Here is a 46,164-nt window from a genome sequence, read left to right on the forward strand (position 1 = left end):
CGCCTGCCCGGTAGGGGCGCTGACGCTTATCGACCTGGACGCCGATCCGCTGCCGAACAACGCGGTGCAGTATCCGCCGGGCTTCCCGCATATGCCGCAGCTTAATCCGGGTACGCGCTTTATTCTTGCCCGTCAGCCAAAACAGCCGGGGGATAAATAATGGAAAAGTATGAACTGCCGCTGGTGATTTTTACTGTGCTGAGCCAGATGTCTGTGGGGATGACGTTACTCCTCACCTGGCGGACGCTGCGCGGCGAGATCGAAGGTAACCGCCTGTACTGGCTGATCACCGGTGCGATCCTTGGGGTAGCGTCCGTTGCGGCGATCCTGCACCTGGCGCACCCGGAACACGCCTATAACGCGCTGATCAACCTGAAACACGCCTGGCTGAGCCGTGAAATTCTCGGCGCGACGATCTACGGGGGGACCATCGGCCTGGCTTTCCTCACCAAAGGCAATAAAGGCGCTGCGCTGCTGGCGTCCCTGTTTGGGGTGTTGCTGGTGGTTGTGCAGGGCATGACCTATGCCGCGCCCGCCATGCAGGCGATTGCCAATGGCATTACCATGATGCTGTTTTTCGCTACCGTCTGGGTGATGGGCTGCGCCGCCACGCCGCTGCTCGGGCTGCAATCCTCCCATCGCGCTCTGCAACAGGGTGTTATCGCCCTGATGGCACTGATGATCGCCGCGCCTGTTATCTGGCTGAGCGGCGGCACGGTGGTGAAGATGACGGCGCAGGCGTGGTTAAGCTCGCCGCTCTATCTGGGTAGCCTGGTCTGCTGCTTGCTGGGATGTGGATTAACGCTGAAGCGCCAGCCGAATCAGAAAGCGATCTTCGCGATTCTGCTGGTGGGGGTCGTGCTCAGCCGCCTGACCTTCTTCGGTGATACGGTCAGCACCATCGTGAACATCGGACACCTGTACTGATAAAACTAACCCCGCATCAGCGGGGTTTTTTACGGGCGTTTAGCGCACCACCATCACCGGGATATGGGTGTGGCGGATCACGCTTGAGGCGTTGGACCCCAGCAGGTGCGTGGTAATCGAAGGATTGCGTGAGCCGATCACTACTACGTCAGCCTTCAGTTCGTCGGCCAGCTCGTTAACCACATCACGCACGCTGCCAAACCTGACGTGGGTTTTGATGCGGGAGGGATCGATGCTGAAGTGCCCGACCATGGTCTGCAGCCGCGTTTCGGCCTCGTGCTGTAAGTGTTCCTCAAAGCGACGCACGTCGGCGGCAAAGCGGTGCAAACTCAGGCTCGCCGAGCCGGGCAATACGTGCAAAAGGTGAATAATCCCGTCCTGCTGCGCCAGGAACTCGGCGTGGCGAACGGCTTTGTCGCTTAGCTCCATCTCAAAAACATCAACCGGCATAATGATTGTCTGATACATACCCGTTTCTCCTTGTTTATTAACGCTGAAATCATTCAACCATAAAATAGTTATGCTTTCTGTAACCTCAACAGCACTTTTTTATATCACCAGGATAAATCTCAAAAGGTGCGGATTTCGGGGGTACGCCCGAGAGGTAGCTACCCTTTTAGTAGCTTACCCACATCCTTTCGGAGGTCGTATGAAGGCATTGACGTATCACGGTCCGCACAATGTTCGCGTTGAGAATGTACCCGATCCTGTCATTGAGCAGCCTGACGATATCATCCTGCGCGTGACGGCCACCGCCATCTGCGGCTCTGATCTGCATCTCTATCGCGGGAAGATCCCCAAAGTGGAACATGGCGATATCTTTGGTCATGAATTTATGGGCGAAGTGGTTGAAAGCGGGCGGGACGTGAAGAACCTTCAGAAGGGCGACCGCGTGGTGATCCCCTTTGTCATTGCCTGTGGCGACTGCTTCTTTTGCCAGATGCACCAGTACGCCGCCTGCGAAAAAACCAACGCCGGGCAGGGCGCTGCGCTGAACAAAAAGCAAATCCCCGCACCCGCCGCGCTGTTTGGCTACAGCCATCTTTATGGCGGCGTGCCGGGCGGGCAGGCGGAGTACGTGCGCGTGCCGAAAGGCAACGTGGGGCCGTTTAAAGTGCCGCAGCTGCTCTCCGACGACAAAGCGCTTTTCCTGTCTGACATTTTGCCTACCGCCTGGCAGGCGGTGAAAAACGCGCAGGTGGGTAAAGGTTCAAGCGTTGCCGTTTTCGGGGCGGGGCCGGTCGGTCTTCTCACCATTGCCTGCGCGCGGCTGGCAGGCGCTGAGCAAATCTTTGTGGTGGACCATCACCCGTACCGCCTGCGGTTTGCGCAAGAACGTTACGGCGCCATCCCGATCAACTTCGACGACGACAACGATGCGGCGGAGAAAATCATCGAACAGACGGCGGGCCAGCGCGGCGTGGATGCGGTGATTGATGCTGTCGGCTTTGAAGCGAAGGGCAGCACCACGGAAACTATCCTGAGCAACCTCAAAATTGAGGGAAGCAGTGGTAAAGCGTTGCGCCAGTGCATTGCCGCAGTGCGTCGTGGCGGCGTGGTGAGCGTACCCGGGGTGTATGCCGGGTTTATTCACGGCTTCCTGTTTGGCGATGCCTTCGATAAGGGCATTACGTTCAAAATGGGCCAGACGCACGTCCATGCCTGGCTGGGCGAGCTACTGCCGCTTATTGAACAGGGGCTGCTTACCCCGGAAGAGATTGTGACGCACTATCTGCCGCTGACCGATGCCGAACGTGCCTACAAAATTTTCGAAAAACGCGAAGAGGAGTGCCGGAAGGTTATCCTGGTGCCTGGCGCAGACACGCCGGAGGCGGCAGAGCAGAAGGTGAAAGGGCTGGTGAACGCCTTTCCCGGCGGGGTCGTTTAACCCGGCTCGCTTACCAGTGACGTTCCAGGTAAAGCACGGCCATGACGATGACCGCCAAAAAAACCAAATAAACCAGTGTGATGGACGCTATTTCACCCATAAGCGTTTCCGCGCGACGCAAACAGATTAAGCGTGGATGAAGGCGTTTTTCGGCGATATAGGACGTTTGGGTGAAATGCGTAAAAAGCGGAAAGAGGATGCCTGGCATCCTCTGTGCAAAGCGAACAGGCGCTTGTTCAGAAGGGATTAACGCAGGTAATCACCGACGGCTTCTGGCTGGTAGAGCAGGGCGAGCACTTCCAGATGGGTAGACGCACCGCCCGGAAGGTCCCAGTGAATGGTATCACCGGTACGCAGACCCAGCAGCGCCGCGCCGACGGGGGCCAGAACCGAAAGCTGCGTGGCGCTGTCGGTCATCTGCGCCGGGTAGACCAGCGTACGGGTCAGTTCTTCACCGGTGGTCAGGTTGCGGAACGTCACCTGGCTGTTCATCGTCACTACGTCATGCGGCATGGACTCAGGCGTACACATCTGCGCGCGATCAAGCTCCTCGTTGAGGGCGTCGGCAACCGGGAGTGAGGCGTATTCTGGTTTTTCCAGAAGGCGGTCGATACGTTCTGCGTCGAGCTCATTAATGATAATTTTAGGTCTGGACATTTCTTACTCCATGTCGTGAATGCTGCGTGTTACGCAGAAACCAATCCAAAAGAAAACCCTCGCCGTCTGGCAGCGAGGGTTTAACTCTCCTGATGATACTGGCTGAAGACGCAAGTTTGAAGTGATGAAGGTCACATTCATACGCCATATGAATTTTTGGCGAAAAACGTGCTGCCTTGCCAATTTGCATTATTCTTTTTAAGCGCCCTTTGTGGGCGACTATCCGCCTTCCGTGTTTCCTGTCAGGAGATTTCATGAGCAATTACGACAAACTTACCCTGAAAGACGGCAGTTATTTGCATTTTAAGGACTGGGGCAGCGGGCAGCCGATTGTTTTCAGCCACGGCTGGCCGTTAACCGCCGATGCCTTTGAAGATCAAATGTTGTATCTGGGGTCGAAAGGATTTCGCGTTATTGCCCACGACCGCCGTGGTCACGGGCGCTCGGCGCAGCCGTGGGACGGGCATACGATGGATCAGTACGCGGACGATTTGGCCGAGCTGACCGCGCACCTTAACCTGAAAGAGGCGGTGCACGTTGGGCATTCGACAGGCGGTGGGGAAGTGGCGCGCTATATCGGCCGCCACGGCACCGATCGCGTCGCTAAAGCGGTGCTGATTGGGGCCGTGACGCCGATTATGATCAAAACCGATTTTAACCCGGACGGCGTGCCAAAAGAGGTCTTTGATGGTATTCGCGAAGGGGTGGTAAACGATCGGGCGGCCTTCTTCTACGAGCTGACCGCTGCGTTTTATGGCTACAACCGCCCGGGCGCAAAAGAGTCTAAAGCGGTACGTGAAAGTTTTGTGGAGCAGGGGCTTCAGGGGTCGATCAAGGCGCTGTACGACTGCGTGAAAGCCTTCTCGGAGACGGACCTGCGCGAAGATCTGAAGAAGATGACCATCCCTACGCTGGTGATCCACGGCGATGACGATCAAATTGTGCCGATCGACACCTGCGGGCGCGTGGCTGCCGAGACCCTGCCGAACGCGGAGCTTAAGGTGTACGCCGGCGGCTCTCACGGCATTTGCACCACTCATAAGCATCAGATTAATGACGATTTGCTGAAATTTATTCAGTCCTAATTTCGTGCGGATTGCGTTACGCTGAGTGTCCTGAATCAGGGCACTGAGCGAAGCGTCATTCGTATCTGCCCCACCAGTGAGAGAGCCTCATGTATTTTTATCAACCTTCTCAGGGGCACGGCCTGCCGCATGACCCGTTGAATGCCATTATTGGTCCGCGTCCGATCGGCTGGATCGCGTCGTGCGACCGCGCCGGTCAGCGAAACCTTGCCCCTTACAGCTTCTTTAACTGCTTTAACTATCGTCCGCCGATCATTGGTTTTTCCAGCAATGGCTGGAAAGACAGCGTTCGCAATATTACCGAAACGGGTGAGTTCGTCTGGAACCTGGCAACGCGCAGTCTGGCCGAAGCGATGAATGAAACGTCCGCGACGCTTTCGCCCGGCGAGGATGAATTTGCGTTTGCCGGGTTGACGCCAGCCGCCAGCCAGCTTGTCAGCGCGCCGCGCGTGGCGGAAAGTCCGGTCAACTTTGAGTGTCGCCTGTCGCAGTGTATACAGCTCACGGGGGCCGACGGTACGCCGATTGACACCTGGCTAGTGCTAGGCGAAGTGGTCGGGGTGCATATTGCCGAAACGCTGCTGGAGGAGGGAATTTACCAGACGGCGAAAGCGCAGCCGATCCTGCGCGCGGGCGGGCCAACGGCCTATTACGCAATCAGCGATACCCATCGCTTCGACCTGGTTCGCCCGGATGCGCGATAACAGCCTGCCTGCCGATCAACAGTTCTTTGCCGACCTGTTTAGCGGGCTGGTCCTCAATCCCCAGCAGCTTGGACGCGTCTGGTTTGCTCACCGCCCGTCATCCACCTCGTCCGGGACAGTGGCCCTCGAATGGCCGCGGCTCGATGTGGTGTTGCGCGGCGAGTACGGCAACCTGCTCATTGCCGAGCAAAAAGCGATTCGCCAGGGGGAGATGCTGTTTCTCCCGTCGCGCACCGTCTGTTCGCCAACGTTTGCCCGGCCAGTTATGATGCTGAGCATCATTTTTGCCCCGTCGTGGCTTGGGCTGGCATTTCAGGATGCCCGGAGCGGACAGGCCGTTGAGCCGCAGCGAAAAGTGGAGCTTCCGCATCCGGAAAGGGGGGAGTGTGCGGCCATGCTGACGGCGCTGACCCATCTCAGTGCCTCCCCGCAGGACCAGGATATTATCCAGCCGCTGGTGCTGAGCCTGCTGAACTGGTGCCGTAAACGGGTCTCTTCACTGCCTGAGCCGGGGATGTCGCGCGGCGATTTTCTCTATCAAAGCATCTGCAGCTGGATCCAGGTCAACTATGCGGGGGCGCTGACCCGTGAAAGCGTTGCCGCTCTGTTTAACATCTCGCCCAACCATCTCTCGCGCCTGTTTTCGCAGCAGGGCACCATGAGTTTTGTGGACTATGTTCGCTGGGTGCGTATGGGAAAAGCGCGGACGATCCTGCAAAAATATCACCTGCCGGTGGGGGAAGTGGCGAAGCGCTGCGGCTATCCCGACAGCGACTATTTTTGCCGTCTGTTCCGGCGTCAGTTTGGCCTGACGCCGGGGGAGTACCGCACGCGATTTCAGTAGCGGTCAGAAGGTGATTTCAGCATTGAGCAGGTCAAGCATACTTTGCGGCGAGTCGGCCGCAAAAAGCGACGCGCGAAACGCCTTGTTGACCAGTTTTCTGGCCAGCTGAGAGAAGACCTTGACGTGGTTGTTTCCTTCCTGAGCACCCAGCGTCAGCATGATCACCAGCTCGACCTCTCCCATATCCGATTCCCAGTCAATCGGCTTCTCCAGACGGGCAATGCTAATGCTGGAGTGGCGTATCCACTGGGATTTGGTATGCGGGATCGCCACCCCAAACCCGACGGCGGTGGTGACAATCTCCTCCCGTTGCCAGAGATCTTCTTCAAGCTCGAGCGGGTGTTCTGTGCGTCCGTGGATCGCCAGATTGCCGCATAAAAATTGCAGCACCTGCTCTTTGGACGCCAGCGGTTCGTTGAAGACGATTGTCTCCTGCGCCAGCAGTGGACGCGGCGGTTCTTCAGGGGTGAACTCCGCCAGAAGCGCTTCGATCTCCTCTGCGCTGCGGCACTCGCAGGCGCGTTCTGCCAGGGTCTGACACGCGCTTAGCTCAAGCTGGCGGAGCAACGTTTTCACGTCAGGGATGCGCGGCCCGCTCATGCTAAATTCATCGATGCCCAACCCCAGAAGCAGAGGCAGATAACGACGTTCGCCGCCGAGTTCGCCGCAGATCCCAACCCATTTTCCGTGGCGATGGGCAGCGGTGACGATCTGGCGCACCATGCGTAAAAATGACGGCGTGATCGGGTTATACAGCGGCGAGACGCGCGGGTTATTTCGGTCGACGGCGTAGAGGTACTGGGTCATGTCGTTTGAGCCAATACTGAAAAAATCCACCTCGTCGCAGAAGTGATCGATGATAAAGCAGACGGACGGGACTTCCACCATGATGCCCAGCGGCAGGTCCGGGGTGTGACGCAGCCCCTGTGACGTCAGCTCCTCGCGGACGTTTTGCAGCTCTTGTTTCACCCACAGAATTTGATCGAGGCTATGGACCATGGGGATCATCAGCAGGGCATTTCCGCTGGCGCCTGCGCGTAAAATCGCCCGCAGCTGGGTACGGAACAGGTGAGCAAATTCAGGGTAGATGCGTACCGCACGATAGCCGAGGAAGGGGTTCTCCTCCTGCGGGATATTGAGATACGGGATCTGTTTATCGCCGCCGATATCCATGGTGCGGAAGATCACCGGTTTACCCTGAGCCGAGAGCAGCACCTGCTGATAGGCTTCAAACTGTTCCTGCTCATCCGGGGCGGTATCGCGATCCATGTAGAGCATTTCGGTACGGAACAGCCCAACGCCCTGCGCGCCACAGGCGAACGCGCCGGGGGCTTCCAGGGCGCTGCCGATATTGGCGGCAATATCCACGGCAACATTATCCCGGGTCAGCGCAGGACGCCCGGCGTCTTTGAGCTGCTGCTGGTGGCGTTTATCGGCAAGCCGCTGCGCCACGCTGTAGTAGTGATTCACCGCCTCATCAGGCTTCACCACCAGTACGCTGCACACGCCGTCAAGAATGACCTCGTCGCCGGTAAACGGTGCCAGGGAGGAAATGGTTACCCCGCTGAGTACCGGAATGGAAGCGGCGCGGGCCAGGATCAGGGTATGCGACGTTCGCCCGGTTTTTTCCAGCACCATGCCTTTCAGATAGCGGGTATCAAGGCTTAAAAACTGGCTCGGGGTTAAATCTTCCGCCATCAGAATCGTGGGCGCATCCAGCGTAAATACGGACGCTTGCTGAAGCTCAGGCCAGGTAATGCTCAGCAGTTGTTCGCTGATATCACGGATGTCGCTGACGCGCTCGCGAAGGTAATCGCTGGCCGAATGGGAGAGCTTGTCGCAAATCTGCTCCATGTTGCCAATGATCGCCTCTGCAAGGCTCAGCCGTTCTTCGCCGATCAGACGGCGAATATTGCCGCCAAACTCATCGTCCTGAATCAGCGACAGGTGGGCGCTGATAATGGTTTTACTTTCACCCCCCAGCCCGCGCAGGCGCTGGTTAAGCTGCTCCGCCAGCGTGGCGAGGCTGTGCTCCAGACGGGTGATATCCTCCGGCGAGGCCGGTATCTGACGATAGCGATGGAGATTATCACTCTGCCAGGCCCGCAGCGTTCCGCTACCGATGCCGCTGGCAAGCGTAATGGCGTGCTGCAGCTGCGGATTAAGCCGCATCAGCGAACGGGGCAGAGGATGTGCGACGTGCGGCGCATCCCCTGACGGAATGCTGTCGCTGTCGATGAACGACGTGTTTACATACTGTTCAAGCACGCGTCTGGCCTGCTCTTCGTCGCTGCCGCTGATTTCGAGCACGCAGCTGTCGTTAAACAGCGTGCCGGTGCTGATCAGCGCCAGCGAGCTTTTGGCATCCGCCTGGGTGTTAAGCCGGTTATTGATAAAACGGATATCGCTGCGCCAGACGCTGCACTGCTCTTTAAGCGCCCACGCCGGACGGGCGTGCAGGCCGTTGGGCAGCGGGCAGGAAAATTCAATAGAAATCATACGCTCTCCTTAACGCGTGAGATCAGCACCTGAAGTCCGTCAGGTGAGCCACGGTCTCACGATTCATACACGCCACCAGGGCGACAAGCAGTTGATGAGTTTGGTTAATGTCTTTTTCGTCGGCGATCGAGGCCGCGCAGTGCCCGTGTCGGGTTGGCGGGCCTAACACCACCGCGGGAACGCCCGTCCCGGACAGGTGAATGGCGCCGCCGTCGGTGCCGCCGTTGCTGAACATATCTTTTTGCAGCGGGATCCCCAGCGGACGCGCTACCGATTCAATAAACGCGGTCAGTTTCGGTGGGGCGATAAGCGTTTTGTCGTACAGCACCAGCATCGGGCCAGCACCGATTTGACGGTGGTTCGCGTTACCGTAGTCAAAGTTTTTCGACCAGCAGGCGGTATCAAGGACCAGCGCAATATCAGGTTGAATGGCCTGGGCTGCGGTGCGCCCTCCGCGAAGCCCAACCTCTTCGCTGGAACTGGCTACCAGCCACAGTTCACAGTCGAGCGGGGCCTGATGCAACTCGCGCAGCAGGGTGATCAGCAGATAGCACCCGAGGCGATCGTCGAAGGCTTTTCCCATCACCCGGTTATGGGGAAGCGTCTGGAAAGGCGTATCGAACGTCACGCGGTCGCCCGCATCTATGCCCGCAGCGTAGACCTCCTCGGCTGAGGTTGCGCCAATATCCACGCGCAGGTTGTCTACGGTTTCACCTTTCAGATCGCCGTCCAGCAGGCCCGGGATTTTTAGCCCGTTGCGGGTGGTGATGCGCACGGGCTGAAGCGTGCGGGCCATCATGCGGACGTTGCCAATCGGCAGGACATCGATGGCTCCTTCACGCGAAATACTGCGTACGATAAAACCGACTTCGTCCATGTGGGCGCAAATCATCACCTTTGGCCCGTTGCTCTGATTCACACGAATGAGCACCGAGCCGAGGCCGTCGAACTGAACGTCTTTGTGATAGCGGTGTGCTTCGTTAATCAGGATGTCGCGCACCTCTTGCTCCGACGCGGCAATGGCATCGGCTTCGCTTAACGCGCGCAGTAATTCCTTGTCCATCAGTGTTCTCCCGTCATCAGTAGCGTTTTGTCCATGGTGTAGAGCACCTCGGCCCCGGTGTGCGTGACCAGCACCACGTCTTCAATCCGCACGCCGCCCACACCGTCAAGGTAGATGCCAGGCTCCACGGTCAGGAGCATGCCGGGTTTGAGCAGCGTGGCGTCTGTGGGGGAAAATCGCGGATTTTCATGGACATCAATACCGATAGCGTGCCCGGTGTTGTGACCGAACTGCGGGCCGTAACCTGCGCGTGCGATTGTCTCCCGGGCAGCTGCATCCACCGAGTGGCAGGGGACGCCGGGACGAATGGCGTTGATGGCCGCGAGCTGCGCCGCCAGCACGGTCTGGTAAACCGCGTAGAGCGGATGCGCGTCGGGTGTCTGGCCTTGTCTGGCGACAAGGAAGGTCCTCGTCATATCCGAACAATATCCCTGGTGTTGGGCGCCAAAATCGAGGGTGACCATTTCGCCCGCGTCGATGATCTTATCGGAGGCTTTGCCGTGCGGCATTGCGCCGCGTGGCCCGCTGGCAATGATAGTATCGAAGGAGGGCTTATCTGCGCCCTGCTGCTTCATAAACCACTCCAGCTCGGCGGCGACCTCGCGCTCGCGCATCCCCGGCTGGATGAAGCGGCGGATATGATGCGCGGCGTCGTCGGCGATGCGGCACGCCGCGCGGATCCGGGCGATTTCGTCCGCGGTTTTAATCTGTCGCAGGGCGTCGAGAGAGATGCCGCACAGCGTCGCATTCAGCGCGTCGCGCCACTGGCAGGCGGTGTGCCAGCTGACGTGTTCGCCTTCAAAGCCCAGCCGCGAAAGCCCTTCGTCGGCAATCAGCTGGTTCACCACCCCGGCAAACGAATGCTCCGCATCAAGCAAGTGCATCCGGTAGCCTTCCGCGCGTGAGGCGATGTCGTGGTAGTAGCGAAAATCCACCAGAATATGCGCGGCGGTTCGCGTAACCAGCACATAGCCCGAACCGGTGGACAAGCCCAGATGGGGCTGTTTGTTCTGCCGTGAGGCAATCAGCACGCCATCCAGCTTTTCGGCCTTTAGCCAGTGGCGAAGCGTTGTGAGTAAATCCATCTCGTTATCCCGTTACAGCGTATCGACGGAGAGTTTTCCGCGTTTATGCATGTGGTTACGGATAGTCACCACCAGCAGGGCCGTAATGACCGCGCCGACCAGAATGCTGAGCATATATGCCCCCAGATTGGTCACCAGCGGCCATGCCCAGATGGCAGATTCCGGGAACCACTGCACGGCACCCAGGGCGGTGGCGGTCATCGCGCCCGCTATGGCACCGATCATGTACGCTGGCAGCGTCGCGAGCGGGTTTTCCAGCAGGAACGGGATTGCCCCTTCGCTGATCCCCATAAAAGCGAGGAACATGGCGGTTTTGCCCTGCGGATAAAGCTGTGGGCTAAACAGGCGTTTGCCGGTCAGGCGGCGGTCAATCAGCGTTGCCAGCCCCAGACCAATCGGTGGGATAACGATCGCCACCGCGCGGGAGGTTATCGGCAAAACGTGATCGGTCGTCAGCCCCAGCCCGACGAACCCGGCCGCTTTGTTGATCGGACCGCCAAGGTCAATCGCCGTGGCCGCAGCCATACCGATGGCATACATCATCGAGCCTGCTTCACCGGCGGCGAGAAGCAGGGTGCGCATCCCGGCGTTGAGCCAGCCGCCAATCGGGGTGATGACGTAATACATCGCCAGCATCACAAACAGGGCGGAGAGAATCGGGATCAGGAAGGTGCTTTTGAACGCCAGCAAATACTGCGGAAGATTGATGCGGGTGTTCAGCCATTTCACCAGGTAGCCTGCGGCAATGGCGATAATCAGCGCGCCGATAAAGGTCGACGGCACCGGTTTGGTGGCAAGCCAGGTGAGTTTTTCAGGATCGAAATTCAGCACCAGCGTAGGCTGGGTGGCGACAAGACCGCCGATAAACCCGGCCGGGAAGGCCAGTTTGCCGCCGATGGAGTTGGCGACGAACGCGGCGAACATCGGGATGGCGAAGCTAAACAGCAGCCCGCCAAAGGACTCAGTCAGATAGCCGAATTTCAGCACCGACAGGTTAAACCCGGTGAATTTGCCCGAGTTAAGCGCGTCAAGAATACCGGTGTCTGGCGGGATCTCCAGCCAGACGTAGGCGATCAGCTGCGAAATAGCGAGGATCACCCCGCCCATGATGAGCGTTGGCACCATGCGGGAAATGCCCGACATAATGTGCTGAGGCAGCTCTTTCCAGAACATATTGCCTGCCGCGACGGGCGCCGGCTTGATGGCGAGCGTATCGCCCTCTACCGGGCGCACCGCACTGCGTTTTTTAATTGCCATGACGAAAACCCCTGAGGTTGAGGATTATTGTTGTTCTGCAGCAATCAACGCTTCGATCTCTTTCAGGGTGCCAGCCGCATTTTTGATGGCGTCCTGAAGCGTAATTTCGTAAACGTCGCGCGTTTCAAAGCGTTCGTTGTCTTCCGGCGTAATGGCGATGGCGTGGATAATGATGTCAGCTTCGGCAATGTCCTGCGCCGTTAAGCGGTTCTGAATGCCGTCCGCGCCCTGCGTTTCAATTTTGACTTCATAGCCCGCTTCCACCGCCGCTTCTTCCAGCGCCTGAGCTGCCATAAAGGTGTGTGCCAGACCCATTGGGCAGGCGCAAAGTGCAATCAATTTTTTAGCCATGTGTAATTCCTCCTGTAGGTAACGCCTTGATTATGGGGGGGAGGATCTGGCGCTGTTTACCGGATAAATAATGCAATGACTGGAAAAATGATGCGTATAGCAGGAAGTGTGACGCGGGTCGTCATATAAGGGAAAGGAATGAATTGCCAGGCAGAAGCTGCCCGGCAGGGGAGTCAGTAGCCGACTTTATCGATAATAAACTGTTTGCCGCAGTTACCGGGATGCGGGCGTGGCGCGAAGGAGGCCGCCGCGAGCGGATTGTTAATGGTGCTGGCGTTCAGCGAGATTTGCATTTCCGTCAGATAAGCCGGGTTGCCATTACAGGTGAGCTTGATCGCCTTCACGCTCTCTTTGCCCCAGCTTTTGGCCACTGCATCATCGAAGGCGCTGCGGTTAACGGTTTTGCCGTAGTTCCCGGCGAGGAATGTCCCCAGGGTACTGCTTTTGACCTCCTGGGTCATACGGACCATGGTGCCGAAATAGGCGTCGGGATCGAAGCCAAAACAGACTCCATGCCGGGCGTACTCATACCGTTCGAGGCAGGACGTGCCGCCCGCGCCGGGCATCACGCTGTTCAGCTTTGCGGCAGCAGACAATGAAAGCCCTGTCTCGGCTGCGGCACATTTGCGGCTGGCTTTTGCTTCCGGCATGTTTGGGATGGGGCGGGTGGCGCAGCCGAAACGTATCCAGCGGCGTTCGTCCACGCCACGCGCGGCGACAGACTTAGGTAAGCCGGGCCATAGCCCGTGAACGGTCAGGAAATCGGTTTTATTCGCGCTCTCTTTTTGCAGGCGGCACTCCTCCGGCTCATTGCGGTTGCGCTCAGCCATGCTCTGACAAAAACCGGTTTGCCAGGAGAGTGCCAGAACGTAGCGATCGAAATCGCCATACTGTGTGGCCTTGAGCGGTTCTGCGTGTGCGCTGAGTGCGCAGAGTGCGAGCGCCATAGCGCCAGCCGGGATAACGATATCCTTCCTGAACATGTGATTTCCTGATCGGTGAGAACGAAATATTTCTGGAAGTTATTAAAGCATAAAAAGCGCCCGCAGGCGCTTTTTTGGCAACAGGCAGGAGACTCAGGCGGCGCCCGGCACCAGTACCTCTGTCGCAATAATCACGATGATAAGCCCGACCAGGACCGGCACCGACGTACGTTTCACCACTTCGAAAGGCGAGATTTTTGCCATCCCGGCCACCGCAACCACGACGCCGGATACCGGGGAAATGGTGCGCCCCAGGTTGGATGCCTGCAGCATCGGAATGGAGAGGTACGCCGGGTTGATACCGGAGGAGTGCGCCAGTTTTGGGATCATCTCGACGAATGCATAGAACGGCGCGTTACCGGAGCCGGTGGTCATTGCCGCCAGCATGGTCAGGACGACCAGCACCAGCATCAGAATAATGCTCGCAGAGCCGAACGACGTTGCAATGGAGATAAGGCTCTGAATAAAGCCGATGGTGCTTAGCCCCTGCGCAAACACGCCTGCGGCCACTAATAGCATCACAACCCCGGCAAAGGCATCTGCCATTCCGCGATACGCCACTTCAAGGCCGGAGAATACTTTCTGAGTATTGAAGCCGCGCACGAACTCCAGCAGGGCGGCTAACAGCATGCAGATCACGAGGATGGTGATAATGTGCAGTTGCGGGCCCCATTTGCCGTCAAAAATCAGCACGCCAATAATCGGCGTGAACGGCAGAATGGAGTAAAACGCCGGGGCGGTTGTGGTGATTTCACTCACATCCAGCATTTCGTGGTTAATGTTCTCTTTTTTATCGAGATAGCGCTGCCAGAAGAAATGTGCGATGCCCATGCCAACGATAGCCACAATTGAAATGGGCAGCGTTGTTTTAAAGGCAAAGTCGATGAGCGACATTTCCGCCGCTTTCGCCGCCAGCACAACGTCGCCAGAGGTTGGGGAGAGAATGATTGCCGCTGGCGAGGCGCAGATAGCCGCGGCTGCACCACGGCTGATCCCCACGTTGACCATAATGGGGAACAGCGTTGCCATCAGCAGCACGCCAAGCCCGGTCGCCGATGACACCGCGAGCGACATCAGGCATGCCAGGAAGTAGGCCGCCACCATCAGCAGGTAAGGGGAGTTAATGTACTGCAGGGGCTTAGAGGCCAGCTTGACCACCATATCGTTGGCACCGATATGGGTCATATAGGCAGCGAAACCACACAGCATCATAATCATCATGCCCAGGTCGCCGCCGCGGCTCATGAGCAGAATCTTAATATATTCCACGATATCGGTAGCGGTATAGCCGGTGCTGGCCTCGCTGGCGGGCAGCACCTGATGGCCCATCAACGCGCTGATAATCAACAGCGTCAGGCCACCGACAAACAGCACGCCCGTCGCTGAATACCCTTTAATGATGTAGCGCGCTACACCGACGATGACCACGACCCCGATAAGGAGCTCGATAAACGTAAGCATGATTTCCCCTGTATCCTTGCTGCCCAAAAGTGAAATAATCAATAAAAAAGAAGCATGAAATGTGCCGAATTAATGGTCTGCCCTTGCTGATTAAAATCAAAAAAGAGACGACTTGAGGCAGTATCGACGATTTTTTTGCCACCGCACTGGCATTTCTGTCTCGTCGTCATTGACTGCATGAATACTTATTATATGCCCTGGCACCCGGAAAATGGGTAGTTTTGTATTATCTTCGGGCGTTTCGCCCACGTATCCCGGTTCTTATCACCAGTGAAAGTTTGGCGCAGCAACGCAACAAATATTATTTATGCATCACAGCATTAACGTGAAACACGTTCGTAATCCCTGAATAAAAATGCGGGAATTATTTTTTTAGTTTATTAATTACGCCGCGCTTATGGAGTGCCGTGAATATGATGTCTCCATAACTTTTTGCCACGGGTATATTGTACGTGCAGGCATCAGCGTTATAGCATTTTTCGCTTTTCACTCTGCGGAGGGCTGAGAGCGAAAGACCAGATCTGGCGCGGCTCTTCGCGAGGTTAGGCTTATAACACTTCCGCGCTGGAATGAAGTGGAGGTTATTTATGATTACGGTAAGATGTTAAATTGTCGTTAAAAATAATTACTATTTTGAGGTTATTCAGAAGAGTTGAGATTTTTCTCAGAATATTCTCAGTATGAAGAAAGATAATTAGGAACAGGGACGATTCTGTTAAGACTTCGTTCAACTATTCTATGGTAAGCTTCGCCTCGTATACTAAGAATGGTAATAGTATTGTGATTTTACGTAATAAGTTTTTTATCATATTAGCCTTTATTTTTGGCCAGTTAAGTTTCGCCTGCGTTGCGAGCGCAAGCGACAACGTAAGCGAGAAAGGGTGGTTCTCTACCTTTAAAGATAATGTAGCGCAGACGTGGAACGAGCCGGAGCATTACGATCTCTATATCCCGGCCATCACGTGGCATGCCCGCTTTGCCTATGACAAAGAGAAAACGGATCGCTACAACGAGCGCCCATGGGGTGCCGGTTTTGGTCAGTCCCGCTGGGATGAGAAAGGGAACTGGCACGGCCTGTATCTGATGGCGTTTAAAGACTCCTATAACAAGTGGGAACCGATTGGCGGCTACGGGTGGGAGAAAACCTGGCGTCCGTTATCGGACGATAATTTCCGCCTGGGGCTGGGGTATACGGCAGGTTTCACCGCGCGTGATAACTGGAAGTACATTCCGGTGCCGGTTCTGCTGCCGCTGGCCTCCATCGGCTATGGTCCTGCGACGTTCCAGATGACCTATATCCCTGGGACCTATAACAACGGTAACGTTTACTTCGCCTGGATGCGTTTTCAGTTTTAACTAAAAATGCGCTTCCTTATGGCGAAAAAATGGGCAGCCCTTGTATCGCAAAGGATAAAAATCCGTCAGTTAAAATTAACGCGACTTTTGTCACTTTTTATCAAAGATCCGCTGGACAAAACGTCCCACAATTGATGTACTGATACCCGACACAGCATTTGTGTCGTTTTTTAATGTAAAGGTAATTTTGATGTCTAAGATTAAAGGTAACGTTAAGTGGTTTAATGAGTCCAAAGGATTCGGTTTCATTACTCCTGAAGATGGCAGCAAAGATGTGTTCGTACACTTCTCTGCAATCCAGTCTAATGGTTTCAAAACTCTGGCTGAAGGTCAGCGCGTAGAGTTCGAAATCACTAACGGTGCCAAAGGTCCATCTGCTGCTAACGTAATGGCTCTGTAATACAGACTCGTCAGCAAGAATTTCAAAACCCGCTCATCGAGCGGGTTTTTTTCGTCTGCAATCAGCCCATCAGATAGATTTTCAGGAAGCTGGCAACGATCGCGACGCTCAGCAAAACCATACCTGCGCTCATCAAACTCTCTTTCATGCTGTCACCCTCGTTCAGTATTGCGCTCAGAGTGACAGATAAAAATTAAGCTAACATTAACGCTGCGATCAGGAATGCGCGCTGGCAGAAGAAACGAGCCAAAATGCGAACCCGGTCATCGCAAATGAGCCGAGCATGTTAACCGCGATGTTGCCCAGCGCCCAGACGATGCGCCCTTCCTGAAACAGGAAAACCGTTTCGGCCGAGAAGGTAGAAAAGGTCGTTAATCCGCCGCAGAAGCCGGTGGTGATTAAGACTTTCCACATCGGGTCGATATCGGTCATGCGATTAAACCAGGCTAACCCCATCCCGATGATAAACGCCCCAATCAGGTTTGCAGCCAGTGTTCCCAAGGGGATAGCCTGATGCACCGGGTTAAACCGCATGCTTAACAGCCACCGTGCAACGCTACCTGTTCCTCCACCAATAAAAACGGCTAAAAGTAGTTGTAACACTGTAGATTCCTGCTATTTGATAGTTAAGAACATCGAGTGTAACGCTGTTTATGAGCAGGGGACAATTATGTATGTGGCCGTAGGACAGTTTGCCGTCACGCCAGACTGGCAGGTGAATGCGCAAAAATGCGTGTCTCTGATGGCACAGGCGCAGCAGAAGGGCGCAGCGATGCTGGTGCTGCCAGAGGCGCTGCTGGCGCGTGATGATAATGACCCGGACCTGTCGGTAAAGTCCGCGCAGTCGCTTGAGGGGCCGTTCCTGAAACGTCTGCTGGCCGAAAGCGAGGGCAATGCGCTCACCACCATCCTGACAATCCACGTCCCGTCCACGTCGGGCAGGGCGGTGAATACCCTGGTGGCTATACGCGCTGGAGAGGTGATTGCCAGCTACGCCAAGCTCCATCTCTACGACGCGTTTAGTATCCAGGAGTCACGGCTGGTTGATCCGGGGGATCGCGTCCCGCCGCTGATTGATATTCAGGGTGTTAGGGTCGGGTTGATGACCTGCTACGATATCCGCTTCCCGGAGCTGGCGTTAAACCTGGCGCTGCAGGGGGCTGATGTGCTGGTGCTCCCCGCAGCATGGGTTAAAGGACCGCTTAAAGAGCACCACTGGGCCACGCTGCTGACCGCCCGCGCGCTCGATACCACCTGCTATGTCGTGGCGGCAGGAGAGTGTGGTAATAAAAATATCGGGCAGAGCCGGGTTATCGATCCGTTGGGGGTGACCATCGCCGCAGCGGCAGAGGCACCCGCTTTGCTGTTGGCGGAAGTAAATTCAGAGCGAATAGCGCTTGCGCGGCAGCAATTACCTGTTCTACGCAACCGACGTTTTGCGCCACCGCAATTATTATGATGTTTTTTTCATCAGTGCTTGATTCACCTTGTTACAGATTGCTATTGTGTGCGCGCGCCAAATGACCGTTAATACCATCAGGTTTTTTCGGCGCTGAATGCAGCCTGTTTTATGTAAAGAAGGTATCTATGGGTGAGATTAGTATTACCAAACTGCTGGTGGTTGCCGCACTGGTCGTCCTGCTGTTTGGTACCAAGAAGTTACGCACACTGGGTGGCGATCTGGGTGCAGCCATCAAAGGCTTTAAGAAAGCGATGAACGATGATGACGCGGCGGCGAAGAAAAGCGCCGAAGATGGCGTTCCTGCAGAGAAGCTTTCTCATAAAGAGTAACGGCAATGCCTGTTGGCTTGCGAAAAAAAACCGGCTCATGAGGCCGGTTTTTTTGTATTACTGTAACGGTTTATTACAGGATTATTTGACTTCTTCGCCTTTCGCCTGCATGTCGGCATGGTAGGAAGAGCGAACAAATGGCCCGCACGCTGCGTGGGTAAAGCCCATCGCCATCGCTTCGGCTTTCATTTCATCGAACTCATCCGGGCTGACATAGCGCTGTACCGGCAAATGGTGACGGCTTGGCTGCAGGTACTGGCCCAGCGTCAGCATGGTCACGCCGTGGCGACGCAGATCGCGCATCACTTCAATGATTTCAGCGTTAGTTTCGCCGAGACCCACCATCAGACCAGACTTGGTCGGGATATGCGGATGGGCTTCTTTAAAGCGCTCCAGCAGTTTCAGGGACCAGTTATAGTCGGCACCCGGGCGCACCTGGCGATAGATACGCGGCACGTTTTCCAGATTATGGTTGAAGACGTCCGGCGGGGTCGCCGTCAGAATGTCCAGCGCGCGGTCCATACGGCCACGGAAGTCAGGGACCAGCGTCTCAATCTTAATGCTTGGGCTTTTCTCGCGGATAGCCGTAATGCAGTCCGCAAAGTGCTGAGCACCGCCATCGCGCAGATCGTCACGGTCAACGGAGGTGATAACAACGTAACGCAACGCCATGTCAGCAATGGTCTGCGCCAGTTTCTGTGGTTCGTTCGCATCTGGCGCAACAGGGCGGCCATGGGCAACGTCACAGAACGGACAGCGGCGGGTACAGATTGCACCCAGGATCATAAAGGTTGCGGTACCGTGATTGAAACATTCAGCAAGGTTAGGGCAAGAGGCTTCTTCACACACAGAGTGAAGACCGTTTTTGCGCATCGCTGCCTTGATCCCCTGAATACGTGAAGAGTCGGCCGGAAGTTTAATTTTCATCCATTCCGGTTTTCTTAACAGCGCTTCGCGCTCTGTAGCCACGTTTTTAACCGGGATAAGGGCCATTTTATCGGCATCGCGGTATTTAACACCGCGTTCCATCACAATGGGTTTACTCATAGCGTGCGTGTTCCAGTTGCGAATAACGAAGGAAAGCGTTTCAATTCAAGGGAATGTTGTATTTATCAACTATTTTTGAACGAACGACAGGCAGTATATCATTGATAAGGGCCATAAAGCAGCCTGTCAGGTCGCCAAATTGTAAAATAGTTGTTGTTTTGTGCGTTATGGCCTGCAGGCTGCTGGGTTCGTCTGTCAGAAGGCCTGACGGATGATATAGATGACATTTTCCAGTACCGGATCGCGCAGACTCAGCTTGTTGTAATGCAGCGAAATGTCGAGGGATTCGCCATTCAACTCGCTCAGGGCGAGACGCTCCAACGGCCAGCATTTGCGCAGCAGAGTAAACAGCCGCGAAGGCATGACGCACAGCATGTCGCTCCCGCCAATCAGTGACGCTACGGTAAACATATTGTAACTGCTAAAGCTAATCTGGCGGTCCGGGAAGAGCTCATCAAGACGCTGACGTAGCGGGGCAGAGCCTTGTCCCTCGGCCATGAAAGAGGCATGTTCGTAAAGGCGCAGGTTCTCAAGCGTGGCGGGCTGGCTGAGTGCCGGGTGGTGCTGGCGACACACCAGTACCAGCGCATCGGAATAAAGCACGTTTTGCCCCAGGGCTCTGGCACTGAAACTGTTGATGTCAATAATCAGATCGGTCTGGAACTGCGCCAGCTGCGCTTCAAGTTCGTGAACGGGAACGTTGCGGATGAGTAACTGCGGCGCGTGCTGCCTGATGGCCTGATAAATTGCCGGCATCACCAGCACGCCAAGAGAAGCCGAAGCACCAATGGTGATGGTTCGCTGCTTGTCATAGCTCCCGGTTAAGTCCAGCGCGCCGAGTATAGATTCCAGCCCCTGGCTGATGTACTCATGCAGGTGTGTGGCGTAAGCGGTTGGCGTTACGCCCTGGCCTTTACGAATAAATAAGGGATCGGGAAATATGGCGCGCAGTTTTTGAATTGACTGGCTAATTGCGGAGGGCGTGAGATTAAGAATTTTCGCAGCATTAACGATACCCTTGTGGACATATACTGCCTCAAAAATAGTCAGCAAATTGAGATCAATATTACGTAAAGTCCGAAAAATTTGCGGCTTATCCTCGCCACCGGGTTCATTCAGGCGTTTAGCTGGTAAATTATTAGACTCCACGCGTTCACTCCGTATTCATTCACAATATGAATGATAGTTGAATTTATTTATTGTGCCTGTAGAGATTCGTAAAGTGTTACCCTTGCCTCACTTGTTTCGCGAAAACAAACAGTTGGGTGATTATCACGCCGGTAACATGCACTCTGCAGCAGGGACTATTAGGGAACAAAATAATATGTAACGCTAATATGCGGGCGCTTCGAAAATATAGAATATGGGGATTATTGTAAAGCGTAAAAGCGGGAAATAAGCAGTGGCTCGACAAATAGTGAGCCACCGGGCGAAATATATTAAGCAGTGATATATTCGTGAGGAGGATTGTTAAGCAGCGCTAAAAAGTTGTTTAGAAGTACAGGGCGAATTATTTCAGGCGTCGCGTTCTCGACCCACTGGCGCATTTGCGTCATTTCCATCCCGGCATAGCCGCACGGATTGATACGCAGGAATGGCGTGAGATCCATATTAATATTCAGCGCCAGCCCGTGGAATGAACAGCCCTTCCGAATACGCAGCCCCAGCGAACAAATTTTCATCTCTCCTACGTACACGCCGGGGGCATCAGCGCGGGCATGTGCATCGATATTGTATTCCGCCAGGGTACGCACCACCGTTTGTTCAAGCAGCGTGACCAGCTCGCGCACGCCCAGCTTTCTGCGTTTTAAATCCAGCAGAACGTACATCACCTGTTGTCCTGGACCGTGGTAGGTCACCTGCCCGCCGCGATCGCTTTGAATAACCGGAATATCACCAGTCATCAGAAGATGTTCAGCTTTTCCGGCCTGCCCCTGGGTAAACACGGGAAGGTGCTCTACCAGCCAGATTTCATCCGGGGTAGTTTCATCGCGTGAATCCGTGAAATCATGCATAGCCTGGGAGACAGGTTCGTAAGGTTGTAGCCCGAGATGGCGGACAAGAATGTTATCCTGGTACAAAACGACGACTCCGAAGAGGGACGAGAAACGATGCCAAGGAGTATATCACAGCGGGGAGGTGGGTTACCCGGCCAACCGGGTAACCGCGAGGGGACTACAGCACCATGCGAACGATTTCGATATTGCCAAGTTCTTCGTACAGCGTCTCAACCTGCTCAATGTGTGTCGCAGTGATGGTGATAGAAACCGAGTGGTAGTTGCCTTTGCTGCTTGGCTTAACCGACGGAGAGTAGTCGCCCGGCGCATGGCGCTGTACCACTTCAACCACCTGATCAACCAGCTCAGGTTTCGCCAGACCCATTACTTTGTAAGTAAATGAGGTAGGGAATTCAAGCAGTTCGTTAAGTTTGGTTTTCATGTCAGCTCCGGCGTAACGTCAAAAAAGAATAACTCCCACATCGGGTGGGAGTTATCAGGATACTTAGTATATGGGGATCAAAATCACACTTTCAAGTGTTCAATTTTTAGCCGAACCAGTGATGGAACATCAATTTAATGTAATCAATGATTTTGCCGAAGAAGTTGCCTTCCGGGATTTCATCCAGAACCACAAGCGGGCGCTGATCGATGGTTTTGCCATCCAACTGGAAGTTGATAGTCCCCACAACCTGGTTTTTCTGCAGCGGTGCGTGCAGTTCGGAGGTGTTCAGCACGTAGCTGGCTTTCAGATCTTTCATGCGTCCGCGAGGAATGGTCAGATAGAGATCTTTGTCCACGCCCAGAGAAGCACGGTCATTGTCGCCGAACCAGACCGGCTCGGAAGCAAACTCTTTGCCTGCTTTAAGCGGGTTCACCGTTTCGAAGAAGCGGAAGCCCCAGGTCAGCAGCTTTTTGCTTTCGGTTTCACGGCCCTTGAAGGTTCGTCCGCCCATCACGGCTGAGATCAGGCGCATCTGGCCTTCGGTAGCCGAAGCGACCAGGTTGTAGCCGGCTTTTTCGGTATGACCCGTTTTGATGCCGTCAACGTTCAGGCTGTTGTCCCACAGCAGGCCGTTACGGTTGGTCTGGCGAATACCGTTGAAGGTGAACTCTTTCTCTTTATAGATGGTGTACTCGTTCGGCACATCGCGGATCAGCGCCTGGCCGATCAGCGCCATGTCGCGCGCGGAGCTGTACTGACCTTCAGCATCCAGGCCGTGAACGGTCTGGAAGTGGCTGTTTTTGAGACCCAGCGCAGTAACGTAGCTGTTCATCAGGCCCACGAAAGCGTCCTGGCTGCCCGCCGCAAAATCGGCCATGGCGACGCAGGCGTCGTTTCCGGACTGCAGGTTGATACCACGGATCAGCTGAGAAACAGGCACCTGCATGCCAGGTTTCAGGAACATCAGCGATGAGCCTTTGAAGACCGGGTTACCGGTGGCCCAGGCATCGTTACCAATGGTCACCAGATCGGTTTCTTTGAACTTGCCTGCCTTCATTGCCTGACCGATAACGTAGCTGGTCATCATTTTGGTCAGGCTCGCCGGATCGCGGCGGGCATCGGCGTTCTGTTCTGCCAGAACCTTGCCAGAGTTGTAGTCGATCAGGATGTAGGATTCCGCGTCGATCTGCGGAACGCCAGGGATCATGGTCTTGATGTTCAGGTCATCGGCATGCGCCGCGGAGAGAGCCGCTGCACAAAGGGCCGTGGTCAGCGCCATGCGCTGCACAAAACGAGCAGAAAAAGTGGTCTTCATGGTCAGAACTACGACATCCGTGATGGAATTAAAAAAAGTGCCTTACTATAGCAAAAGCTATACAGGCAGGCATCCGACTTTAAGCATGAGTTTGTGAATGTGTTTTACACAAATTGACATTTCGGATACCGCCGAATCATTATTTTGCAACAACGATGAACGACTGCAACTGCGCTTCGCTTTGCAGACGCTGTTGCAGAGCCGCTGCCTGCGATTTGCTGGCAAACGGTCCCATCTGAATGCGCCACACCGCACCGTTTTGCTCAACGCGGCCCGGCACGCTGAACTGCTGGCTCAGGCGTTGCTGGTATTGCTTCGCGCGAGCCTGATCGCTTACGGCACCGACCTGAACCACAAAGCCACCGCTGGCAGCCGCGGGTGCAGCAACCGGCGCGCTTTGCGCTGTGCCCGGTGCGGTAACAGGCGCGGGCTGAGTGACGGGTGCAGTCACTACAGGTTCAGTCACCGCAGGCGCAGCGACAACAGGCGCTGGCGTTGGCTCGCTGCCTTCCAGCACGCCCGACGCTAAGGTCGTTGGTGCGCCAAGGAAACCGCTGCTTTTAACCGGGGCGCCCGTGCTGTCATCACTCTGTAAGGTATCGTTGCTGATGGCGCGTACTTCACCCTGCGGCTGAGCAGGTTCAGCTGGCGTGGATGCGCCACCCATACCGCCGCTCAGGTCTGGGCGAGCGGGAAGGGCGTAGGTCTGTTTGGCGACCGTCGTACAGGCGGTACCCGGGCCGGAGAGCGTACCATCCTGCGCCACAATGATAGGATCGATGCGTACTTTGGTATTGTTCGAGGTGTTCAGGCGGTCAGCTGCCGCGCGCGACAGGGAGATCACCCGGTCATTACCGTACGGGCCCCGATCGTTAATACGCACCACAATCATGCGCCCATTGGCCAGGTTGGTGACGCGGGCATAGCTCGGGATAGGCAGCGTAGGATGCGCCGCGGTAATTTGCATCGGATCGAACGTTTCACCAGACGCCGTCAGGTTACTGCCTGGTTCAGCGTCATAGATGGCCGCTAAGCCCGCCTGGCTGAAGCGGGACGGGTCCTGAACGATTTTGTAGCTTTTACCGTCGCGCTGGTAATCCTGATTCGCGCTGGCGTTAAGCGGTTCATAAACAGGATCGGCACCGCTGATCTCAACTATCGGGCCATTACAGACCGCTGGCTGCGGCGGCGCGACAGTTGCCTGTTGCTGACCATCATCACTCGTACAGGCTGCAAGTAAACTTGCGGCGATACAGATCCCCAGCCACTGCTTACGCATTGCGATCCCCTTATTTTTATACGCTTTTGGACAACATTTTTCTGTGGGTATGGATCGACATGACGATACCAAACCCGGCCATCAACACGATCAGTGCCGAGCCCCCGTAACTGACCAGCGGGAGCGGGACGCCAACAACGGGCAGAATACCACTCACCATACCAATATTTACGAAGACATAAACGAATAAAATCAGCATCAATCCACCGGCCATGACGCGGCCAAAGGTGGTTTGCGCCCGTGCGGCAATCCACAGCCCGCGCATGATCAGCAGCACATAGAGCGCCAGCAGGATGAGGATGCCGACCAGTCCCAGCTCTTCGGCCAGGACCGCAAAGATAAAGTCGGTATGGCGCTCCGGCAAGAACTCCAGCTGTGACTGGGTTCCGTGAAGCCAGCCTTTACCGCGCAGACCGCCGGAACCGATGGCGATCTTGGACTGAATAATATGATAGCCTGCGCCCAGCGGATCGGTTTCCGGATCAAGCAGCATCATCACGCGCTGGCGTTGATAATCATGCATCAGGAAGAACCACAGGATCGGGATAAAGGCCGCCACCAGCACCACGGCAATGCCAATTAACCGCCAGCTCAGGCCAGACAAGAACAGCACAAACAGGCCGGACAGCGCGATAAGGATGGAGGTGCCGAGGTCCGGCTGCGCCGCCACCAGCAGCGTAGGCAGGAAAATCAACACCAGCGCAATCGCGGTATTCTTCAGTGAAGGCGGGCAGACGTCGCGGTTGATAAAGCGCGCCACCATCAGCGGAACGGCGATTTTAGCGATTTCCGAAGGCTGGAAGCGGACGATCCCGAGGTCCAGCCAGCGCTGCGCCCCTTTGGAAATTGCCCCAAAGGCATCTACGGCCACCAACAGCACGATACAGAAGATATAGAGGTAGGGCGCCCAGCCTTCGTAAACACGCGGCGGGATTTGCGCCATAACCACCATAATGACAAGGCCCATCGCAATCTGGCCGACTTTACGCTCCATCATGCCAATGTCCTGGCCGCTGGCGCTCCAGATGACCAGCGCGCTGTAGACCAGCAGCGCCAGGAGAATCAGCAGCATAGCGGGGTCGATGTGAATCTTATCCCACAGCGATTTTTTGTTCGGATTATCCGTCATGATTTATTGGTCCTCCGCCGCAGCGGCTGCCGGGTTTTCAGCAGGCAGTTCGGTGTTGTTATCACCCAGCATGATATGGTCGAGGATCTGGCGCATGATTGTCCCCACTGCCGGACCCGCACCGCCGTTTTCCAGGATCATCGCAACCGCAACCTGCGGGTTATCGTAAGGGGCAAACGCCGTCATCAGCTTGTGGTCACGCAGGCGTTCGGCAATACGGTGCGCGTTGTAGGTCTCGTTCGCTTTCAGGCCAAATACCTGCGCCGTACCGGATTTCGCGGCGACTTTATAAGGCGCTCCGGCGAAATATTTGTGCGCGGTACCGTTGGCCCGGTTTGCTACGCCGTACATGCCGTCTTTGGCAATTTCCCAGAATCCGGAATGGATATCGCCCACCGGCGGTTCGTGCGGCTGGATCCACGGGACTTTTTTACCGTCCTCAACCGTACTTTGCAGCAGGTGCGGAACTTTCACCACGCCATCGTTGATGAGGATCATCATCGCTTTGTTCATCTGTATCGGCGTTGCCGTCCAGTAACCCTGGCCGATACCGACCGGAATGGTGTCACCCTGATACCAGGGTTTTTTAAAGCGTTTCTGCTTCCATTCACGGGTTGGCATGTTGCCCGAGCGCTCTTCGGAGAGGTCAATGCCGGTGTAGTGCCCATAGCCGAACTTACTCATCCACTCGGACAGGCGGTCAATCCCCATGTCATAGGCAACCTGGTAGAAGAAGGTATCCGCAGATTCTTCCAGCGATTTGGTGACGTTCAGATGACCATGTCCCCACTTCTTCCAGTCACGGTAGCGTTTTTCAGAACCCGGCAGTTGCCACCAGCCGGGGTCGAACAGGCTGGTATTGCGGTTGATCACGCCCGCGCTCAGTGCAGAGACGGCGACATAAGGTTTCACCGTCGATGCAGGAGGGTAGACGCCCTGCGTAGCGCGGTTAACCAGCGGCGTGTTCGGGTCATTCAGCAGGCCGGAATAATCTTTGCTGGAGATACCATCCACGAAAAGGTTCGGGTCGTAGCTGGGCATGGAAACCATTGCCAGGATCCCGCCGGTTCGCGGGTCGGTGACGACGACAGCGGCGCGGCTGCCGGTCAGCAAGGTTTCGATATACTGCTGCAGTTTGAGGTCGAGCGTCAGATAGACGTCGTGGCCCGCCTGGGGCGGTACCTCTTTCAGCTGGCGGATCACGCGGCCACGGTTGTTGACTTCGACCTCTTCATAACCGGTCTGGCCGTGCAGAACGTCCTCGTAATAGCGCTCTATCCCAAGCTTACCGATATCATGCGTCGCGGCGTAGTTAGCCAGCTTGCCGTCTTTATCGAGGCGGTCGACGTCTTTATCGTTAATTTTGGACACATAGCCAATTACGTGCGTCAGTGCAGAGCCATAAGGATAGTAGCGACGCTTATAGCCTTTGACCTCAACGCCGGGGAAGCGATACTGGTTCACGGCAAAACGGGCGACCTGCACTTCGGTGAGGTTCGTTTTGACCGGAATAGAGGTGAAGCGGTGCGAGCGGGCGCGCTCTTTTTTAAAGGCAGCGATGTCATCGTCGGTGAGATCGACCACGTTTCGCAGCGCGTTCAGCGTGTCCTGCACATTGTCGACTTTCTCCGGCATCATCTCGATTTGATAGATGGTGCGGTTCAACGCCAGCGGCGTACCGTTACGGTCGTAAATGATGCCGCGGCTTGGCGCAATAGGGACAAGCTTGATGCGGTTTTCGTTTGAACGCGTCTGGTAATCGGTATAGCGGACAATTTGCAGATTATAGAGGTTGGCGATCAGCACGCCGGTCAGCAGCAAAATCCCCAAAAAGGCGACCACTGCCCGGCGCACAAACAGCGCGGACTCAGCCGTATAGTCGCGAAAAGAATTCTGTAGTTTCATCCGCTGCTTAATCTACCCTGGTCAGTCATTACTCGCGGTGATAGGGGTGGTTGGTAGTAATGCTCCACGCGCGATACAGGCTTTCGGCCACCAGCACCCGAACGAGGGGGTGGGGAAGCGTTAGCGCGGAGAGAGACCAACTTTGTTCTGCCGCCGCTTTGCAGGCAGGTGAGAGACCTTCCGGGCCGCCAATCAACAGACTGACGTCGCGTCCATCCTGCTTCCAGCGCTCCAGTTCGTGCGCCAGCTGCGGCGTATCCCAGGGTTTACCCGGGATATCGAGGGTCACGATGCGGTTTTTGCCTGCGGCAGCCAGCATCAGCTCTCCCTCTTTATCGAGAATACGTTTGATATCGGCGTTCTTGCCGCGCTTTCCTGCCGGGATCTCCACCAGTTCGAACGGCATATCTTTTGGGAAACGACGCAGATACTCAGTAAAACCGGTTTGTACCCAGTCCGGCATTTTGGTGCCGACGGCGACCAGCTGCAACTTCACGCATTAACCCCAGAGTTTTTCCAGCTCATACAGGCGACGGCTCTCGTCCTGCATGACGTGGACAATCACATCGCCGAGATCGACAACCACCCAGTCAGCGGTCGCTTCACCTTCAACGCCAAGCGGATAAAGCCCTGCTGCGCGTGATTCCTGAACGACATGGTCGGCAATGGAAGCAACATGGCGAGTGGACGTGCCGGTGCAGATGATCATGCAGTCGGTGATGCTGGATTTACCCTTAACGTCGATAGCGATGATGTCCTGACCTTTCAGGTCATCAATTTTGTCGATAACAAAATCCTGGAGTGCTTTACCCTGCAAGTTTTCCCCCTGGGTGAATGAGATTGTACAACTGTGAATTCGTGGCCAGACAGTATACCTGAACTGACGCCAGTATCGGGACAAATGTCACCGGCCGGGCTTTTGAAGGCGGGTATCATCCCACCCCCCGCCTGAGATTGCATCGCCATTTTTGTAAAACAATTTCTGTAAAGCAATGACTGGCGGGAAAGTCTGGCAGCGGAGGATAACAGTATGGCTTACCCTGTCAAGGCAGGATAATCAATAAGCCCGGTTTTCGTGTGCCAGCATTATGCGTCTGTACTTTTCTGATACAGCCCGTGCTGATGAATATAGTCCAGCACGGCGGCGGGCATCAGTTCGTCGCAGGATAATCCCTGCTGCAGGCGCTCGCGGATGAGGGTCGCCGAAATATCAAACCATGGCGTATCGGCCAGATAAATCTTCCCGGCAGGCAGGTTATGCAGATCCTCAACGTTGTTTGTCAGGTGGGTATCCAGCCACTGCTGATGCTGTTCTTCGCGCATGGTCAGGGGGTAGCCCGGACGGCGGGTTACGATCAGATGGCTGTTGTTCAGGATGGTTTCGTACTGATGCCAGCTCGGGAAATTCAGCAAGGAATCCTGCCCGATAATGAATGCCAGCGGCGCGTGCGGCCCTTGCTCATCGCGCCACTCCTGCAGCGTTTGCGATGTCCAGGAGGGGGCGTCGCGCTGCAGTTCACGCTCGTCGAGGGTAAAGAGCGGCTTATCGGCAATGGCCAGGGCGAGCATCGCTTTACGCTGTTCGCTGGTTGCCTCAGGCTGCGGGCGATGCGGTGGAACATTATTGGGCATGATAATGACGCGCTGCAGGCCAATCAGGTTAGCCAGAATTTCTACCGGCTTGAGATGCCCGTAATGGACCGGATCGAAGGTGCCGCCATATAGCGCCTGAAGAGAATGCATATTATCCATCAATAAAAACGTCGGCGAGCGCCTTGTGGCAAAGCAGCAGAGAGAGGCTTTCCAGCTCCGCCCATATCGACTGCCCATAATCCTGCTTCAGCGTCAGCTCGGCGCGCATCAACAGTTGCACTGCCTGACGCAGCTGCTCATGGCTCAGGCGCTGTACCGCTTCGGTGGTCATCGCCCGGCGATTCTGCCAGACACGGTGTTTATCAAACAGCGATCGCAGGGGAGCGTGTGCAGACTGGCGCTTGAGCGTAATCAGCAGTAACAGTTCACGCTGAAGCGTACGCAGCAAGATGACCGGTTCACTGCCTTCCAGCCTGAGCTGCTGCAAAATATGCAGAGCGCGCTTGCTCTTTGCCGCAAGCAGGGCATCAACCCAGTGGAAGGGGGTGAAGTGGGCGGCATCGTTAACGGCTTGTTCAACGCGGGGCAGGGTCAGTTTGCCATCAGGCCACAGCAGGGCGAGGCGATCCAGCGCCTGGGCCAGGGCCAGCAGGTTGCCTTCATAGCAGTAGCACAGCAGCTGATTCGCGGCGTCATCCAGCTGGAGGTTATGCTGCTTTGCCCGCGTGGCAACCCATTTTGGCAGATGCGCCTGTTCCGGCGTCTGGCAGGTAACCAGCACGGCGTTTGTCGCAAGCTGGGTAACCCATGCCGCGTTCTCCTGCGCTTTGGTGAGCTTATTGCCGCGCACGATCAGCAATAAATCGCTGTGCAGCAGGCTGACCAGCGTCGCGAGTTGCTCATTAATGGCCGCATTTGGGCCGTTTTCCGGCAGCAGAAGCTGGATGGTCTGACGTGACGCAAACAGGCTCATCGCCTGACACACTGAAAAGAGGGCGTTCCAGTCAGTGCTGTTATCAAGCTGGAAGGTGTGGTGTTCATCAAAACCCTGAGCCGCCGCGACGTGTCGAACGGCATCAAGGCTTTCCTGAAGTAAGAGCGGATCGTTGCCCAGTAACAGATACGCCGCGCGCAGCCCTTCATTGAGCTGCGCGCGGAGTTGTTCAGGATACAACCTGATCATCAGTTACCCATCGAGGTAGTCACCGGCGGCGAGTTTGCCTCCGGCTGGTCGATGATGTCTGAGCCCGGTTTCGTCGACGCGGAAATGCTTGGCAGCTTACGGATCAGCTGCTCGGCTGCCTTGTCATACATTTCGTTGATGATAATCGCCTGCTCAGCATCTTTCGCCAGCGCAGTTTGCGGGTTATCAAAGAACGAACGGTAGACCTTGGTGCTGATCGGATAGATATCTTTACCCGGGATCAGCACGGCTGCGTTAACCGACATGACCATCTGATATTCCGCCGTACGCCCATCCTGGAAGATAGAGGCGGTATCTTTACTCAGCGTCGAGCCGGTGACGCGGAATGACGGTACATCCTGGCGCAGCGTGTCTTTTTCGATAATCTCAACGCCATTCAGACGCAGCTGGTTGCGGATCGCGCGGCTGAGTGGGCCATTCGGATCGGATGAATCAAAGATCATCGTTTTCATGTTAGCAGGCACTGCCGTAGTGTTGCGCAGATGCCAGCCACAGCCTGCGGTGACAAGCACCGCCAGGGATAAGAGTATTGTTGCCAGTTGTCGCACGTTTCCTCCCGCGCTTAGCCAACGACCAGATTGAGCAGTTTGCCCGGTACGTAGATCACTTTACGCACGGTAACGCCCTCAAGATATTTCGCCACCAGTGGTTCCTGGCCGGCACGCTCGCGAACCTGTTCTTCGGTGGCATCGACAGCCACGGTAATTTTACCGCGCACTTTGCCGTTGACCTGCACAACCACCAGCGTGGTGTTTTCCACCATGGCTGATTCATCGGCTACCGGCCACGGTGCGTTATCGATATCACCTTCGCCTTTCAGCTCCTGCCACAGGGTGAAGCTGACGTGCGGAGTGAACGGGTTCAGCATGCGAACCACAGCCAGCAACGCTTCACGCATCAGGGCACGATCCTGCTCGCCTTCCTGCGGGGCTTTTGCCAGCTTGTTCATCAGTTCCATAATAGCCGCAATTGCGGTATTGAAGGTCTGACGACGACCAATATCATCAGTCACTTTCGCGATTGTTTTATGAACATCACGACGCAGTGCCTGCTGATCTTCAGTCAGTGCCGCTACGTTCAGCGCCGGCGCATCGCCCTGTGAGGTGTGCTCGTAAACCAGTTTCCAGACGCGTTTCAGGAAGCGGTTTGCCCCTTCAACGCCGGACTCCTGCCATTCAAGCGTCATGTCTGCCGGAGAGGCAAACATCATGAACAGACGCACGGTATCCGCGCCGTAACGCTCGACCATCACCTGCGGGTCAATACCGTTGTTTTTCGACTTGGACATCTTGCTCATGCCGGTATAAACCAGCTCATGACCTTCGGCATCTTTTGCCTTCACGATACGGCCTTTTTCGTCGCGCTCAACGATGGCATCAACCGGAGAGACCCAGTTACGCTCGCCGTTAGCACCCACGTAGTAGAACGCATCCGCCAGCACCATACCCTGACACAGCAGCTGTTTCGCCGGTTCATCAGAGTTCACCATGCCTGCGTCGCGCATCAGCTTGTGGAAGAAGCGGAAGTAGAGCAGGTGCATGATGGCGTGCTCGATACCACCGATGTAGATATCCACCGGCAGCCAGTAGTTTGCCGCGTCAGCGTCCAGCATGCCTTCCTGATACTGCGGGCAGGTGTAGCGCGCGTAGTACCATGATGACTCCATAAAGGTGTCGAAGGTGTCGGTTTCACGCAGCGCAGGCTGACCATTAACGGTGGTTTTTGCCCACTCAGGATCGGCTTTGATCGGGCTGGTGATGCCGTCCATGACCACATCTTCTGGCAGGATCACCGGCAGTTGATCTTCCGGGGTGGGCAGCACGGTGCCATCTTCCAGCGTCACCATTGGGATTGGCGCACCCCAGTAACGCTGACGGGAAACGCCCCAGTCGCGCAGACGGAAGTTCACTTTACGTTCGCCCACGCCCAGAGAGGCCAGTTTATCGGCAATGGCGTTAAAACCGTCTTCGAAGCTCAGGCCGCTAAACTCGCCGGAGTTGAACAGCGTACCTTTTTCGGTCAGCGCGTGTTCGGACAGGTCCGGTTCAGAACCGTCAGCCGCGAGGATAACAGGCTTGATGTCCAGACCGTATTTGGTGGCAAACTCGTAGTCGCGCTGATCGTGACCCGGAACGGCCATCACGGCACCCGTGCCGTACTCCATCAGCACGAAGTTTGCGGCCCACACCGGGATCGCATCGCCAGTCAGCGGATGCTTAGCGTAGTAACCGGTCGCAACGCCTTTCTTCTCCATCGTCGCCATGTCGGCTTCGGCCACTTTGGTGTTGCGGCATTCGTCGATGAAGGTCGCCAGTTCCGGATTGTTTTCTGCCGCTTTCTGCGCCAGCGGGTGACCTGCGGCCACGGCCAGGTAGGTCGCGCCCATGAAGGTATCCGGACGGGTGGTGTAAACGGTCAGCGGCCGATCGTAGTTGTCCACGTTGAAGGTGATCTCTACCCCTTCAGAACGGCCAATCCAGTTGCGCTGCATGGTTTTAACGGTGTCTGGCCAGTGATCAAGCTTGTCCAGATCGTTCAGCAGCTCGTCAGCGTAGGCGGTGATTTTGATAAACCACTGCGGGATCTCTTTACGCTCAACTTTGGTATCGCAGCGCCAGCAGCAACCGTCGATAACCTGTTCGTTCGCCAGAACGGTCTGATCGTTCGGACACCAGTTAACGGCGGAGGTTTTTTTGTAGACCAGCCCTTTTTTATAGAGCTCGGTGAAGAATTTCTGCTCCCAACGGTAGTATTCCGGGGTACAGGTCGCCAGCTCGCGGCTCCAGTCGTAGCCGAAGCCCAGCATTTTGAGCTGGTTTTTCATGTACGCGATGTTGTCGTACGTCCACGGCGCAGGTGCCGTGTTGTTTTTAACCGCCGCACCCTCAGCAGGCAGGCCGAACGCATCCCAGCCGATCGGCTGAAGAACGTTTTTGCCAAGCATTCGCTGGTAGCGAGCAATCACATCGCCAATGGTGTAGTTACGCACATGGCCCATGTGTAGTCGACCAGAAGGATAGGGAAGCATCGACAGGCAGTAATACTTCTCTTTGCTCTCGTCTTCGGTTACTTCAAAGGTACGCTTCTCGTCCCAGTGTTGCTGGACTTTTGATTCTATCTCTTCCGGGCGGTATTGCTCTTGCATGGCAGCCAGTGGTCCTGTTTTCAATACAGCTACAAATGTAGCCAATGGATGTGGTAATTCAGATCCGCATAGCATAGCCCAAACGCCCGCGTCAAAACAGCCTTTCGCACAAATGCACTTTGCAGGAATTTACCGGGTCTGTGGCGCGCCTGACAAAGCGGCGGCGAAATAAGGTCTATTATTAGAGTTAGTTACTTACCCGGGAGGCAAAAGGATGAACAAGGTTGCTCAATTTTACCGCGAACTGGTGGCAACACTGACGGAGCGGCTGCGTAATGGCGAGCGTGATATCGATGCGCTGGTCGAACAGGCGCGCGCAAAGGTGACGCAAACGGGTGAGCTAACGCGAACCGAAGTTGAAGAGGTGACTCGCGCAGTGCGCCGCGATCTGGAAGAGTTTGCGCGCAGCTACGAAGAGAGCCAGGACGAGGTGGTCGACAGCGTCTTTATGCGGGTGATCAAAGAGAGCCTGTGGCAGGAACTGGCGGACATCACCGATAAAACCCAGCTGGAGTGGCGCGAGGTATTTCAGGATCTCAACCATCACGGCGTGTACCACAGCGGCGAAGTGGTGGGGTTGGGCAATCTGGTTTGCGAGAAGTGTCATCATCACATTGCGGTCTATACCCCCGACGTGCTGCCGCTGTGCCCGAAATGCGGGCACGATCAGTTCCAGCGCCGGCCCTTTGAACCCTAGGTAAAAGCGAAGTAACATTCCCTCTCCCAGTGGGAGAGGGAGAATCGCGGGCCTACCTGTAATAAGCCAGTCTCTCCGCCAGCAAATCCACAAACGCTTCCCGGTCGATATCCACCATCACCGTCGTATTCGGCGCATTTCCCGTCAGCGAATAGTAGTCTACCACCGTCATCCCCTGCGTGTATTTCCCCTGCGTCTCCACACCGACCCAGCGGTCCACCGTGGTAAACATCTCCGGCTTCAACAGCCAGGCGATGGTGCAAGGGTCGTGCAGCGGCGCGCCGCTAAAGCCCCATTTTTCGGCTTTGTGATACTCCATAAAGAAGTCGAGCAACTCCGCCACCGTCGTCGCAACCGGGTTCCCCACAGAACGGAACCGTTCGATGTCCTGGGCCATAATTTGCGCCCGGTGAGTCACGTCAAGCCCCGCCATGACGATCGGCAGGCCAGACTGGAAGACAATCTCCGCAGCTTCCGGATCAACAAAGATGTTGAATTCGGCCGCAGGCGTCCAGTTTCCCAGCCCCATCGCGCCGCCCATGATTACGATTTGTGCAATGTTGCGGTGCAGCTCAGGGTGGCTGTTGAGCAGCAGTGCGACGTTGGTCTGCGGACCGGTTGCCACCAGCGTCACGGGCTCTGCGCTTTCACGCAGTACCTTCGCCATCAGCTCAACGGCGGTGCAGGGTTGCGGCGCAAATGCTGGCTCTGGTAATGCCGGGCCGTCCAGCCCGCTTTCGCCGTGAACGTTGTCGGCAATGATCAGTTCGCGCATCAGCGGTTTTAGCGCGCCGCCAGCGACCGGGATATCGGTGCGCTTTAACAGCGTCAGCATCCGCAGGACGTTGCGCAGGGTTTTCTCTGGCGTCTGGTTCCCCGCAGACGAGGTGACGGCTTTGACGTCAAGCTCGGGGGAGGCGAGGGCAAGGACGAGGGCGATCGCGTCATCATGACCCGGATCGCAATCGAGAATAATGGGCTGTGCCATAGGGTTCTCCATTACTGGCGTTATTGTGTGACAAGGTTAACGCTGCACTGTCGCGCCGACGAGAAGAAGAGAGGCAAAGCGTGAAGCGGAGCGCAATCCGCAGATTGCGCTCCGGAAAATTAATGCAGGATTTTGGCGAGGAAGTCTTTTGCGCGTTCGGATTTCGGATCAGCGAAGAATGCCTCTTTCGGGGAGTCTTCCACGATTTTGCCTTCGTCCATGAAGATCACGCGGTTAGCCACTTTGCGGGCGAAGCCCATTTCATGGGTAACAACCATCATGGTCATCCCTTCGTGCGCCAGTTCGACCATCACGTCCAGCACTTCGTTGATCATCTCCGGATCGAGCGCGGAAGTCGGTTCATCGAACAACATCGCCACCGGGTCCATGCACAAGGCGCGGGCAATCGCTACGCGCTGCTGCTGTCCGCCGGATAGCTGTGCCGGGAATTTATCGGCATGGGCCGTCAACCCGACGCGTTCCAGTAACTTCAGCCCTTTCTCACGCGCCGCTTTTTTATCACGCTTAAGCACTTTCACCTGCGCCAGGGTCAGGTTCTCAATAATCGAGAGATGCGGGAACAGCTCAAAATGCTGGAACACCATGCCGACGTGAGAACGCAGCTGAGCAAGGTTCGTTTTCTTGTCATTGACCTTCGTGCCGTTGACCACAATTTCACCCTGCTGCACCGGCTCCAGGCCGTTGACGGTTTTAATAAGCGTCGATTTACCGGACCCGGACGGCCCGCACACGACCACTACATCGCCTTTTTTCACTTCGGTGGAGCAGTCGGTCAGCACCTGAAAGTGCCCATACCATTTAGAAACATTTTTCAGGGAAATCATTATACCGTCCTTTTCTTCAGCCAGCTGACCAACAGCGACGCGCTTAAACTAATCACAAAATAGACCCCGCCCGCGAAGAGGACCATCTCAACCTGCGTACCGTCACGTTCGCCGATAGTGGATGCGGTACGGAAGAAGTCCGCCAGGCTCAGAACGTAGACCAGCGACGTATCCTGGAACAGGACGATGCCCTGCGTCAGCAGGAGCGGAACCATGGCGCGAAACGCCTGCGGCAGAATAATTAGCTTCATGGACTGCCAGTGCGTCATGCCCAGCGCCAGCGCCGCGCTGGATTGCCCGCGGGAGATGCTCTGAATACCGGCGCGAATAATCTCGGAGTAGTACGCGGCCTCGAACATGGAGAACGCCACCATGGCGGAGATCAGCCGGATATCGGTTTTTGGCGACAGCCCCAGTACGTTTTGCAGAAAACCGGGAACGATCAGGTAAAACCACAGCAGCACCATCACCAGCGGGATAGAGCGGAAGACGTTAACGTAGGCCGTTGCAAACCAGGCGAGCGGCTTAAAGCTCGACAGGCGCATCACTGCCAGCAGGGTGCCCCAGACAATCCCGACGATAATGGCAATCACGGTGATCTTTAACGTGATCGCCAGGCCATCAAGCAGGTAAGGCAGGGAAGGAACGATAGAACTCCAGTCAAACTCGTACATTATTTACCCCCCAGATTGCCCGGCAGGCGAGTTTTGCGTTCAACCAGGTTCATCACCAGCATGATGAAAGCGTTTATCAGTACATAGGCGAGTGTAATGGCCGTAAAGGATTCCCAGGCATGGGCGGAATAATCCAGCAGCTTGCCCGCCTGCGCGGCCATATCCACCAGACCGATGGTCGAGGCGATGGCCGAGTTTTTCACCAGGTTCATCATCTCTGAGGTCATCGGCGGCACGATGACGCGATAGGCGTTAGGCAGCAACACGTAGCGGTAGGCCTGCGGCAGGGTCAGCCCCATTGCCAGGGCCGCATTCTTTTGCCCGCGTGGCAGCGACTGAATGGCGGCACGCACCTGCTCGCACACGCGCGCAGCGGTGAACAGGCCCAGACACAGCATTGAAGAGACGAAGAACTGCACGTTCGGATCCAGCTCTGCCTTGAACCACATGCCGATGTTTTCCGGCAGCAGTTCCGGGATGACCAGATACCAGGTAAAGAACTGCACAATCAGCGGAACGTTACGGAACAGTTCCACATAGAGCGTGCCAAGAGAAGAGAGGAAACGGTTGGGGACGGTGCGCAGAATACCGAACAGCGAACCGATAAGAAACGCAATGATCCACGCCGTTATCGATAGCGCCACGGTGACCTGAAAGCCGCTCCACAGCCAGCCAAGGTAGGTGGTGTTGCCGAACGGGGCTTGCTGTAGAAAGATGCCCCAGTTCCAGTCAATTGACATAATAAACTCCAGAAAAAAAAGGGTAGCAGCGCTACCCTCGAAGATTGGTGAGAAGCTCATTTTTCGCGCTGAGTGGGGAACGAGCCACTCAGCGTAGAGTCTGTCCATGCTTCCCGACAATCGAGAGGGCAGGAGATCCCGCCCCTGTATTTCTAATTAGTTAAGAGCTTTGTCGTTTGGTGATTTGAACAGCGCTTTCATGTCGTCAGACAGTTCAAAGTTCATGTTCAGGTTTTTCGGTGGGATCGGGTTCTTAAACCACTTGTCGAACCATTTTGCCGCTTCGCCGGAGGTCTGCGCCTGCGCGATGGTGTCATCGATCAGCTTTTTGAAGTCCGCATCGTCTTTACGCAGCATACAGCCGTAGGCTTCTTTAGACTGCGCGGTACCGACGATCTCCCAGTTATCTGGTTTCTTCGCCTTCGCACGTTCACCCGCCAGCAGAGCGTCATCCATCATAAACGCGACGGCACGACCGCTTTCCAGCGTACGGAAGGAGTCGCCGTGGTCTTTCGCGCTGATGATGCGCATATCCATTTTCTTGTCGTCATTCAGCTTGTGGAGCAGCACTTCTGAAGTGGTACCGGAGGTCACGACAACCGCTTTACCTTTCAGATCCGCGAAATCTTTAATGTCGCCGCCTTTCTTGGTCAGCAGACGGGTGCCCACGACGAAGATGGTATCGGAGAAGGCGGCCTGTTTCTGGCGTTCCAGGTTGTTGGTGGTGGAACCGCATTCAAAATCAAAGGTGCCGTTTTGCAGCAGTGGGATACGGTTCTGCGAGGTGATTGGAATCAACTTCACCTGCAGGTCTGGTTTGTTCAGCTTTTTCTTCACAGCTTCAACGATGGCGTTGGAGTAGTCCTGTGAATAGCCCACGACTTTTTGCGTGTTATCGTAGTAAGAGAACGGGACGGAAGATTCACGGTGGCCGACCACGATCACGCCGTTTTTGGCAATCTTGGCGAGGGTGCTTCCGGCAGCCGGCGCGTCTTCAGCGTGAACGACGCCTGCGGACATTCCCATAACCAGCATTGCTGTGGCCAGTTTACGTAATTGCATACCCAACTCCTTTCTTATCAGCGCCAGTGACGCATTGATACCCATTGTGATGTTGTTATATCTCGCGCAACGCGAGTGCAGTGTTATGCAAGCTTGTTAACATTTAGTCTGGCTTAATGTAAAGATTTTGCTGCGTTATTGTTTATTTTTGCGAAGCGCGCCGCACCATTCAGAGGCAAAAATCTCTCATTGCACCGTTTCGGTGCCAGGGACGCTCATTGCTGGTGCGGTCAGGTGCACGTTAAGCCAGATTGCGTTTGCGTGGAGAAATAAAAGCAATAGACGTGCCAGAATTGGAGTGATGAGGGGATTGTCGGGTGGCGGCTACGCCTTACCCGACCTGCATAAGCGAAATGGAGAGAGTAGGCCGGGTAAGCGTCAGCGCCACCCGGCAGGAAGAATTGAGATTATCGACGACGCTGACGAAGGCCCATCAGCACGGCGCCAAAACCAAACAGCGCGGTCAGGATCCACAGCGGCCAGTTGCCGGTGCGGGCGTATGGCGTCAGGCCGGTGGCTGGCGTTACGGTGGTGGTCAGCACGTCGCGGGTAAACTGCGGGATCATGGCCTGAATGTCGCCCTGCGGACCAATCACGGCGGTAATGCCATTGTTGGTGCTGCGCAGCAGCGGACGCGCCAGCTCCAGGGAACGCATACGCGCCATCTGGAAGTGCTGCCACGGGCCAATCGACTTACCAAACCACGCATCATTCGAGATGGTCAGCAGATAGTCGGTATCCGGACGGAAGTTATCGCGTACCTGCTCGCCGAGGATGATCTCATAGCAAATGGCCGCCGTAAGAGCAAAACCGTGCGCGTGCAGCTGCGGCTGAACGTACGGACCGCGGCTGAACGAAGACATCGGCAGATCGAAGAACGGTGCCAGCGGGCGCAGAATTGACTCCAGCGGAACAAATTCGCCAAACGGCACAAGGTGGTTCTTGTTGTAGCGATCGGTCGAGGTGTAGCTGTACTCGCTGTCTTTGCCAAGCGTGATGATGGTGTTGTAGGTGTCATAACGGTTTTGCGTGTTCAGACGCGCGTCTACAATCCCGGTGATCAGCGTACTGCCGTGCGCGCGCAGCAGGGCGTCCATCATCTTCAGGAACGGCTGCTGGTTGATTTCCAGATCGGGAATCGCGGATTCCGGCCAGATAATCAGCTGAGATTTACCCATCACCTTTTCGGTGGCATCGGCGTAAATTTTCAGGGTGTTGATCAGCTGATTCTCATCCCACTTCATCGACTGCGGGATATCCCCCTGCACCAGAGAAACCTGCGTCGCGCGCTCGGGCACGAGGTTATACCACTGGATATAGCGCAGCGGGAAAGGCAGGGCGAACAGTACGAGGGCAGCGACCAGCGCTTTCCAGTTGCGGGTTACCAGCACCAGCACCAGCAGGCCGCTCACCACCATCAGCAGGAAGTTTATCGCCTCTACGCCCATTACCGGTGCCAGCCCTTTTAGCGGGCCGTCGATCTGGCTATAGCCGAACTGCAGCCACGGGAAGCCGGTCAGCACCCAACCGCGCAGGAACTCGGTAATTTGCCAGACAACCGGTGCGGCGATGGCAACGCGCAGCCAGCTCGTTTTTGGCCACAGGCGAGAGAGAATACCGGCGAACAGGCCGGTATACAGCGAAAGGTAGGCGGCGAGCAGGACCACCAGAAAGACGTTTACCGGGCCCGGCATTCCGCCAAACTGAGCGATGCTGACATACACCCAGTTAATGCCAGAACCGAACAGCCCAAGTCCCCAGAAATAGCCGATAGCAGCGGCTTGCACCGGGCGGCGATTCAGGGTTAACCCCTGTAATCCCATCAGGGAGAGGAGGGCAGCAGGCCAGATGTCGTAAGGAGAAAAAGCCAGCGTACCGCTGGCTCCGAGCAACAGCGCCAGCAGCAAACGGACGCGCTGGCGTTCAAGCAATGGGGCAAATGCCATTTACATTAATCTTCCAGTTTTGGCACCGGTGAGTCGTCCGGCGTTCTGACGTGAACCTGAATAATACGTCGGCTGTCGGCCATGGCGACTTTGAATTGGTAACCGTCGATGTCAACGGTCTCGCCGCGCGCCGGAAGATGACCAAAGGCCTGCATCACCAGCCCGCCTATGGTGTCCACCTCTTCATCGCTGAAGTGCGTGCCGAATGCGTCGTTGAAGTCCTCAATCGAGGCCAGCGCGCGCACCGTCCAGGTGTGGCGGCTGAGCTGACGGAAGTCGATATCTTCTTCTTCGTCATACTCGTCTTCGATTTCGCCCACGATAAGCTCAAGAATATCTTCGATCGTGACCAGACCGGACACGCCGCCAAACTCATCAATCACAATCGCCATGTGGTAACGCTGAGAGCGAAACTCTTTCAGCATCCGATCCACACGTTTACTTTCCGGCACAACCACGGCCTGGCGTAACACTTTTTCCATGCTGAAGGCTTCGGCATCGCTGCGCATAAACGGCAGCAGATCTTTCGCCATCAGGATCCCTTCGATGTGATCTTTATCTTCGCTGATGACCGGGAAACGCGAGTGGGCAGATTCGATGATCACATCGAGGCACTCGTCCAGCGTCTGGTTGCGTTTCAGGGTGATCATCTGCGAGCGGGGGATCATGATATCGCGGACGCGCTGGTCGGCAATGTCCATGACGCCTTCGAGCATTTCGCGCGTATCGTCGTCGATAAGGTCGTTTTGCCCGGAATCACGGATCAGCTCCAGCAGTTCATCACGGTTTTTTGGTTCACCGTGGAAAAGCTGGCTCAGGATGAGGGAGAAAAATCCCTTTTTAGTGTTGGTGTTGTCGCTACTGTGTGAATTGTCGTCGCTCATGGCGTTTGTTAAGGGTTCTCTTGTTAGTTCAACGTTTACCGCCGCGCTATATCCCTGCGCGGCAGCATGTGAGTCGGTCAACGGACTGACTATTCTTTCTCGGCAATGTACGGATCCTCATAGCCCAGAGCAAGCATTATCTCTGTCTCGAGGGACTCCATCTCTTCCGCTTCGTCATCGTCGATGTGGTCGTAGCCCAGCAGATGCAGGCTGCCGTGCACCACCATATGCGCCCAGTGGGCGTCGAGCGGCTTCTGCTGCTCTTTCGCTTCCTGCTCAACCACCTGACGGCAGATGATCAGATCGCCCAGCAGCGGCATTTCCATGCCCGGTGGCGCTTCAAACGGGAAAGAGAGTACGTTGGTCGGCTTATCTTTCCCACGGTAGGTCAGGTTAAGTTCGTGGCTTTCCGCTTCGTCCACCAGGCGAATCGTGACTTCTGATTCCTCCTGAAACTGGGGGATAACGGCGTCCAGCCACGTTTGAAACTGTGCCTCATCTGGCATGCCGGAATTATCTTCACAGGCCAGCTGTAAATCGAGGATCACCTGACTCATTTATGTTCTTGCTCCTGCGCGTCGCGCTTACGTTCTGCGGCCAGTTCGGCCTTGCGCTTCTGATCGGCCTCTTCCCAGGCCTCATAAGCGTTTACAATGCGTGCCACGACAGGGTGGCGCACAACATCTTCACTGTGGAAGAAGTTAAAGCTGATTTCATCGACCTCTGCCAGCACTTCAATTGCGTGGCGCAGGCCAGATTTGGTGCTGCGCGGCAGGTCAATCTGCGTGACGTCACCGGTAATCACCGCTTTTGAGTTGAAGCCGATACGCGTCAGGAACATCTTCATCTGTTCGATGGTGGTGTTCTGGCTTTCATCAAGAATGATGAACGCATCGTTGAGCGTACGGCCACGCATGTAGGCCAGGGGCGCCACTTCAATCACGTTGCGCTCAATGAGCTTTTCGACTTTCTCAAAGCCCAGCATCTCGAACAGCGCGTCGTACAGCGGGCGCAGATACGGGTCAACCTTCTGGCTCAAATCGCCCGGCAGGAAGCCCAGCTTTTCACCCGCTTCCACGGCAGGGCGCGTCAGCAGAATGCGGCGAACGTCCTGGCGCTCCAGGGCATCGACCGCCGCGGCGACGGCAAGATAGGTTTTACCCGTACCCGCCGGGCCGACGCCGAAAGTAATATCATGGTCGAGGATATTGGCGATGTACTGCGCCTGGTTCGGCGTGCGTGGTTTGATGACGCCGCGCTTGGTCTTGATGTTGATCGCCTTGCCGTAGTCCGGCACGCTTTCCGCGCTTTGTTCAAGCACGCGCGCCTCTTTGATGGCGAGGTGGATCTGTTCCGGTTCGATATCCTGCGTTTCGCCGCGCATCGGGGCGGTATCAACATACAGACTACGCAGAATATCCGCCGCCGCGTTAACGCAGATGGGGCGGCCGGTGAGTTTGAAATGATTATCGCGACGATTGATTTCGATACCCAGACGTCGCTCCAGTTGTTTGATGTTGTCATCAAACGGCCCGCACAGGCTCAGCAGGCGAGCGTTGTCTGCGGGCTCAAGGCTAATTTCACGCGTGTCTATATTCAAACCGTTCCTCTTTGATTGTTCAGAAGGCCCGTTAGCTCATTACCGAGGGGCATCATAAAACCGTCATAAATGAAATTATTCACGCCATAGAATAAAGGCGCAAGCATTGCTATGCATATTGGGGGTGAAGAAAGGAATTACAAGGCCTGCCGGAAAGGCAGGCCAGAAGGATTAGGGCTGGTAAATGCCCACGCCAGAATCGTTTACTTTGCGGGTACGCGAGATAACAGACTCAGGCGTCTCGGCAATGCGCAGACCCATTTCGTCCTCGGTACGTACCACCTTCGCGCGCAGGGAGTTTGTCAGCACGTCGACAATTTCGACATCCACAAATTTACCGATCATGTCCGGCGTGCCTTCAAAGTTCACCACGCGGTTATTTTCGGTGCGACCGGACAGCTCCATGATGCTCTTGCGCGAGGTGCCTTCCACCAGAATACGCTGAACGGTGCCGAGCATACGACGGCTCCAGGCGTTAGCCTGCTGGTTGATACGCTCCTGCAGAATGTACAGACGCTGTTTTTTCTCTTCTTCCGGCACATCGTCAACCATATCGGCTGCAGGCGTGCCTGGACGCGCGGAGAAGATGAAGCTGTAGCTGACGTCAAAATTCACTTCGCCGATGAGCTTCATGGTGCGCTCGAAATCATCAGCCGTTTCGCCAGGGAAGCCAACAATAAAGTCGGAGCTGATCTGAATATCCGGGCGCGCTTCGCGCAGCTTACGGATGGTGGATTTGTACTCCAGCACCGTATGCGGACGGCCCATCAGGTTCAGCACGCGGTCAGAGCCACACTGAATCGGCAGGTGCAGGAAGCTCACCAGCTCCGGCGTATCGCGATAGACATCAATGATGTCATCGGTAAATTCCATCGGATGGCTGGTGGTAAAGCGAATACGGTCGATGCCGTCAATCGCGGCCACCAGACGCAGCAGTTCAGCAAAGCTACCGGTGGTGCCGTCGTAGTTCTCACCGCGCCAGGCGTTAACGTTCTGGCCCAGCAGGTTGACTTCGCGTACACCCTGGGCGGCAAGCTGCGCGATCTCAAATAAGATATCGTCTGCCGGGCGGCTGACCTCTTCACCGCGCGTATAAGGCACCACGCAGTAAGTACAGTATTTGTTGCAACCTTCCATGATAGAGACGAAAGCGGTCGGGCCATCCGCGCGCGGCTCTGGCAGACGGTCAAATTTCTCGATCTCCGGGAAGCTCACGTCGACAACCGGGCTACGATTGCCGCGAACCTGGTTGATCATCTCTGGCAGGCGGTGCAGGGTCTGAGGGCCAAAGACGATATCCACATAAGGGGCTCTCTGGCGGATCAGCTTACCTTCCTGCGAGGCTACGCAGCCACCGACGCCGATGATCAGGTCCGGATTTTTTCGTTTGAGAAGTTTCCAGCGGCCTAATACGTGAAAGACTTTCTCCTGCGCTTTTTCACGAATTGAACAGGTGTTAAGCAGCAACACGTCGGCTTCTTTCGGATTTTCAGTCAGCTGGTATCCGTGGGTGGTATCCAGCAGATCGGCCATCTTCGATGAATCGTATTCGTTCATCTGACAGCCCCAGGTTTTTATATGGAGTTTTTTAGTCATCGACTTGCTCAGCTCAGGATTGCAAGCCGCGTATTGTAATGCTTTGGTGCGGTTGTGACCAGTATGAAGGTTGTCACCCTCACGCGCCCAAAAATCCGGTAAACTTAAGGTATTCTCCAATAAGGACAATTGACCATGACACTCCAACAAACCGAAGTTGCCGTTGTCGGCGGCGGTATGGTCGGCGCCGCGCTGGCGCTGGGGCTGGCGCAGCAGGGATTTGAGGTAACGGTAATCGAGCAGGCTGCGCCTCCGGCATTTGACCCGACCACCAAACCGGACGTGCGCATTTCAGCTATCAGCGCCGCGTCCGTTGACCTGCTTCGCGGGCTGGGCGTGTGGGATGCCGTGCTGGCGATGCGCGCCCATCCGTATAACCGGCTGGAAACCTGGGAGTGGGAAAATGCCCATGTGACATTTGACGCCGCCGAGCTGAAGCTGCCGCGCCTGGGGTATATGGTGGAAAACAGTGTGCTCCAGCAGGCACTCTGGCAGGCGCTGGAGGGGCACCCTAATGTGACGTTGCGTTTGCCCGCCTCTCTCAAGGCGCTACGCCGCCACGATAGCGGCTATGTGCTGACGCTGGATAATGATGACGAGCTGGCCGTGAAGCTGGTGGTCGGCGCGGACGGTGCGAATTCGCAGGTCCGGCAGATGGCGGGGATCGGGATCCATGCCTGGCAATACCCGCAGTCCTGCATGTTGATCACCGTTCAGTCAGAGAATGCACCCGGCGAGAGCACCTGGCAGCACTTTACCCCGAATGGCCCCCATGCGTTCTTGCCCCTGTTCGATAACTGGGCATCGCTGGTGTGGTACGACAAACCGGCGCGCATTCGCCAGCTTCAGGGGCTTTCGATGGCGCAGTTGCAGCGTGAAATCAAGCAACACTTCCCGAGTCGTCTGGGCAACGTGACGCCGGTTGCCGCGGGGGCCTTTCCGCTCACGCGCCGCCATGCGTTGCAGTATGCCCTCGAAGGGCTGGCGCTGGTGGGCGATGCGGCCCACACCATTCATCCGCTGGCGGGGCAGGGTGTGAATCTGGGCTACCGCGACGTGGATGCTCTGTTGGACGTGCTGGGCAATGCCCGCGCGCATGCTGAACCCTGGTCGGGTCTGCAGGTGCTGAAGCGCTACCAGATGCGACGGATGGCGGATAACTTTATCATGCAGTCGGGGATGGATCTGTTCTATGCCGGTTTCAGCAATGAACTGGGTCCGGTGCGTATTTTGCGCAATATTGGATTGATGGCGGCGGAGCGTGCCGGTGGGCTGAAACGTCAGGCCCTGAAATATGCCCTGGGACTGTAATCTTTTTTCCCTCTCCCCGTGGGAGAGGGCCAGGGTGAGGGCATCAGGCCGCACAGACAACAAAAACAAAAAAGCCCGCAGAGCGGGCTTTTTTGTTTTTAAATGGCTGGGGTGCAGGGATTCGAACCCCGGAATGCTGGTATCAGAAACCAGTGCCTTACCGCTTGGCGACACCCCAATTGCGTTAAACATGGTGCTTAACGACTTTTTAAATTGGCTGGGGTACGAGGATTCGAACCTCGGAATGCTGGTATCAGAAACCAGAGCCTTACCGCTTGGCGATACCCCAACAATTTTTTCTAGTCTACCGAATAAATCGACAGATGACTAATATGGTGGCTACGACGGGATTCGAACCTGTGACCCCATCATTATGAGTGATGTGCTCTAACCAACTGAGCTACGTAGCCA

The 46,164-nt window shown here is 55.8% G+C and carries 46 protein-coding genes and 3 tRNA genes (1 of these 49 running past the window's edge); 12 read left to right on the plus strand and 37 right to left on the minus strand.

Features of this window, described 5'->3' with window-relative positions; translation table 11 throughout:
* Positions 1–160, plus strand: the 3' portion of a protein-coding gene (locus QLG21_RS18900; RefSeq protein ID WP_042320954.1) for a 4Fe-4S dicluster domain-containing protein. Its footprint begins 398 nt before the window's first position; the window shows 160 of its 558 coding nt (coding positions 399–558); its start codon lies beyond the left edge, outside the window; the stop codon is at positions 158–160.
* On the plus strand, positions 160–927 hold the full coding sequence (locus QLG21_RS18905; protein ID WP_282484983.1) for a DmsC/YnfH family molybdoenzyme membrane anchor subunit: 768 nt from the start codon (positions 160–162) through the stop codon (positions 925–927). Before QLG21_RS18900 ends, QLG21_RS18905 begins: the two co-directional genes overlap by 1 nt.
* A 39-nt stretch (positions 928–966) precedes the next feature.
* Here QLG21_RS18905 and uspG read toward each other — a convergent pair whose 3' ends face one another.
* A complete protein-coding gene (gene uspG, locus QLG21_RS18910; RefSeq protein ID WP_088207699.1) occupies positions 967–1,395 on the minus strand; it encodes a universal stress protein UspG in 429 nt (142 codons plus the stop codon).
* A gap of 181 nt (positions 1,396–1,576) precedes the next feature.
* Between uspG and QLG21_RS18915 the strand changes: the two genes are divergently transcribed.
* Positions 1,577–2,815 carry a zinc-dependent alcohol dehydrogenase gene (locus tag QLG21_RS18915; protein ID WP_006177110.1) on the plus strand — a complete coding sequence of 413 codons (1,239 nt, stop codon included), beginning with the start codon at positions 1,577–1,579 and terminating at the stop codon, positions 2,813–2,815.
* A 246-nt stretch (positions 2,816–3,061) separates the two neighbouring features.
* Here QLG21_RS18915 and rnk read toward each other — a convergent pair whose 3' ends face one another.
* Positions 3,062–3,472, minus strand: a complete 411-nt coding sequence (gene rnk, locus QLG21_RS18920) for a nucleoside diphosphate kinase regulator (protein WP_282484984.1) — start codon at positions 3,470–3,472, stop codon at positions 3,062–3,064.
* A 254-nt stretch (positions 3,473–3,726) separates the two neighbouring features.
* On the opposite strand from rnk, the gene QLG21_RS18925 reads away from it, so the two are divergent.
* The 3 genes from QLG21_RS18925 to QLG21_RS18935 all read left to right on the plus strand — a co-directional run bounded on the left by QLG21_RS18925 (position 3,727) and on the right by QLG21_RS18935 (position 6,105).
* Entirely contained in the window at positions 3,727–4,557 is an 831-nt protein-coding gene (locus tag QLG21_RS18925; protein ID WP_282484985.1) for an alpha/beta hydrolase, read from the plus strand.
* Positions 4,558–4,646: 89 nt separating this feature from the next.
* Positions 4,647–5,261: a flavin reductase family protein gene (locus QLG21_RS18930; protein ID WP_006177115.1), complete on the plus strand. Its 615-nt coding sequence runs from the start codon at positions 4,647–4,649 to the stop codon at positions 5,259–5,261.
* Entirely contained in the window at positions 5,251–6,105 is an 855-nt protein-coding gene (locus tag QLG21_RS18935; protein ID WP_282484986.1) for an AraC family transcriptional regulator, read from the plus strand. The genes QLG21_RS18930 and QLG21_RS18935 overlap by 11 nt, the downstream gene beginning before the upstream one ends.
* Before the next feature lie 3 nt (positions 6,106–6,108).
* Here QLG21_RS18935 and ptsP read toward each other — a convergent pair whose 3' ends face one another.
* The 7 genes from ptsP to dcuC form a co-directional block, all read right to left on the minus strand.
* Positions 6,109–8,604 (minus strand): phosphoenolpyruvate--protein phosphotransferase, encoded by a 2,496-nt coding sequence (gene ptsP, locus QLG21_RS18940; RefSeq protein WP_101738064.1) that lies wholly within the window; start codon positions 8,602–8,604, stop codon positions 6,109–6,111.
* Between the two features lie 22 nt (positions 8,605–8,626).
* Positions 8,627–9,667, minus strand: a complete 1,041-nt coding sequence (gene ypdE, locus QLG21_RS18945) for an aminopeptidase (protein WP_058610650.1) — start codon at positions 9,665–9,667, stop codon at positions 8,627–8,629.
* On the minus strand, positions 9,667–10,752 hold the full coding sequence (gene ypdF, locus QLG21_RS18950; RefSeq protein WP_282484987.1) for an aminopeptidase: 1,086 nt from the start codon (positions 10,750–10,752) through the stop codon (positions 9,667–9,669). Before ypdF ends, ypdE begins: the two co-directional genes overlap by 1 nt.
* A 12-nt stretch (positions 10,753–10,764) precedes the next feature.
* Complete coding sequence (locus QLG21_RS18955) at positions 10,765–12,009, minus strand: PTS fructose transporter subunit IIC (RefSeq protein WP_282484988.1); 1,245 nt, start codon at positions 12,007–12,009, stop codon at positions 10,765–10,767.
* A gap of 24 nt (positions 12,010–12,033) precedes the next feature.
* Entirely contained in the window at positions 12,034–12,360 is a 327-nt protein-coding gene (locus QLG21_RS18960) for a fructose PTS transporter subunit IIB (RefSeq protein WP_282484989.1), read from the minus strand.
* Positions 12,361–12,533: 173 nt separating this feature from the next.
* On the minus strand, positions 12,534–13,343 hold the full coding sequence (rna, locus tag QLG21_RS18965; protein ID WP_282484990.1) for a ribonuclease I: 810 nt from the start codon (positions 13,341–13,343) through the stop codon (positions 12,534–12,536).
* A gap of 93 nt (positions 13,344–13,436) precedes the next feature.
* Positions 13,437–14,804, minus strand: coding sequence for an anaerobic C4-dicarboxylate transporter DcuC (gene dcuC, locus QLG21_RS18970; protein ID WP_137849079.1), 1,368 nt, complete (start codon positions 14,802–14,804; stop codon positions 13,437–13,439).
* 780 nt (positions 14,805–15,584) lie between these two features.
* Here dcuC and pagP point away from each other — a divergent pair.
* Together pagP and cspE are read left to right on the plus strand one after the other, a co-directional pair.
* Entirely contained in the window at positions 15,585–16,160 is a 576-nt protein-coding gene (pagP, locus tag QLG21_RS18975) for a lipid IV(A) palmitoyltransferase PagP (RefSeq protein ID WP_348994649.1), read from the plus strand.
* A gap of 190 nt (positions 16,161–16,350) precedes the next feature.
* A complete protein-coding gene (gene cspE, locus QLG21_RS18980; protein WP_006177128.1) occupies positions 16,351–16,560 on the plus strand; it encodes a transcription antiterminator/RNA stability regulator CspE in 210 nt (69 codons plus the stop codon).
* A gap of 216 nt (positions 16,561–16,776) precedes the next feature.
* Here cspE and crcB read toward each other — a convergent pair whose 3' ends face one another.
* Positions 16,777–17,163, minus strand: a complete 387-nt coding sequence (gene crcB, locus QLG21_RS18985) for a fluoride efflux transporter CrcB (protein WP_042320967.1) — start codon at positions 17,161–17,163, stop codon at positions 16,777–16,779.
* 67 nt (positions 17,164–17,230) lie between these two features.
* On the opposite strand from crcB, the gene QLG21_RS18990 reads away from it, so the two are divergent.
* Positions 17,231–18,019 (plus strand): deaminated glutathione amidase, encoded by a 789-nt coding sequence (locus QLG21_RS18990; protein ID WP_282484991.1) that lies wholly within the window; start codon positions 17,231–17,233, stop codon positions 18,017–18,019.
* Positions 18,020–18,147: 128 nt separating this feature from the next.
* On the plus strand, positions 18,148–18,351 hold the full coding sequence (gene tatE, locus QLG21_RS18995; protein WP_006177131.1) for a twin-arginine translocase subunit TatE: 204 nt from the start codon (positions 18,148–18,150) through the stop codon (positions 18,349–18,351).
* An 81-nt stretch (positions 18,352–18,432) separates the two neighbouring features.
* Here the strand turns inward: tatE and lipA are convergent, their stop codons facing one another.
* From lipA to leuS, 14 genes are all read right to left on the minus strand, one after another.
* Positions 18,433–19,398: a lipoyl synthase gene (lipA, locus tag QLG21_RS19000; RefSeq protein ID WP_006177132.1), complete on the minus strand. Its 966-nt coding sequence runs from the start codon at positions 19,396–19,398 to the stop codon at positions 18,433–18,435.
* Positions 19,399–19,593: 195 nt separating this feature from the next.
* Positions 19,594–20,547 carry a YbeF family transcriptional regulator gene (locus tag QLG21_RS19005; RefSeq protein WP_282484992.1) on the minus strand — a complete coding sequence of 318 codons (954 nt, stop codon included), beginning with the start codon at positions 20,545–20,547 and terminating at the stop codon, positions 19,594–19,596.
* A 290-nt stretch (positions 20,548–20,837) separates the two neighbouring features.
* Positions 20,838–21,479: a lipoyl(octanoyl) transferase LipB gene (lipB, locus tag QLG21_RS19010; RefSeq protein ID WP_282484993.1), complete on the minus strand. Its 642-nt coding sequence runs from the start codon at positions 21,477–21,479 to the stop codon at positions 20,838–20,840.
* A 94-nt stretch (positions 21,480–21,573) separates the two neighbouring features.
* A complete protein-coding gene (gene ybeD, locus QLG21_RS19015; protein ID WP_006177135.1) occupies positions 21,574–21,837 on the minus strand; it encodes a DUF493 family protein YbeD in 264 nt (87 codons plus the stop codon).
* Between the two features lie 106 nt (positions 21,838–21,943).
* Positions 21,944–23,155 carry a D-alanyl-D-alanine carboxypeptidase DacA gene (gene dacA / locus QLG21_RS19020; protein WP_006177136.1) on the minus strand — a complete coding sequence of 404 codons (1,212 nt, stop codon included), beginning with the start codon at positions 23,153–23,155 and terminating at the stop codon, positions 21,944–21,946.
* A 139-nt stretch (positions 23,156–23,294) separates the two neighbouring features.
* A complete protein-coding gene (rlpA, locus tag QLG21_RS19025; protein ID WP_282484994.1) occupies positions 23,295–24,434 on the minus strand; it encodes an endolytic peptidoglycan transglycosylase RlpA in 1,140 nt (379 codons plus the stop codon).
* Between the two features lie 16 nt (positions 24,435–24,450).
* Positions 24,451–25,563: a peptidoglycan glycosyltransferase MrdB gene (gene mrdB, locus QLG21_RS19030; protein ID WP_006177138.1), complete on the minus strand. Its 1,113-nt coding sequence runs from the start codon at positions 25,561–25,563 to the stop codon at positions 24,451–24,453.
* Between the two features lie 3 nt (positions 25,564–25,566).
* Complete coding sequence (mrdA, locus tag QLG21_RS19035) at positions 25,567–27,468, minus strand: peptidoglycan DD-transpeptidase MrdA (protein ID WP_006177140.1); 1,902 nt, start codon at positions 27,466–27,468, stop codon at positions 25,567–25,569.
* Between the two features lie 28 nt (positions 27,469–27,496).
* Positions 27,497–27,964: a 23S rRNA (pseudouridine(1915)-N(3))-methyltransferase RlmH gene (gene rlmH / locus QLG21_RS19040; protein ID WP_003858701.1), complete on the minus strand. Its 468-nt coding sequence runs from the start codon at positions 27,962–27,964 to the stop codon at positions 27,497–27,499.
* A gap of 3 nt (positions 27,965–27,967) precedes the next feature.
* Complete coding sequence (rsfS, locus tag QLG21_RS19045; protein WP_006177142.1) at positions 27,968–28,285, minus strand: ribosome silencing factor; 318 nt, start codon at positions 28,283–28,285, stop codon at positions 27,968–27,970.
* A 269-nt stretch (positions 28,286–28,554) separates the two neighbouring features.
* The gene (nadD, locus tag QLG21_RS19050; RefSeq protein ID WP_137849072.1) at positions 28,555–29,220 is read right to left on the minus strand and encodes a nicotinate-nucleotide adenylyltransferase; all 666 of its coding nucleotides are present in this window, start codon (positions 29,218–29,220) and stop codon (positions 28,555–28,557) included.
* Positions 29,213–30,244, minus strand: coding sequence for a DNA polymerase III subunit delta (gene holA / locus QLG21_RS19055; RefSeq protein WP_006177144.1), 1,032 nt, complete (start codon positions 30,242–30,244; stop codon positions 29,213–29,215). The genes nadD and holA overlap by 8 nt, the downstream gene beginning before the upstream one ends.
* Positions 30,244–30,813: an LPS assembly lipoprotein LptE gene (lptE, locus tag QLG21_RS19060; RefSeq protein WP_282484995.1), complete on the minus strand. Its 570-nt coding sequence runs from the start codon at positions 30,811–30,813 to the stop codon at positions 30,244–30,246. Before lptE ends, holA begins: the two co-directional genes overlap by 1 nt.
* A 14-nt stretch (positions 30,814–30,827) precedes the next feature.
* Entirely contained in the window at positions 30,828–33,410 is a 2,583-nt protein-coding gene (gene leuS, locus QLG21_RS19065) for a leucine--tRNA ligase (RefSeq protein WP_236345372.1), read from the minus strand.
* Between the two features lie 214 nt (positions 33,411–33,624).
* Here leuS and QLG21_RS19070 point away from each other — a divergent pair, with 214 nt between their 5' ends.
* Positions 33,625–34,107 (plus strand): zinc ribbon-containing protein, encoded by a 483-nt coding sequence (locus QLG21_RS19070; RefSeq protein ID WP_006177147.1) that lies wholly within the window; start codon positions 33,625–33,627, stop codon positions 34,105–34,107.
* A gap of 52 nt (positions 34,108–34,159) precedes the next feature.
* Here the strand turns inward: QLG21_RS19070 and rihA are convergent, their stop codons facing one another.
* The 10 genes from rihA to miaB form a co-directional block, all read right to left on the minus strand.
* The gene (rihA, locus tag QLG21_RS19075; RefSeq protein WP_042320981.1) at positions 34,160–35,095 is read right to left on the minus strand and encodes a pyrimidine-specific ribonucleoside hydrolase RihA; all 936 of its coding nucleotides are present in this window, start codon (positions 35,093–35,095) and stop codon (positions 34,160–34,162) included.
* A gap of 119 nt (positions 35,096–35,214) precedes the next feature.
* Positions 35,215–35,940: an amino acid ABC transporter ATP-binding protein gene (locus tag QLG21_RS19080; protein WP_006177149.1), complete on the minus strand. Its 726-nt coding sequence runs from the start codon at positions 35,938–35,940 to the stop codon at positions 35,215–35,217.
* On the minus strand, positions 35,940–36,614 hold the full coding sequence (gene gltK / locus QLG21_RS19085; RefSeq protein ID WP_006177150.1) for a glutamate/aspartate ABC transporter permease GltK: 675 nt from the start codon (positions 36,612–36,614) through the stop codon (positions 35,940–35,942). Before gltK ends, QLG21_RS19080 begins: the two co-directional genes overlap by 1 nt.
* A complete protein-coding gene (gene gltJ, locus QLG21_RS19090) occupies positions 36,614–37,354 on the minus strand; it encodes a glutamate/aspartate ABC transporter permease GltJ (RefSeq protein WP_058610663.1) in 741 nt (246 codons plus the stop codon). The genes gltK and gltJ overlap by 1 nt, the downstream gene beginning before the upstream one ends.
* Positions 37,355–37,510: 156 nt before the next feature.
* Complete coding sequence (locus tag QLG21_RS19095) at positions 37,511–38,416, minus strand: amino acid ABC transporter substrate-binding protein (RefSeq protein WP_042320989.1); 906 nt, start codon at positions 38,414–38,416, stop codon at positions 37,511–37,513.
* A 407-nt stretch (positions 38,417–38,823) separates the two neighbouring features.
* Positions 38,824–40,362, minus strand: coding sequence for an apolipoprotein N-acyltransferase (lnt, locus tag QLG21_RS19100; RefSeq protein ID WP_282484996.1), 1,539 nt, complete (start codon positions 40,360–40,362; stop codon positions 38,824–38,826).
* 5 nt (positions 40,363–40,367) lie between these two features.
* Complete coding sequence (corC, locus tag QLG21_RS19105) at positions 40,368–41,246, minus strand: CNNM family magnesium/cobalt transport protein CorC (RefSeq protein ID WP_006177155.1); 879 nt, start codon at positions 41,244–41,246, stop codon at positions 40,368–40,370.
* 89 nt (positions 41,247–41,335) lie between these two features.
* The gene (ybeY, locus tag QLG21_RS19110) at positions 41,336–41,803 is read right to left on the minus strand and encodes an rRNA maturation RNase YbeY (RefSeq protein WP_006177156.1); all 468 of its coding nucleotides are present in this window, start codon (positions 41,801–41,803) and stop codon (positions 41,336–41,338) included.
* Positions 41,800–42,846: a PhoH family protein gene (locus tag QLG21_RS19115; RefSeq protein ID WP_006177157.1), complete on the minus strand. Its 1,047-nt coding sequence runs from the start codon at positions 42,844–42,846 to the stop codon at positions 41,800–41,802. Before QLG21_RS19115 ends, ybeY begins: the two co-directional genes overlap by 4 nt.
* A 171-nt stretch (positions 42,847–43,017) precedes the next feature.
* Entirely contained in the window at positions 43,018–44,442 is a 1,425-nt protein-coding gene (gene miaB, locus QLG21_RS19120; RefSeq protein WP_006177158.1) for a tRNA (N6-isopentenyl adenosine(37)-C2)-methylthiotransferase MiaB, read from the minus strand.
* Positions 44,443–44,577: 135 nt separating this feature from the next.
* Between miaB and ubiF the strand changes: the two genes are divergently transcribed.
* A complete protein-coding gene (ubiF, locus tag QLG21_RS19125) occupies positions 44,578–45,753 on the plus strand; it encodes a 3-demethoxyubiquinol 3-hydroxylase (protein WP_282484997.1) in 1,176 nt (391 codons plus the stop codon).
* A 103-nt stretch (positions 45,754–45,856) separates the two neighbouring features.
* Here ubiF and QLG21_RS19130 read toward each other — a convergent pair.
* From QLG21_RS19130 to QLG21_RS19140, 3 genes are all read right to left on the minus strand, one after another.
* Positions 45,857–45,931, minus strand: a tRNA-Gln gene (locus tag QLG21_RS19130).
* A gap of 36 nt (positions 45,932–45,967) precedes the next feature.
* Positions 45,968–46,042: transfer RNA gene (locus QLG21_RS19135), tRNA-Gln, on the minus strand.
* Between the two features lie 44 nt (positions 46,043–46,086).
* Positions 46,087–46,163, minus strand: a tRNA-Met gene (locus tag QLG21_RS19140).
* Position 46,164: the final 1 nt, after the last annotated feature.

The sequence above is a fragment of the Enterobacter sp. V87_3 genome (assembly GCF_029967835.1).
GTDB classification, from domain to species: Bacteria; Pseudomonadota; Gammaproteobacteria; order Enterobacterales; family Enterobacteriaceae; genus Enterobacter; species Enterobacter cancerogenus.

Coding starts and splice junctions, on each gene's coding strand:
- QLG21_RS18905 (WP_282484983.1), top strand. CDS start 160: ATGGAAAAGTATGAACTGCCGCTGGTGATTTTTACTGTGCTGAGCCAG.
- uspG (WP_088207699.1), bottom strand. CDS start 1,395: ATGTATCAGACAATCATTATGCCGGTTGATGTTTTTGAGATGGAGCTA.
- QLG21_RS18915 (WP_006177110.1), top strand. CDS start 1,577: ATGAAGGCATTGACGTATCACGGTCCGCACAATGTTCGCGTTGAGAAT.
- rnk (WP_282484984.1), bottom strand. CDS start 3,472: ATGTCCAGACCTAAAATTATCATTAATGAGCTCGACGCAGAACGTATC.
- QLG21_RS18925 (WP_282484985.1), top strand. CDS start 3,727: ATGAGCAATTACGACAAACTTACCCTGAAAGACGGCAGTTATTTGCAT.
- QLG21_RS18930 (WP_006177115.1), top strand. CDS start 4,647: ATGTATTTTTATCAACCTTCTCAGGGGCACGGCCTGCCGCATGACCCG.
- QLG21_RS18935 (WP_282484986.1), top strand. CDS start 5,251: ATGCGCGATAACAGCCTGCCTGCCGATCAACAGTTCTTTGCCGACCTG.
- ptsP (WP_101738064.1), bottom strand. CDS start 8,604: ATGATTTCTATTGAATTTTCCTGCCCGCTGCCCAACGGCCTGCACGCC.
- ypdE (WP_058610650.1), bottom strand. CDS start 9,667: ATGGACAAGGAATTACTGCGCGCGTTAAGCGAAGCCGATGCCATTGCC.
- ypdF (WP_282484987.1), bottom strand. CDS start 10,752: ATGGATTTACTCACAACGCTTCGCCACTGGCTAAAGGCCGAAAAGCTG.
- QLG21_RS18955 (WP_282484988.1), bottom strand. CDS start 12,009: ATGGCAATTAAAAAACGCAGTGCGGTGCGCCCGGTAGAGGGCGATACG.
- QLG21_RS18960 (WP_282484989.1), bottom strand. CDS start 12,360: ATGGCTAAAAAATTGATTGCACTTTGCGCCTGCCCAATGGGTCTGGCA.
- rna (WP_282484990.1), bottom strand. CDS start 13,343: ATGTTCAGGAAGGATATCGTTATCCCGGCTGGCGCTATGGCGCTCGCA.
- dcuC (WP_137849079.1), bottom strand. CDS start 14,804: ATGCTTACGTTTATCGAGCTCCTTATCGGGGTCGTGGTCATCGTCGGT.
- cspE (WP_006177128.1), top strand. CDS start 16,351: ATGTCTAAGATTAAAGGTAACGTTAAGTGGTTTAATGAGTCCAAAGGA.
- QLG21_RS18990 (WP_282484991.1), top strand. CDS start 17,231: ATGTATGTGGCCGTAGGACAGTTTGCCGTCACGCCAGACTGGCAGGTG.
- tatE (WP_006177131.1), top strand. CDS start 18,148: ATGGGTGAGATTAGTATTACCAAACTGCTGGTGGTTGCCGCACTGGTC.
- lipA (WP_006177132.1), bottom strand. CDS start 19,398: ATGAGTAAACCCATTGTGATGGAACGCGGTGTTAAATACCGCGATGCC.
- ybeD (WP_006177135.1), bottom strand. CDS start 21,837: ATGAAAACCAAACTTAACGAACTGCTTGAATTCCCTACCTCATTTACT.
- dacA (WP_006177136.1), bottom strand. CDS start 23,155: ATGAAGACCACTTTTTCTGCTCGTTTTGTGCAGCGCATGGCGCTGACC.
- rlpA (WP_282484994.1), bottom strand. CDS start 24,434: ATGCGTAAGCAGTGGCTGGGGATCTGTATCGCCGCAAGTTTACTTGCA.
- mrdB (WP_006177138.1), bottom strand. CDS start 25,563: ATGACGGATAATCCGAACAAAAAATCGCTGTGGGATAAGATTCACATC.
- mrdA (WP_006177140.1), bottom strand. CDS start 27,468: ATGAAACTACAGAATTCTTTTCGCGACTATACGGCTGAGTCCGCGCTG.
- nadD (WP_137849072.1), bottom strand. CDS start 29,220: ATGGATAATATGCATTCTCTTCAGGCGCTATATGGCGGCACCTTCGAT.
- holA (WP_006177144.1), bottom strand. CDS start 30,244: ATGATCAGGTTGTATCCTGAACAACTCCGCGCGCAGCTCAATGAAGGG.
- leuS (WP_236345372.1), bottom strand. CDS start 33,410: ATGCAAGAGCAATACCGCCCGGAAGAGATAGAATCAAAAGTCCAGCAA.
- QLG21_RS19070 (WP_006177147.1), top strand. CDS start 33,625: ATGAACAAGGTTGCTCAATTTTACCGCGAACTGGTGGCAACACTGACG.
- rihA (WP_042320981.1), bottom strand. CDS start 35,095: ATGGCACAGCCCATTATTCTCGATTGCGATCCGGGTCATGATGACGCG.
- QLG21_RS19080 (WP_006177149.1), bottom strand. CDS start 35,940: ATGATTTCCCTGAAAAATGTTTCTAAATGGTATGGGCACTTTCAGGTG.
- gltK (WP_006177150.1), bottom strand. CDS start 36,614: ATGTACGAGTTTGACTGGAGTTCTATCGTTCCTTCCCTGCCTTACCTG.
- gltJ (WP_058610663.1), bottom strand. CDS start 37,354: ATGTCAATTGACTGGAACTGGGGCATCTTTCTACAGCAAGCCCCGTTC.
- QLG21_RS19095 (WP_042320989.1), bottom strand. CDS start 38,416: ATGCAATTACGTAAACTGGCCACAGCAATGCTGGTTATGGGAATGTCC.
- lnt (WP_282484996.1), bottom strand. CDS start 40,362: ATGGCATTTGCCCCATTGCTTGAACGCCAGCGCGTCCGTTTGCTGCTG.
- corC (WP_006177155.1), bottom strand. CDS start 41,246: ATGAGCGACGACAATTCACACAGTAGCGACAACACCAACACTAAAAAG.
- ybeY (WP_006177156.1), bottom strand. CDS start 41,803: ATGAGTCAGGTGATCCTCGATTTACAGCTGGCCTGTGAAGATAATTCC.
- miaB (WP_006177158.1), bottom strand. CDS start 44,442: ATGACTAAAAAACTCCATATAAAAACCTGGGGCTGTCAGATGAACGAA.
- ubiF (WP_282484997.1), top strand. CDS start 44,578: ATGACACTCCAACAAACCGAAGTTGCCGTTGTCGGCGGCGGTATGGTC.